Origin of the sequence: Myroides odoratimimus (genome assembly GCF_001485415.1) — a bacterium.
In the GTDB taxonomy this organism is placed as follows: domain Bacteria; phylum Bacteroidota; class Bacteroidia; order Flavobacteriales; family Flavobacteriaceae; genus Flavobacterium; species Flavobacterium odoratimimum.
On the sequence record NZ_BCMQ01000007.1, the window covers coordinates 57,672 to 115,342 of the forward strand.

At 33.8% G+C, this 57,671-nt stretch carries 59 protein-coding genes (1 of these 59 only partly in view); 41 read left to right on the forward strand and 18 right to left on the reverse strand.

The features are described 5' to 3' along the window. Positions 1-39 precede the first annotated feature (39 nt). On the forward strand, positions 40-615 hold the full coding sequence (locus tag MODO_RS08765) for a hypothetical protein (RefSeq protein WP_225581638.1): 576 nt from the start codon (positions 40-42) through the stop codon (positions 613-615). Between the two features lie 109 nt (positions 616-724). Beyond that, complete coding sequence (locus MODO_RS08770) at positions 725-1,387, forward strand: VOC family protein (protein ID WP_006260317.1); 663 nt, start codon at positions 725-727, stop codon at positions 1,385-1,387. A 16-nt stretch (positions 1,388-1,403) separates the two neighbouring features. On the opposite strand, the gene MODO_RS08775 is transcribed toward MODO_RS08770, so the two are convergent. Next, positions 1,404-1,748, reverse strand: a complete 345-nt coding sequence (locus MODO_RS08775; RefSeq protein WP_006260316.1) for a winged helix-turn-helix transcriptional regulator — start codon at positions 1,746-1,748, stop codon at positions 1,404-1,406. A 91-nt stretch (positions 1,749-1,839) separates the two neighbouring features. Between MODO_RS08775 and MODO_RS08780 the strand changes: the two genes are divergently transcribed. From MODO_RS08780 to MODO_RS08800, 5 genes are all read left to right on the forward strand, one after another. After that, positions 1,840-2,475, forward strand: a complete 636-nt coding sequence (locus MODO_RS08780; RefSeq protein WP_006260315.1) for a peroxiredoxin-like family protein — start codon at positions 1,840-1,842, stop codon at positions 2,473-2,475. A gap of 99 nt (positions 2,476-2,574) precedes the next feature. Beyond that, a complete protein-coding gene (locus tag MODO_RS08785; protein WP_006260314.1) occupies positions 2,575-3,366 on the forward strand; it encodes a DNA alkylation repair protein in 792 nt (263 codons plus the stop codon). A 478-nt stretch (positions 3,367-3,844) separates the two neighbouring features. Further along, the gene (locus tag MODO_RS08790) at positions 3,845-4,249 is read left to right on the forward strand and encodes a hypothetical protein (RefSeq protein WP_006260313.1); all 405 of its coding nucleotides are present in this window, start codon (positions 3,845-3,847) and stop codon (positions 4,247-4,249) included. 95 nt (positions 4,250-4,344) lie between these two features. Next, positions 4,345-5,364 carry a DUF4421 family protein gene (locus MODO_RS08795; RefSeq protein ID WP_006260312.1) on the forward strand — a complete coding sequence of 340 codons (1,020 nt, stop codon included), beginning with the start codon at positions 4,345-4,347 and terminating at the stop codon, positions 5,362-5,364. 118 nt (positions 5,365-5,482) lie between these two features. Beyond that, complete coding sequence (locus MODO_RS08800) at positions 5,483-5,920, forward strand: acyl-CoA thioesterase (RefSeq protein WP_115283947.1); 438 nt, start codon at positions 5,483-5,485, stop codon at positions 5,918-5,920. A gap of 189 nt (positions 5,921-6,109) precedes the next feature. Here MODO_RS08800 and MODO_RS08805 read toward each other — a convergent pair whose 3' ends face one another. Continuing rightward, a complete protein-coding gene (locus MODO_RS08805) occupies positions 6,110-6,559 on the reverse strand; it encodes a hypothetical protein (RefSeq protein WP_006262012.1) in 450 nt (149 codons plus the stop codon). A gap of 231 nt (positions 6,560-6,790) precedes the next feature. Between MODO_RS08805 and MODO_RS08810 the strand changes: the two genes are divergently transcribed. The 16 genes from MODO_RS08810 (at position 6,791) to MODO_RS08880 (ending at position 19,106) form a co-directional block, all read left to right on the forward strand. Then, a complete protein-coding gene (locus MODO_RS08810) occupies positions 6,791-7,822 on the forward strand; it encodes a cytochrome-c peroxidase (RefSeq protein ID WP_006260309.1) in 1,032 nt (343 codons plus the stop codon). Between the two features lie 211 nt (positions 7,823-8,033). Then, the gene (locus MODO_RS08815; protein WP_006260308.1) at positions 8,034-8,807 is read left to right on the forward strand and encodes a 3'-5' exonuclease; all 774 of its coding nucleotides are present in this window, start codon (positions 8,034-8,036) and stop codon (positions 8,805-8,807) included. 10 nt (positions 8,808-8,817) lie between these two features. After that, complete coding sequence (locus MODO_RS08820; RefSeq protein ID WP_006260307.1) at positions 8,818-9,429, forward strand: fumarylacetoacetate hydrolase family protein; 612 nt, start codon at positions 8,818-8,820, stop codon at positions 9,427-9,429. Positions 9,430-9,433: 4 nt separating this feature from the next. Continuing rightward, a complete protein-coding gene (locus MODO_RS08825) occupies positions 9,434-9,778 on the forward strand; it encodes a hypothetical protein (RefSeq protein ID WP_006260306.1) in 345 nt (114 codons plus the stop codon). Between the two features lie 8 nt (positions 9,779-9,786). After that, on the forward strand, positions 9,787-11,031 hold the full coding sequence (locus tag MODO_RS08830) for a CinA family nicotinamide mononucleotide deamidase-related protein (protein ID WP_006260305.1): 1,245 nt from the start codon (positions 9,787-9,789) through the stop codon (positions 11,029-11,031). Between the two features lie 81 nt (positions 11,032-11,112). Next, complete coding sequence (gene rpmB, locus MODO_RS08835) at positions 11,113-11,349, forward strand: 50S ribosomal protein L28 (RefSeq protein ID WP_006260304.1); 237 nt, start codon at positions 11,113-11,115, stop codon at positions 11,347-11,349. Positions 11,350-11,375: 26 nt separating this feature from the next. Continuing rightward, positions 11,376-11,558, forward strand: coding sequence for a 50S ribosomal protein L33 (gene rpmG, locus MODO_RS08840; protein WP_006260303.1), 183 nt, complete (start codon positions 11,376-11,378; stop codon positions 11,556-11,558). 9 nt (positions 11,559-11,567) lie between these two features. Continuing rightward, positions 11,568-11,720 (forward strand): DUF4295 domain-containing protein, encoded by a 153-nt coding sequence (locus MODO_RS18905; protein ID WP_006260302.1) that lies wholly within the window; start codon positions 11,568-11,570, stop codon positions 11,718-11,720. Positions 11,721-11,935: 215 nt separating this feature from the next. Then, complete coding sequence (ftsY, locus tag MODO_RS08845) at positions 11,936-12,889, forward strand: signal recognition particle-docking protein FtsY (RefSeq protein ID WP_025124486.1); 954 nt, start codon at positions 11,936-11,938, stop codon at positions 12,887-12,889. Between the two features lie 11 nt (positions 12,890-12,900). Further along, the gene (locus tag MODO_RS08850; protein WP_006260300.1) at positions 12,901-13,329 is read left to right on the forward strand and encodes a hypothetical protein; all 429 of its coding nucleotides are present in this window, start codon (positions 12,901-12,903) and stop codon (positions 13,327-13,329) included. Between the two features lie 8 nt (positions 13,330-13,337). Continuing rightward, a complete protein-coding gene (locus MODO_RS08855; protein WP_006260299.1) occupies positions 13,338-13,649 on the forward strand; it encodes a DciA family protein in 312 nt (103 codons plus the stop codon). A 129-nt stretch (positions 13,650-13,778) separates the two neighbouring features. Next, positions 13,779-14,213 carry an RrF2 family transcriptional regulator gene (locus MODO_RS08860; protein ID WP_006260297.1) on the forward strand — a complete coding sequence of 145 codons (435 nt, stop codon included), beginning with the start codon at positions 13,779-13,781 and terminating at the stop codon, positions 14,211-14,213. Between the two features lie 70 nt (positions 14,214-14,283). Next, on the forward strand, positions 14,284-16,530 hold the full coding sequence (locus MODO_RS08865; protein WP_006260296.1) for a nitric-oxide reductase large subunit: 2,247 nt from the start codon (positions 14,284-14,286) through the stop codon (positions 16,528-16,530). Then, positions 16,520-17,233 carry an iron-sulfur cluster repair di-iron protein gene (ric, locus tag MODO_RS08870; RefSeq protein ID WP_006260295.1) on the forward strand — a complete coding sequence of 238 codons (714 nt, stop codon included), beginning with the start codon at positions 16,520-16,522 and terminating at the stop codon, positions 17,231-17,233. The genes MODO_RS08865 and ric overlap by 11 nt, the downstream gene beginning before the upstream one ends. A gap of 221 nt (positions 17,234-17,454) precedes the next feature. Then, positions 17,455-18,657 carry a hypothetical protein gene (locus tag MODO_RS08875; protein WP_006260294.1) on the forward strand — a complete coding sequence of 401 codons (1,203 nt, stop codon included), beginning with the start codon at positions 17,455-17,457 and terminating at the stop codon, positions 18,655-18,657. Beyond that, positions 18,654-19,106 (forward strand): CopD family protein, encoded by a 453-nt coding sequence (locus MODO_RS08880; RefSeq protein ID WP_006260293.1) that lies wholly within the window; start codon positions 18,654-18,656, stop codon positions 19,104-19,106. Before MODO_RS08875 ends, MODO_RS08880 begins: the two co-directional genes overlap by 4 nt. Before the next feature lie 258 nt (positions 19,107-19,364). Here the strand turns inward: MODO_RS08880 and MODO_RS08885 are convergent, their stop codons facing one another. From MODO_RS08885 to recF, 7 genes are all read right to left on the reverse strand, one after another. After that, positions 19,365-19,988 carry an SCO family protein gene (locus tag MODO_RS08885; protein ID WP_006260292.1) on the reverse strand — a complete coding sequence of 208 codons (624 nt, stop codon included), beginning with the start codon at positions 19,986-19,988 and terminating at the stop codon, positions 19,365-19,367. Between the two features lie 17 nt (positions 19,989-20,005). Then, positions 20,006-20,785, reverse strand: coding sequence for a formylglycine-generating enzyme family protein (locus MODO_RS08890; protein ID WP_006260291.1), 780 nt, complete (start codon positions 20,783-20,785; stop codon positions 20,006-20,008). A gap of 1 nt (position 20,786) precedes the next feature. Continuing rightward, positions 20,787-22,286: a copper-containing nitrite reductase gene (gene nirK / locus MODO_RS08895; protein ID WP_006260290.1), complete on the reverse strand. Its 1,500-nt coding sequence runs from the start codon at positions 22,284-22,286 to the stop codon at positions 20,787-20,789. Between the two features lie 267 nt (positions 22,287-22,553). After that, positions 22,554-23,129: an RNA polymerase sigma factor gene (locus MODO_RS08900; RefSeq protein ID WP_006260289.1), complete on the reverse strand. Its 576-nt coding sequence runs from the start codon at positions 23,127-23,129 to the stop codon at positions 22,554-22,556. Then, on the reverse strand, positions 23,126-24,232 hold the full coding sequence (locus MODO_RS08905) for a glycosyltransferase family 2 protein (RefSeq protein WP_006260288.1): 1,107 nt from the start codon (positions 24,230-24,232) through the stop codon (positions 23,126-23,128). Before MODO_RS08905 ends, MODO_RS08900 begins: the two co-directional genes overlap by 4 nt. A 230-nt stretch (positions 24,233-24,462) precedes the next feature. Then, complete coding sequence (gene murB, locus MODO_RS08910; protein ID WP_006260287.1) at positions 24,463-25,476, reverse strand: UDP-N-acetylmuramate dehydrogenase; 1,014 nt, start codon at positions 25,474-25,476, stop codon at positions 24,463-24,465. A gap of 21 nt (positions 25,477-25,497) precedes the next feature. Beyond that, positions 25,498-26,592 carry a DNA replication/repair protein RecF gene (recF, locus tag MODO_RS08915; protein WP_006260286.1) on the reverse strand — a complete coding sequence of 365 codons (1,095 nt, stop codon included), beginning with the start codon at positions 26,590-26,592 and terminating at the stop codon, positions 25,498-25,500. A gap of 134 nt (positions 26,593-26,726) precedes the next feature. Between recF and MODO_RS08920 the strand changes: the two genes are divergently transcribed. From MODO_RS08920 to MODO_RS08945, 6 genes are all read left to right on the forward strand, one after another. After that, on the forward strand, positions 26,727-27,512 hold the full coding sequence (locus MODO_RS08920; RefSeq protein ID WP_006260285.1) for a YfgM family protein: 786 nt from the start codon (positions 26,727-26,729) through the stop codon (positions 27,510-27,512). Positions 27,513-27,514: 2 nt separating this feature from the next. Beyond that, a complete protein-coding gene (ribH, locus tag MODO_RS08925) occupies positions 27,515-28,006 on the forward strand; it encodes a 6,7-dimethyl-8-ribityllumazine synthase (protein ID WP_006260284.1) in 492 nt (163 codons plus the stop codon). A gap of 928 nt (positions 28,007-28,934) precedes the next feature. Then, the gene (gene mutL / locus MODO_RS08930) at positions 28,935-31,220 is read left to right on the forward strand and encodes a DNA mismatch repair endonuclease MutL (RefSeq protein ID WP_006260283.1); all 2,286 of its coding nucleotides are present in this window, start codon (positions 28,935-28,937) and stop codon (positions 31,218-31,220) included. Continuing rightward, positions 31,220-31,969: a rhomboid family intramembrane serine protease gene (locus MODO_RS08935; protein WP_006260279.1), complete on the forward strand. Its 750-nt coding sequence runs from the start codon at positions 31,220-31,222 to the stop codon at positions 31,967-31,969. Before mutL ends, MODO_RS08935 begins: the two co-directional genes overlap by 1 nt. Then, positions 31,969-32,823, forward strand: a complete 855-nt coding sequence (locus tag MODO_RS08940) for a rhomboid family intramembrane serine protease (RefSeq protein WP_006260278.1) — start codon at positions 31,969-31,971, stop codon at positions 32,821-32,823. The genes MODO_RS08935 and MODO_RS08940 overlap by 1 nt, the downstream gene beginning before the upstream one ends. 3 nt (positions 32,824-32,826) lie before the next feature. Next, a complete protein-coding gene (locus MODO_RS08945) occupies positions 32,827-33,867 on the forward strand; it encodes an endonuclease/exonuclease/phosphatase family protein (protein ID WP_006260277.1) in 1,041 nt (346 codons plus the stop codon). Positions 33,868-33,902: 35 nt separating this feature from the next. Here the strand turns inward: MODO_RS08945 and MODO_RS08950 are convergent, their stop codons facing one another. Further along, positions 33,903-35,204, reverse strand: a complete 1,302-nt coding sequence (locus tag MODO_RS08950; protein ID WP_006260276.1) for a UDP-N-acetylmuramoyl-tripeptide--D-alanyl-D-alanine ligase — start codon at positions 35,202-35,204, stop codon at positions 33,903-33,905. Between the two features lie 68 nt (positions 35,205-35,272). After that, positions 35,273-36,793 (reverse strand): gliding motility lipoprotein GldJ, encoded by a 1,521-nt coding sequence (gldJ, locus tag MODO_RS08955; RefSeq protein WP_006260275.1) that lies wholly within the window; start codon positions 36,791-36,793, stop codon positions 35,273-35,275. A 640-nt stretch (positions 36,794-37,433) separates the two neighbouring features. On the opposite strand from gldJ, the gene porV reads away from it, so the two are divergent. The 4 genes from porV to MODO_RS08975 all read left to right on the forward strand — a co-directional run bounded on the left by porV (position 37,434) and on the right by MODO_RS08975 (position 41,354). Continuing rightward, positions 37,434-38,573, forward strand: coding sequence for a type IX secretion system outer membrane channel protein PorV (gene porV / locus MODO_RS08960; protein WP_006260274.1), 1,140 nt, complete (start codon positions 37,434-37,436; stop codon positions 38,571-38,573). Between the two features lie 81 nt (positions 38,574-38,654). After that, a complete protein-coding gene (locus MODO_RS08965; protein ID WP_006260273.1) occupies positions 38,655-39,137 on the forward strand; it encodes a cytidine deaminase in 483 nt (160 codons plus the stop codon). Positions 39,138-39,375: 238 nt separating this feature from the next. Next, positions 39,376-40,773: a hemolysin family protein gene (locus MODO_RS08970; protein ID WP_006260272.1), complete on the forward strand. Its 1,398-nt coding sequence runs from the start codon at positions 39,376-39,378 to the stop codon at positions 40,771-40,773. A 161-nt stretch (positions 40,774-40,934) separates the two neighbouring features. Next, a complete protein-coding gene (locus MODO_RS08975; RefSeq protein ID WP_006260271.1) occupies positions 40,935-41,354 on the forward strand; it encodes a GNAT family N-acetyltransferase in 420 nt (139 codons plus the stop codon). A gap of 28 nt (positions 41,355-41,382) precedes the next feature. Here MODO_RS08975 and MODO_RS08980 read toward each other — a convergent pair whose 3' ends face one another. Beyond that, a complete protein-coding gene (locus tag MODO_RS08980; protein ID WP_006260270.1) occupies positions 41,383-42,528 on the reverse strand; it encodes a multidrug effflux MFS transporter in 1,146 nt (381 codons plus the stop codon). Between the two features lie 84 nt (positions 42,529-42,612). Between MODO_RS08980 and MODO_RS08985 the strand changes: the two genes are divergently transcribed. Together MODO_RS08985 and MODO_RS08990 are read left to right on the forward strand one after the other, a co-directional pair. Then, complete coding sequence (locus tag MODO_RS08985) at positions 42,613-43,389, forward strand: AraC family transcriptional regulator (protein ID WP_006260269.1); 777 nt, start codon at positions 42,613-42,615, stop codon at positions 43,387-43,389. 12 nt (positions 43,390-43,401) lie between these two features. Next, the gene (locus MODO_RS08990; RefSeq protein ID WP_006260268.1) at positions 43,402-43,980 is read left to right on the forward strand and encodes a uracil-DNA glycosylase family protein; all 579 of its coding nucleotides are present in this window, start codon (positions 43,402-43,404) and stop codon (positions 43,978-43,980) included. Between the two features lie 7 nt (positions 43,981-43,987). Here the strand turns inward: MODO_RS08990 and MODO_RS08995 are convergent, their stop codons facing one another. Both MODO_RS08995 and putP read right to left on the reverse strand, forming a co-directional pair. Further along, positions 43,988-45,169, reverse strand: coding sequence for an MFS transporter (locus MODO_RS08995; protein WP_006260267.1), 1,182 nt, complete (start codon positions 45,167-45,169; stop codon positions 43,988-43,990). Between the two features lie 315 nt (positions 45,170-45,484). Continuing rightward, positions 45,485-46,987, reverse strand: a complete 1,503-nt coding sequence (gene putP, locus MODO_RS09000) for a sodium/proline symporter PutP (RefSeq protein ID WP_006260266.1) — start codon at positions 46,985-46,987, stop codon at positions 45,485-45,487. 460 nt (positions 46,988-47,447) lie between these two features. Here putP and MODO_RS09005 point away from each other — a divergent pair, with 460 nt between their 5' ends. Further along, positions 47,448-47,837: a hypothetical protein gene (locus MODO_RS09005; protein ID WP_006260265.1), complete on the forward strand. Its 390-nt coding sequence runs from the start codon at positions 47,448-47,450 to the stop codon at positions 47,835-47,837. Positions 47,838-48,154: 317 nt separating this feature from the next. On the opposite strand, the gene MODO_RS09010 is transcribed toward MODO_RS09005, so the two are convergent. Further along, positions 48,155-48,895, reverse strand: coding sequence for a CDP-alcohol phosphatidyltransferase family protein (locus MODO_RS09010; protein WP_006260264.1), 741 nt, complete (start codon positions 48,893-48,895; stop codon positions 48,155-48,157). Between the two features lie 557 nt (positions 48,896-49,452). On the opposite strand from MODO_RS09010, the gene MODO_RS09015 reads away from it, so the two are divergent. Then, positions 49,453-50,574: an Lnb N-terminal periplasmic domain-containing protein gene (locus MODO_RS09015; RefSeq protein ID WP_006260262.1), complete on the forward strand. Its 1,122-nt coding sequence runs from the start codon at positions 49,453-49,455 to the stop codon at positions 50,572-50,574. A gap of 28 nt (positions 50,575-50,602) precedes the next feature. Then, positions 50,603-51,340: a tyrosine-protein phosphatase gene (locus MODO_RS09020; protein WP_006260261.1), complete on the forward strand. Its 738-nt coding sequence runs from the start codon at positions 50,603-50,605 to the stop codon at positions 51,338-51,340. Between the two features lie 73 nt (positions 51,341-51,413). Here MODO_RS09020 and MODO_RS09025 read toward each other — a convergent pair whose 3' ends face one another. Next, positions 51,414-51,803: a DUF1573 domain-containing protein gene (locus MODO_RS09025; RefSeq protein ID WP_006260260.1), complete on the reverse strand. Its 390-nt coding sequence runs from the start codon at positions 51,801-51,803 to the stop codon at positions 51,414-51,416. A 230-nt stretch (positions 51,804-52,033) separates the two neighbouring features. Between MODO_RS09025 and MODO_RS09030 the strand changes: the two genes are divergently transcribed. The 3 genes from MODO_RS09030 (at position 52,034) to MODO_RS09040 (ending at position 56,125) form a co-directional block, all read left to right on the forward strand. Continuing rightward, positions 52,034-54,667 (forward strand): valine--tRNA ligase, encoded by a 2,634-nt coding sequence (locus MODO_RS09030; protein ID WP_006260259.1) that lies wholly within the window; start codon positions 52,034-52,036, stop codon positions 54,665-54,667. A gap of 71 nt (positions 54,668-54,738) precedes the next feature. Then, a complete protein-coding gene (locus MODO_RS09035; RefSeq protein WP_006260258.1) occupies positions 54,739-55,374 on the forward strand; it encodes a TatD family hydrolase in 636 nt (211 codons plus the stop codon). Between the two features lie 34 nt (positions 55,375-55,408). Next, complete coding sequence (locus MODO_RS09040) at positions 55,409-56,125, forward strand: tRNA threonylcarbamoyladenosine dehydratase (protein WP_006260257.1); 717 nt, start codon at positions 55,409-55,411, stop codon at positions 56,123-56,125. A gap of 113 nt (positions 56,126-56,238) precedes the next feature. Here the strand turns inward: MODO_RS09040 and MODO_RS09045 are convergent, their stop codons facing one another. Both MODO_RS09045 and MODO_RS09050 read right to left on the reverse strand, forming a co-directional pair. Next, positions 56,239-56,895 carry an NAD(P)-dependent oxidoreductase gene (locus MODO_RS09045; RefSeq protein WP_006260256.1) on the reverse strand — a complete coding sequence of 219 codons (657 nt, stop codon included), beginning with the start codon at positions 56,893-56,895 and terminating at the stop codon, positions 56,239-56,241. Between the two features lie 125 nt (positions 56,896-57,020). Further along, positions 57,021-57,671: the 3' portion of an aromatic amino acid transport family protein gene (locus MODO_RS09050; protein ID WP_006260254.1), read on the reverse strand. The gene runs 549 nt beyond the window's last position; the window shows 651 of its 1,200 coding nt (coding positions 550-1,200); the start codon falls outside the window, past its right edge; its stop codon occupies positions 57,021-57,023.

Here is a 57,671-nt window from a genome sequence, read left to right on the forward strand (position 1 = left end):
AATAGGTTAAGTTAAAGGAACAAGTTTAAGTTTTTGGTAATGATGTATCTGTTGTTGATTGTTTTGATTATAGGAGGTCTAGTTTTTTATAAAAAAAACGCAGATAAGAAACGTATACCTATCAAAGAGTATACTTTAGTTTCGGAAGAATTAATTACAGTTTCTTTAAATAATGCAGAAGTAAGACAACACCGTTATCATTATGATTCTACTAAAGATAAAATTGCTTTTTTAAATAAAGACTTTAGATACAGTCTTGCTGAACAACGTGCTGGAATTGATAATATTTGGTTTCAAAAGAAACATACTACTGAATATGACCTAAAGCAAAATAGAATAAACTATATTGAAAGTTTAGAATTAAATGAAGTACGTATACCGCTGTTGTTTGATGGTAAAGAGATGCAAGCTGTTGCTGCAATGGATATAGATCGATCTACTCTAGAGATACATTTATTTAATGAGAAAGAAGTCAAGGTATTGGCTCAGAAATACGAAACAAAATCAGGAGAAGTGAAGTATGATTGTGTTTTTGGTTTTGATTTTCTCTTAAGTGATAGCAAGTATGGAGAGATGTACTATACTACCTATATGCTTTATAGTAATATAAGGTAAGTAAGAGATTAATAGTCTTTATCTATCTAGATATAAATAAATGATGAGGAATTAATATGTAAGTATGAGTCTGTTTAAGGATATTTGTTTTTATAAAAAAGAATAGAAGATGTATATAGTAAATTTAGATATAGAGACAAACCAATTAGAAGAAACAAAAGCGTTTTATACAGAGGTATTGGATTTTGATATTATTGAAGAGTCAAAAGGTAGTTTTGCTGTACAGGCAGGAGAGACGATTCTTACATTTAAAGAAGTAAATACGCCTATCAATGTATATCACTTTGCTTTTAACATTCCTTCTAATCAGATAGAAGAAGCATTAATCTGGTCAAGAGAGCATGTTGATTTAATAGAGAATGTAGAAGGTAATTTGGTTACTCATTTTGAAGCATGGAAGGCGAAGTCTATTTATTTTACAGATAACAACGGGAATATCTTAGAGTTTATAGCAAGAGAAGATATTTTACTTTCATTGAAAGGACCTTTTGATCCTGTACAAATTACTTGTATTAGTGAGATAGGTGTAGTGGTAGAGAAACCAATAGTCGAGGCAGAGAAGTTAATTCAAGAATATAATCTAAGCTATTTTAAAAAGGCAGAGCCTACAGAGCAATTCTTAGCTTTAGGTGATGATCAAGGTTTGATTATTATGGTGACACCTGATCGCAATTGGTATCCTACTAATATCCCTGCTAAGTTTACCAACTCAGAAATGATCGTAGAGAATAATGAAATGATGATTTCTTTAAAGAGTAAAGATTTGTATTAATAAAATATAAAAGAGACTATTCGGTAGTCTCTTTTTCTTTTAATAAGGTTTCGCCCCAAGTATTTAGTTTCCATAAAACTTCTACTAATTGTTCTCCTAGTGGGGTAAGGAAATATTCTACTCTAGGAGGAAGTTCATTATAACTTACTTTGTACAAGACTCCGTCTTGTTCTAATTCTTTTAGTTGTTGGTTAAGTACACGACGGTCTACTTTCATGATTCCTTTTAGCATTTCGCTTGGTCGTTTATGACCTTGATTGATTTGCCAAACGATGGGAATTTTCCACTTTCCACTGATGGCATTCACTGCAAATTCAAGTGGACAAATTTTTTCTTCTATTGCTCGTGCTTTTGTATTCATAAAAGTGACTTTTTTATCCCTATGGGGTAAATATATGCGGTATTGTATGATAATAAAGTGATTATCATCTTTGCAAAAATAAGATTTTAATATGAAAGAAATAAAACAAGCATTAGATACAATTACTCAAGGAATGCAATCACAAGTACCAGTGGAAATTCTAAACGCTTTTGGAAATTCTATTGCAGATTTGCAAACAAAAAGTTTTGGCACAAAGTCAGAAGTAGGAATGATGTTTTCTTCTATAGAAGTGATAAATGAAAATAATCAGAAGGTTTCTATTGACAAGTTGTTTCAAGGGAAAAAGACCTTAGTGAGTTTTGTACGAGGAAATTGGTGTCCTTTTTGTAATATAGAGACGGCTCATTTAATGAGTTATTATCCAATGTTACAAGAAAAAGGAGTTGAGGTAATTGTGGTATCTCCAATGAATATAGAGCAACTTAGAGAATGGAAGAGAGAACTTCAAATGCCCTTTTCGGTTGTTCAGGATGAGGACTTAACATTAGGTGAGGCATTAGATATCAAATTTGAACTGCAGGATTTCGTACAGCCTCATTATGAAATGCTTGGAATAGATCTAAAGCATCTGAATCAAACAGAAAAAGCGGAGTTAAATATACCTGCTGTCTATTTAGTAGATGAAGAGGGAAGAATTAGCTTTAGATATATGGATGTGAATTATGGTAATCGATTAGAATTGAAAGAGGTAATTAATGTTTTGTAACATTTAGACTGTATATTTATCTTTACAGTAGAGTCCTAATATTATATAGATAAAGAATAAAGCTCGTAAGAGCTTTATTTTGTTTTAAGAATGTTCATTATGGAGAATAGAAAAGGAGCAAGGTCAATTAAAGATATTCCTGAAGATGTTTTAGCGATGTTAAATAAAGGTGAGTTGTCAAGTGTGAATTTGACAGAATGGCTAGCTATTGATCAGAGGTTGTTGGTACAGCATGTATTATCAGATTTAAAAAAAGACATTTATATAGACATAGTATTAGATGCTATAGAGAGTATAAAAAAGCCAACAGTGAATTCTATTAATCAGTGTATAGGATATACTCTGTTTTGTTTAACAAAAGAAAATGAAGATGAAGAATTGTTTGAGCTACTGAAAAAGCATAAAAGTGATTTAGTACGCTGTTGGGCGACCTATTTCATAGGTTATGATGAAACATTAAGTATCAGTGAAAAGCTAGAAGAGATTAAATACTTTGCGGCGGATGCTCATTTTGGTGTTAGAGAAATTTGTTGGATGGCGGTACGTGCTGATATCACAGATAATCTAGAGGAAAGTATACAACTACTACTTGACTGGACTAGTGATAAAAATGAATACATAAGAAGGTTTGCGACAGAGTCAACTCGACCTAGAGGAGTGTGGTGTAAACATATTGACAAACTAAAAGAGGATCCTGAAATGGGACTTCCTTTATTAGAAGCTTTGAAAGGAGATACTTCTAAGTATGTGAAGGATAGTGTCGGTAATTGGTTAAATGATGCATCTAAAACAAGGCCTGATTTTGTTATAGGAATTTGTAATCAATGGGAAAACGAAAGCACTTCTAAGGATATTTTATACATCATAAAGAAAGCAACAAGAAGCTTGTAAATAAAAAAAAATATGTGTTTTTAATAAAAAATATCTTGTTTCGCGCTTTTATGAGATTTTCACAATGTCAATGATTGACGTAATGTGAATTGTTAGTGTTGTTTTTTACTTTTTTGTTGAACTGTTTTAATAGTTTTTGTTTGGATATATTTTTAATATTGAAATTTCGTTGTTTTATTAATTTCAATATTGTTTGAAATTAAGGTTATATTTATATTATATGTTTATTTTTTGTTTTTTTGATAAAAATGAGTGTTTGACTTTTTTAAAACGTATTTGTATATATTAAAAAAATACAAATAATTTGAATTGTTTAAGATATAATTGGTTTTTATATTATTTTTTATCAAAAAAAATAGGTTATAGTGTCTCAAAGTTTCTTAAAAATGGATAGTAATTTAAAAATAATATATAATGTTGTGATAACTAATGTTTTAGTATCTTTATCAATGAAAAGAAAATTAAATTTTGTTGTTTTATGAAAGCAGAAGTACAATTCAATGACTTCACAGGAAGTATTGCGGCTGATATATCAGATATCATCGCAGCAAAAAAAGGGAATTACATCAGTAGTATTGGGGAGTACTTTGATGTAGATCAAGAAAGATTTAAAGTTGTAGGAATATCTTTGACAGGTATTAGTGACTTTAAAGCAACTCTAATCTGTGTAGATAAACAAAAAAGCACAGAAAGTAAAGAGCACATTGTAAAAATGACCTTAGAGTTGGATGAAGAAGGACAGAAAGAAATGTTGAATTTATTATTTAAACGTTTAAATCTTGTTCTATTTGATGCTGGTGAGAAGCATTATTCAACTTTAGAATGTGATGAAGAAATTGCATTTAACGAATATCATGTATATGACTACTATGATGTAAACTAAATCTTTTAGTCTATTAAAAACTTAATAAACCTCTAGTTGTAAGACTAGAGGTTTTTTTATTAATATTGTTTTGAGATAATTAATTGTCAGTTATAGTGAGGTATTTAATAGTATTAGTATTCTTTTCGTTGTCAATGTCTGTTGTTGCACAGGTTGATTCTACTTATGTAAGAGATCATATAAAGTCTTATGGTGTTAAGTTTGCTTTTGGTAAGGATGTATTAGCGTTAGACTATACTTTAGAAGATAAAAAAAGCACACAGACTTTTGAGTCTAATAAACCTGTGAGTATAGGGGTAGGTTTTTTATGGGGTAGTTCTTCTTTTAGTTTTAGTCATGGTTTTTCTTTTATGAGAGAAAAAGAAAAAGGGAAAACAAAAGCAACAGATTTTCAATATCATCATTATGGAGATAAATTTCTGATTGATTTATATTACAAACGAAATAAAGGATTTTATCGTTATACAGGAGATCATAAAGATGATACCCCAACAGAGGATGATATATTTCCAGATTTTAAAATTCATATGTATGGAGCCTTGTTTCAATACGTATGGAATAATGAAAAGTATTCTTTAGGTGCTGCTTACGACTTTAATAAAGTACAAGTAAAATCTGCAGGTTCTTTATTATTAGGAGGAGGGGTGTTTTATTCATCACTACGGAATATTCCGGTTTTTTCTGAAGAGTTGCAAGATTATGATAAACGTACATATCATTTTGGTCCTAATATAGGGTATGGGTATAACTGGGTACCGTATAAAAAAGTATTGGTAGCAGGCGCATTTACATTTGGTGTGAATGGAGCAATAGAAGAAAACTTATTAACGAATAAAAGAATTTTTACAGTTAATCCTTCTGTAGTAGGGCGTTTTTCTCTTGGTTATATTGGGGAAGAATGGATAATTAGTGCATCTGCTATAGCGAATGGTTTATTTCTAAATATGAAAAAGGATTATCAAACAGGACTATTGACAAGTACATTTAATCTTACTGTTATCAAACGATTTGATTTAAAGAGAGAAATCAGCTTTCTAAAAAAGGATTACAATTGGAAAGAAGCCATATTTGGAAGTAAAAGTAATGATGTGAACAATACCATAAATGAAGAATAACATCAATACACTTCTGAAATAAAAACTTTTTGCTTAGAGTTTAGATATTATGAAGAAAGTAGAGTTGTGGTTTAATATGTTTTTTATATCTTGAATCTCTAACTTTAGATGAGTAAATATGGAATTTAATAGTAATGATTTTAGGTTTTACCACCCATTAGAAATAAGATGGAGTGATATGGACGCCTTAGGACATGTTAATAATGTAATCTATATAGACTACTTCCAAATCGGTAGAGGGTATTATATGAATCAGGCAAGTAAAACGTGGGACTGGTTTAAGCACATGTTTGTTATCGCTAATATTTCTTGTAATTATATTAAAGAGATTAAGTTAGATGTAAGACACCCGAGAATTGGTGTAAGAATATCAAAAATGGGAGTTAAGAGTTTTGAGATTGAATACGCTATTGTTAGTGAAGGGGAGAATAGAGATCTAATCTTGCATGCGATAGGTACGAGTACACAGGTGATGATCGATATTAAAGAGAAAAAAACAATAGAGATTCCGACTTGGCTAAGAGAGGAAGTTTCTGTTTATGAACCAAGTTTATAAATATTTAGAAAAGATAATATAGGAGCTATTTTTAATAGTATTTGATAACGGTAGTTTTTAAAATAGGTGGTAATAAACAGAGAGGAACTATCCATTGAATAGTTCCTCTCTGTTTATTAGATATTATAATAGTCTAGCTTATTTTACACTTAGTAGAAAACCTTTTGATTCCTTGAAGGCTATATAATATTAATAACGTTCATTTTTCCATAAAGCAATATCTGCTAATATACGTTGAGTATCGGCATTTACTTCTTTTAAATGATTAGAAGTATATAATGTATATCGGGCTTTGTCTAACTGTAACCTTACTTCATAATCACTAATAATTTTTACAGTAATTTGTTTAGTCTTATCTGTGAATTCCTGAAATCTAGTGTTTTCTTTATTTTCTCTTAGTGTTAAATATACAGGCTCTGTCTTTTCATTTAGTTTAGCATCTTGTTGATATACTAAAGTAGCTTCACCGTTCTCATAGGTGAAAAAGTAATTTTTAAACATAAAGGTTTTAGCGGAATAGACTACTGTTTTTTCATTCTTTAGTTTATAGGGTGAAGATACTATTGTTTCTGTGGTGTGACAACTTGTACAAATTATCGCTAAAGAGAAAGAGATAAGAAGAGAATAAATTGTTTTCATAGTATTTTATCGTTGTTGGTTATAGCCAAAATAGAGTAAATATTTAATAAAACAAAATAAATATTATGTGATGTTTGTTTTTCGATAGTTATTTTTAAGTTTATGGTTGATTTAAGGGTTTAAAGTTGAATAAATAGTAAAACCAGAAGTAGTGGTGTAAGGTGATATATGTCATTCTTCTTCTTCTTTATACTAAGTAACTTGATATCATAAATCAAAGTAGTATTAAATATGAAAAAGCATCTAGTTTTATTGACTGTATTATTGGCATTTGTCAGTTGTAAAAAGGAACAAACAAGTAGTTCAGATCATAAAGAAGAAAACAAATCAGAATTATTAACTAAAGCCTCAACTTATTTTCAACCTATTTCTTCTGTAGAGAATACAAATTTAGATCCAGAGAAAGTAGCCTTAGGAAAATATTTGTATTTTGATACGAATCTTTCTAAAGATGGAAATATCAGCTGTAATTCATGCCATAACTTAAATACCTATGGGGTAGATAATTTAGCCTTTTCTCCTGGAGATGATGGGTCTTTAGGGGGGCGTAATTCACCTACTGTTTTTCATGCAGCTTTGCATAATATGCAATTTTGGGATGGAAGAGCAAAAGATGTTGAAGAGCAGGCTGGAGGGCCTATTCTAAATCCAGTAGAGCACAATATTAAAAATGAAAAAGAATTAGAAGATAGGTTGCGTAAAATCGATATGTATAAGGAGAAGTTTGCAGCTGTGTATAAATCGGATAAAGAACCTATCACATTTAAAAATATTACTAATGCCATTGGTGCATTTGAACGTACATTAATGCCAGAGAGTAGATTTGATAAGTTCTTAGATGGAGATGTAGCTGCATTAACAGCACAAGAGCAAAAAGGATTAGAAACATTTATTTCTGTGGGATGTATTACTTGTCATAATGGAGTAGCGTTAGGAGGGCAGATGTTCCAAAAATTCGGAGTGTACGGTGATTATTGGCAAGAAACTAAATCAGCTAAGATAGATAATGGGCTAGCTGATTTAAGTAAAAAAGATACAGAGAAATATTTATTTAAAGTACCTGGATTGAGAAATATAGAGCATACAGGACCTTATTTTCACGATGGTTCTGTGAAGGATTTGAAAGAGGCTGTGCGTATTATGGCTAGTTTACAAACTAATGTAAAATTAAGTCAAGAGCAAATAGATGATATTACAGTGTTCTTAGGAAGTTTGTCTAGTGATATAGATGATGAGGTGAAGAAATCACCTTTTGAGTCATAGATTTGGTTAGATATGTTATTTTAAATGTTTTATTTAAAGGCTATTCTGTTTAAGAATAGCCTTTATTATTTGTGATAATTGTTATATATTCATGAAGATAATAAAAAGTAAATATGTCGATATTAGTTATTAATGTTAAAAAAGTTAGTATTGGTTTTTAATATGCTAAAGTTTACATTTATTATATTTGTAATTAAATAAAAATAGAATAATGGAGTTGAAATTACATAGACCAATTTGTTTCTTTGATTTAGAGACAACAGGTATAGACGTAGCAAGAGACAGAGTTGTAGAAATATCGATATTAAAAGTGTTTCCAAATGGAAATAAAGAAAGCAAGACTTGGTTAGTAAATCCAGAAAGAGCTATACCTGCGCAGTCTACAGCTATACATGGTATTACTGATGAGAAGGTAGCGAATGAGCCAACGTTTAAAGAATTAGCTCCGCTAGTGTACAATATGATTAAAGATTCTGACTTAGCTGGGTTTAATTCAGATCGTTTTGATATCCCACTATTAGCAGAAGAATTATTGAGAGCAGGAGTGGATTTTGAAATGGGAAATAGAGTGTCAGTAGATATCCAGACAATCTTCCATAAAAAGGAAGAGCGTACATTAAGTGCTGCTTATCGTTTTTATTGTAATGAGAATTTAGATAATGCACACTCAGCAACGGCAGATACAAATGCGACTTATGAGATATTAAAAGCACAATTAGATAGATATGAGGACTTAGAGAATGATATGAAGTCGTTGTCTGAGTTTACTACTCGTAAGAAAAGTGTTGACTTCGCTGGGTTTATTGCATTAAATGAAGAAGGTAAAGAAATATTTACTTTTGGAAAGCACAAAGGAGCATTAGTAGACGATGTTTTGGAGAATGAGCCTGGGTACTATGGTTGGATTCAGAATGCAGATTTTCCATTGTATACTAAGAAAGTATTGACTGGTCTGAAATTGAGAAAATTAAATAATAAGTTGTAATTACATCTTTATGAAGATAGTTTGTATAGGAAGAAATTATGTAGAGCATATTGAAGAGCTAAACAATGAAAGACCTTCAGAGCCTGTATTATTTATTAAACCTGATTCTGCTTTATTAGGTAGAGAGTGTCCATTTGCTATTCCTGAGTTTTCTGATGATATTCATTATGAAGTAGAAGTAGTGGTGAAAATTACTAAAGTAGGTAAGCATATTGAACCTAAGTTTGCTCATAAATATTATGATGAGGTTACTGTAGGAATTGATTTTACTGCTAGAGATATGCAGAGTAAATTAAAAGAAAAAGGATTGCCTTGGGAGAAGGCAAAAGCTTTTGATGGATCTGCTATGTTAGGAGAGTTTATTGATAAGCAAGAATTAGAAAACCTTTATGATACTACATTCTCATTAATACAAAACGGCAATACAGTTCAGGAGGCTAGTACTGCACAGATGATTTGGAACATAGATGAGACTATAGCAGAAGTGTCTAAATATTTTACTCTGAAGAAAGGAGATTTAATCTTCACAGGTACTCCAAAAGGAGTAGGGAAAGTAAATGAAGGAGATGTGCTAGAAGGAACTCTAGCAGGTAAAAAGTTATTCCGTTTAAATGTAAAATAAGCGTATGGCACTTCATTATGATTTAGGACCTATATTACAGACTTATAACGATGACCAAGCGTTAGTGAAAGCTGGCTTAATCGTTTTTGTTGAAGAATCTAAAGATTTGGTCAAAAAAATAAAGCTTGGAATCAATGATAAGAACTATGGCAATGTAGCAGAAAGTATGAATATATTGATGCCTTCATTAGAGTTTTTAGGAATGGAACAGGCTATCGAAGAGGCTTCTCTAATAGAAGAATGGACTAAAGAAAAAGGAAAGACTAAAGCTGTAAAGGAGACTTTTAAAATCTTTAAAGAGAGAGTAAAGAAAGCTCGTAAAGAGATACAGAAAGACTTTAGCTTATAGAAAATAGTATGAAAGCAAGTATAATCACTATAGGAGATGAGATTCTCATCGGTCAGATTGTAGATACTAATTCTGTGTATTTAGCAAAGGAACTTGATTTGTTAGGATTCGAAGTATCAGAAATTATAACTATTTCTGATAAAAAAGAATCAATAGAGAAGGCTATGTCTTCTCAAATGGGACAGGTGGATTTAGTTATAATGACAGGAGGATTAGGACCGACTAAGGATGATGTGACTAAAAAAGTGTTTTGTGACTTTTTTGAGGATCATCTAGTCATAGATGAGCAAGTTTTAGCTCATGTGACGACACTTATAGAGAATTACTTTAAAAGGCCTATTTCAGAGGTTAATAAACAGCAAGCTTTAGTGCCTTCTACTTCTACTGTTTTATTTAATACTGTAGGGACTGCTCCAGGTATGTTAATGCAAAAAAACAACACTACTTTTGTTTCTTTTCCAGGAGTTCCTCTTGAAATGAAAACAATATTTAGTGAGCAATTAGTTCCTTATATTAAAGATCACTTTAAGGGGGTATTTAATATCCATAAAACGATAATTACTTATGGTATTGGAGAAAGTTTGTTAGCAGAATATCTTGAAGATTGGGAGAATAATTTACCGTCAGATATAAAATTAGCTTATTTACCAAGCCCTGGTAAAGTAAGATTACGTCTGTCAAGTAGAGGTTCTAATCAAGATTTCTTGTCTCAAAGCATTGAGATGCAAATTGATAGAATGCCTGAGTCTGTGAAAGCATATATTCGAGCTTATGAGGATATTGACTTTCCTGAAATTATTATAAAAGAGTTGCAAATTAGAAATAAAACTATTTCTTTTGCAGAAAGTTGTACAGGTGGACGGTTAGCTGTTATGTTTAATGCTAAACCAGGCTCTTCTGCTTACTTTAAAGGAGGAATGGTATGTTATGCAACCGAGAGTAAAGTAAATATACTAGGAGTTAATCAAGATACAATAAATAAATATACAGTAGTTAGTGAAGAAGTAGCTATGGAAATGGCTGAGCAAGCACGATTAAAATTTAATAGTGACTATGCAATTGCTACTACTGGAAATGCTGGACCATCTAAGGGAGATTCTGATGTCGAGGTAGGAACTGTATGTATAGGAATCGCAACGCCTATAGGAGTGTTTACAAAAAAATATGAATTAGGCCAACCAAGAGAAAAGGTTATAAACAGTGCTATAGCAAAGGGTTTAGAATTGATATATAATGAAATATTAAAAAAATAACCTAAAAGAATTTGTAAGATAATTTTCTTTTTCGTTACTTTGCACCCTGATTTTGAATATTGAAATAAAAGATAAGAAATAATGTCAAGAGTTTGTGAAATTACTGGTAAAAGAGCAATGGTTGGAAACAACGTTTCTCACGCGATGAATAAAACTAAGAGAAAGTTTTCTGTGAACTTAGTTAAAAAACGTTTCTACATTGCTGAAGAAGACAGATGGGTAACATTGAAATTATCAACGTCTGCATTAAAAACAATTAACAAAAAAGGTATTACTGCTGTATTGAAAGATGCAAAAGCAAAAGGATTAGTAAAATAATTCATACCATTAAAAAATAGAATACGATGGCAAAGAAAGGGAACAGAATTCAAGTAATCTTAGAATGTACTGAACACAAAGCATCTGGTTTACCAGGAACTTCAAGATACATCACGACTAAGAATAAGAAAAACACACCTGATAGATTAGAGATTAAGAAATTTAATCCTATCATGAAGAAAGTAACAGTTCACAAAGAAATTAAATAATTATTAGTCATGGCAAAGAAAACCGTAGCGACTTTAAGAACATCTTCTAAAAAGTTGACGAAAGCAATTAAAATGGTTAAATCTCCTAAAACTGGAGCTTACACATTCGTTGAAGCTGTTATGGCTCCTGACTTTGTGGATGATTTCTTAAACAAGAAGTAATTTTACCATTATAAAGATCTTGAAAAGCTGTCTATTATAGGCAGCTTTTTTTGTGTATATATTTATGATACCAAGTTTTATTTGAAAGCACCTTTTATGGATGCTTTTTTCATTTATAATAAAAAGAACAAAAGTTGTTTATTTTTTTATCCTGTGATTTGGGTAAATTGATTCACTTTTTATTCTTTATATTTGCAGTAGTTAATAAAAGTAATATGAGTTTTTTTAAGAAGTTATTTTCTTCGGAAAAGAAGGAAACTTTAGATAAAGGTTTAGAAAAGTCTAAATCTTCTTTTTTCTCAAAACTGACTAAAGCAGTTGCTGGTAAGTCAAAAGTAGATGATGATGTACTTGATAATCTAGAAGAAATACTTGTGTCATCTGATGTAGGTGTTAATACTACATTGAAAATTATTGAGCGTATTGAAGAGCGTGTTTCGAGAGATAAATATGTTGGAACAGATGAGTTAAATCAGATTCTTAGAGATGAGATAGCAGGGTTGTTATCAGAGACTCAATCTGGTGAAGCAACAGAGTTTGAAATTCCAAAAGATAAAAAGCCTTATGTATTGATGGTAGTAGGAGTAAATGGTGCTGGAAAGACAACAACGATAGGAAAGTTAGCTTATCAATTTAAGAAAGCAGGATTGAATGTTGTATTAGGTGCTGCAGATACATTTAGAGCAGCTGCTATTGATCAATTACAAGTGTGGGCAGATAGAGTAGGTGTGCCAATTGTAAGACAACAAATGGGAAGTGATCCAGCTTCTGTTGCTTTTGATACTTTGCAGTCTGCAGTAACTCAGAACGCTGATGTTGTAATTATAGATACAGCCGGTCGTTTACATAATAAAGTAAACTTAATGAATGAGCTTACTAAAGTTAAACGTGTTATGCAGAAAGTTATTCCAGATGCTCCTCATGATGTGATGTTGGTATTAGATGGTTCTACAGGACAAAATGCCTTTGAACAAGCTAAGCAATTCACAGCAGCAACAGAAGTAAACTGTTTGGCTGTAACTAAATTAGATGGAACTGCTAAAGGTGGTGTAGTTATTGGTATATCTGATCAATTCCAAATACCTGTTAAGTATATAGGTGTAGGAGAAGGAATCGAAGATTTGCAAGTGTTTAATAAATTTGAATTTGTTGATTCATTTTTTAAATAGAAGTAATAGTTATGAGTAGATTATATAAAGTGTTTTTCATAGGTATACTTTTTTTAGTAGCAAGCTGTGGGAAAGAATTTACACCTGAGGACTTAAAGGTAATTAATGGTTATTGGGAAATAGAGAAAGCAAAATTGCCAGATGGTGAGGTGAAAGATTATACCATTAATTCTTCTATTGATTTCTTTGAGATAAATGATAAAGGAGTTGGTTTTCGTCAGAAAGTAATGCCACAGGTGAATGGTGAGTATTTAACGAATGAGGTGCAAGAAAACCTAACTATAGTTAATGAGGCAGGTAAGACTTGGTTAATGTATAAGACTGAGTTTGCTGAATGGAAGGAAGAGTTAGTAGAATTGGATGAGGATGAGTTTGTTGTAAAAAACGAAAATGATATTATCTACTATTATAAAAAGGCGGTACCTTTTACTTTAAAATAATTTAGGCATTGAAGAAGTATGATGTAAATAAACGATTACGAGAAGAGAGTAGTATTCAGGATCTTTTAAAAATATTTATAAAAGAGAATAACCTTGATAAGGGAATTGATAATCTTGATGTTCGTGCTGCTTGGAAGAATCTATTAGGACCAGGAATAGCTAATTATACATTAGATATACTCTTAAAACGTGATGTACTTTATGTAGCTTTATCTTCTCCTATCGTACGTGAGGAATTAACTTATGGAAAGAGTAAGATAATTAGAATGATAAATGAAGAATTAGGGAGAGAGGTAATAAAAGAAATAATTTTTAGATAAGTTATAATTATCTATATGAAGCAATATTAGTTCAATAGACTGATATTGCTTTTTTATTTTATATATAAAGGACTTTATTGTCTTTTATATGTAGAATTGTTTTATATTTGTACTATTAAAATAAATGATATGTTTTCTAAAGCTTGTGAATACGCTATTCGTTCAGTTGTTTTTATCTCAGTATCTTCACTGAAAGGGGAGCGTGTAGGCTTTAAAGAAATAGCAAAAGAGATAGATGCTCCAGAAGCTTTTACAGCTAAGATACTTCAAAAGCTATCTAAGAGTGGAGTGATTGAATCAGTTAAGGGAGTAGGAGGAGGATTTGAAATTCCGATAGCAAACTTAGACAATATTAAGCTATGTGAGGTGGTGAATGTGATCGATGGTGATTCTATCTACAAGGGATGTGGATTAGGGTTAGCTCAGTGTTCTGAGACGCACCCATGTCCTGTTCACTTTAAATTTAAAGCAATCCGAGAAGGGTTGAGAAATATGTTAGAAACTACTACTTTGCGAGAGTTAGCCAATGGTACCAAGTCTGGTGATACTTTCTTGAAGTTGTAATTATACGTGGGAAGTAACTTCCCTTTTTTTACAAAACAATAAAGGATAAAAAAGTCTTCTATTTAAAAGTATGAAAAATAGACAAAGAAAGTTATGGATAGCATTTACGATAGTAATGTTATTCTCATTTGGGGTACTCGGTTATTTCGGTATTGAAATTTATCAAGAAGCACCACCAGTACCCATCGAAGTTAGAACAACTAATGGTGAAATTGTATTAACTGCTAGTGATATAAAAGACGGTCAGAATGTCTGGCAGAGTATAGGAGGACAAGAAGTTGGCTCTGTATGGGGACATGGAGCTTATGTTGCTCCTGATTGGACTGCTGATTTTCTGCATAGAGAAGCATTGTATTTATTGGAGTATTATGCTCAAGAGAAGTATAATAAGTCTTATGAAAATAGTTCATTAGAAGAACAGGCTTATTTAAAAGCACATTTACAAGCTAATATTAGAGCTAATACTTATGACAAAGCAACTGGTGTTTTGACGATTACAGAGGAACGAAATAAAGCTCGTTTACATCTTCAGGAGTATTATACTAAATTGTTTACAGATGATCCCGAATTTACGCAACTGCGTAAAGATTATGCAATACCTAATAATGCGCTAACTGATCCAACAAGATTGAAACAAATGAATGCTTTCTTCTTTTGGGCAACATGGGCTACTGTAACTAATAGACCAGATAATGATGTTAGTTATACACATAACTGGCCTGCGGAAGAGTTAGTAGGTAACGTAGCTACCACACCTCTTATTGCTTGGTCTGGAGTGAGTGTTATCTTATTGATTTTTGCTGTAGGGGTATTAGTTTATTATCACGTAGCCTCTAAGCAAGAGGAAGAAGATATGGTGCCAATGGAAGATCCAGTATCAAATGGAACTGTAACTAAGAGTATGACTATCTTGAAGAAATATTTCTGGGTAGTATGTTTATTGATGCTATTACAAGTAGGATTAGGAATTATAACAGCTCACTATGGAGTAGAAGGACAAGGGTTATATGGTATTCCATTAGATCAAATTCTACCTTATTCAGTAACGCGTACATGGCATACCCAATTGGCTATTTTTTGGATAGCTACTGCTTGGTTAGGAACCGGATTATATATTGCACCTGCAGTAGGAGGTAAGGATCCTAAGTTTCAAGTATTCGGAGTGAACTTCCTATTTATAGCCTTATTGATTATTGTGTTGGGGTCTATGATTGGTCAGTGGTTTGGTATTATGCAAAAACTAAACTTAGTACAGAACTTCTGGTTCGGACATCAAGGATATGAATATGTAGACTTAGGTCGTTTCTGGCAGATCTTCTTATTTGTAGGCTTATTTGTATGGTTAGCTTTAATGATTAGACCGTTGTTACCTGTATTGAAAGAAAAAGGAAGCCATCGCAATTTGATTATACTTTTCTTAATCTCATGTGGTGCAATTGCTTTATTCTATGGAGCAGGGCTAATGTGGGGAAGACAAACTAACTTGGCAATAGCAGAATATTGGAGATGGTGGGTAGTGCATTTATGGGTAGAGGGCTTCTTTGAAGTGTTTGCAACTGTTGTTTTAGCGTTCTTATTCGTACGAATGGGGTTGATTAAAACCAAGACAGCTACTAATGGCGCATTGTTCTCTACTGTTGTATTTATGTCTGGAGGGATTATAGGTACATTCCATCATTTATATTTCTCTGGAACGCCAACAGCAGTAATGGCATTAGGAGCAACGTTCAGTGCTTTAGAAGTGGTGCCTTTAACTCTGATAGGTTATGAAGCTTATGAGAACTATAAAATATCTACACATAAAGGATGGTTACAGGATTATAAATGGCCTATATACTTTATGATAGCAGTGGCATTCTGGAACTTCTTAGGAGCAGGTGTATTTGGCTTTATTATTAATCCACCGATAGCACTGTATTATGTACAAGGACTTAATACAACACCTCTTCACGCACATACTGCTTTATTTGGAGTATATGGAATGTTGGGAATTGGACTTATGCTATTCGTATTAAGAAGTATATATAGAGATATTAAATGGAATGAGAAGTTATTGAAAATAGGCTTCTGGGGATTGAACTTAGGGTTATTATTAATGGCACTTTTAAGTTTATTACCTATCGGTATTTGGCAAGCGATTGAAAGTATTCAACACGGTATGTGGTATGCGCGTTCTAGCGAACTTATGCAGCTACCAGCTATGAATACGCTGAAATGGCTACGTACCATCGGTGACGTAATCTTTACAGTAGGTATTTTCGCTATCGTTTTATTCGTATTCAAATTAACATTAAAAAAAAGCAATCATGATAAATAGAACAGTAGGCTCATTTGTAGCAGAAGATTTTAGAACAGCAGCAATATTCAATAGATACGGAATTGATTTTTGTTGTAAAGGAGGACGTACTATTGAAGAGGTGTGTGAAAAGAAATCAGTCAATAGAGAAGAGTTAATTGGAGAGTTAGAACGATTATTGACACAACAAGCAGAGAACAATATCGATTTTAGACATTGGCCTTTAGATTTGTTAGCCGATTATATTGAGAAGACACACCATCGATATGTAGAGGAGAAGATCCCAGTATTATTACAATTTTTAAATAAACTGAGTAGAGTACATGGAGATAGACATCCAGAGTTAATTGAAATAAATGAATTGTTTATTGGATGTGCAGCGGAGCTAAGCCAACACTTAAAAAAAGAAGAGCTTGTTCTGTTTCCATTTATTCGTAAGATGGTGTCTTCAACTATCTCAGGACAACCTTTAGAAACACCTCATTTTGGTACAGTACAAAATCCAGTAGCCATGATGATGCATGAACATGATGGGGAAGGTGAGCGTTTCCGAAAAATAGCTGAGTTGTCTAATAATTATACACCACCAGCAGATGGATGTAATACATATAAGGTTACTTACGCTATGCTAAAAGAGTTCGAAGATGATCTGCATAAACACATTCACTTAGAAAATAATATTTTGTTCCCAAGTGCAATAGTATTAGAACGAAAATTCGAGTAATCTTTTTCAAATTTCATAGAAGTGCCTTACCTTTAAGTTTAACCCAGAATCAGTGATAGACAGACAAACAAAAAGTAATTATACAAAATAGCTCTGAATTAGTGATACAAGCATACTATAGTATGGTTTTAGAGCTAATGAAAGAGATATGAAGTAGAATTGCTTTGTAGTATTTGGCTAACGCTTATTCTGGGTTTAAGGCACTTCTTGTATAACAGCTTATGAAACCAGTCTATTATATCATTCCTTTGGTCAACTTTTTTACAGCAGCCCTATTAGGACTTTTGCTAAGAAGTATGTTCGTCTACCCGATAGAAGGAGTGACATTTTTGTATATTTTACATACGCACTCTCATATTGCTTTATTAGGATGGTTGTATTTATTGGTTTATGTATTGTTTGTCCAGCAGTTTGGAATAAAAACTCCTAAAGAAGAAAAGTTTTATGCCCGACTTTTTTGGATGACTCAATTAGCAGTGCTTGGAATGGCACTGACATTTCCTTTTATGGGATATGCCGCAGCATCTATTGCTTTTTCTACTTTACACATTATTTGTTCTTATGTATTTGTCATTCATTTATGGAAGAACAACACTGCCTCAGGAACACAGCAAGGAGTTTTACTAAAAACCTCTTTGTTTTTTATGGCATTTTCTACCTTTGGGGTTTGGTGCTTAGGGCCAGCAGTAGGCATGATGGGGAAGGCTAGTGCCTTCTATCAGATATGTATACAGTTTTTCTTACATTTTCAGTTTGATGGATGGTTCTTAACTGCCTTTTTAGCCTTATTGTTTGCCATTGTGTTTAAGGGGTATTCTTTATCTAAGTTTAAACCTTTCTATTACACTTGGATAGTATCTGTAATACTCACTTATGCTCTACCCGTGAGTTGGTATGTAGAATTACCTATACTTCATTACTTAAATGCAGTAGGTGTTTTATTGCAATTGTATTCAGTGGGATATTTAATAAAACCCTTTTTCAAGATATTTAAGCAACGAAATAATAATGAAAGCATCTTTGTGTGGCTTTTATTAGTATTAGCAGGAATATGCCTTATAATGCGAATAGGTACACAGTTATTAGCTATATCAGAATCAATAGCGATTCAGTTACAAGCTTTGCGCAGTTGGATCATAGGTTTTATCCATTTGAATATGTTAGGAGTCTTGAGTGGTTTTGGAGTTTGGTTAATGGTTCAAGAAAAAAGAATAGTTGTAAATACTTGGTTAAAGATAGGAATACTATTCTTAGTAGTAGGTTTTGTATTGACAGAAATAATTTTGTTTATACAAGGCTTACAAGGTTTTATAGGAGTTGTTTGGGTAGTTAATACACCTGTACTCTTATTTTGGGCATCTGTATTACTTCCTATCAGTATCTTATTTTTATTATTCTCATACATTAAAATTAGAAAGTCATGAATGAATTACACCTTTTATTAATATTACACCTATTAGGGGCTACTATATGGGTAGGAGGACATATCTTATTAAGTGTGGTGATATTACCTCAAGTATGGAAAGAGAAGTCAGTAGAGAAGCTATTTAACTTTGAGAGTAGATATGAGTGGTTCGGTATGCCAGCTTTATTCGTTATGCTACTGACAGGTGTGCGTATGGCCTATATCTACAATGTCAAGTTAGCGAGTTGGTTTGCTTTTGAAACTCCAATAGAACGTGTTGTTTCTTTAAAATTAGCATGTCTATTCACTATCGCATTATTTGCACTAAGTGCTCAGTTTTACGTATTGCCTCGTCTAAAGACTGATATTAAGAAACTACCTTTGATGACATTCCATATTATATCTGTCACGACTATTAGTATTGTGATGCTTATATTAGGTAGCTTTATTAGATATGGAGGGATATAAAGAGGAATGAATTTATAAATAAAAGGTATTATTGATTTTATTTGCTTAACTATTAAAATACCTGTTAGTATTATTATATATAAAGCTATTGTTTGATTATACTTTTGAAGTGATCAAGTAATAGCTTTTTATTATTGGAACTATTTTATTCTCTTAAATAAGTAACTAGAATTAAAGGCACTTTATGTACAAAAAAAATACTGCTCTACTTCTATTATGAAGCAGAGCAGTATATTATCAAACTAATAACTAACTTTCTTATTTAATTAAAGCGAGTTGTCGCTCTATTTCTTTTACAGTAGGGGCATAGTCTATACCAAGTCCCTCTTGTTGATAATCCAATTCTCCTTTGGTATTAAACACACTAATGATATTAGAGTGAGAGAAGTCTATTGGAGAGATCTTTTTGTAATTCACAGCAAGAGTAGCCGCAAATTCTCTTGTGTCTTCTTCAGTAGAGCGTAAGAATACCCATTGAGGGCCATCCATTTGATTCTCTTTAGCAAATGCTTTTAGACGTTCAGGAGTATCTACTTGTGGGTCAATGCTGACTAATACATATTTTACCTTATCTGCGTTTTTACCTTTTACTCTTTCCTCGATATTACGCATATCAGCTACTAATCGAGGACATGCAGCTTTACAAGAAGTATAAATCATGACCATGACTAATACATTGCCCTGTAAGTCTTTTAACTCAATATCCTTACCATCTTGTGTAGTCCAGGTAGAAGGTAGATTGTAAATAGACAAATCAGAAATCTCTTGTGACTCTGTTGTCTGTTCTGTAGCTTGAGGTTGTTCTTCTGTAGCTTTAGTCTCTTTACAACTAGTTAGTAGTAAAGTAGAGCAGCTTAGTAATGCTATCAATGTCTTTTTCATAATGATGTTCTTTTTTTTTAAGGGTTTTGTGCACATCTAAAACCTAAGTTTTTTGTTGTAAAGTTAGCTCTAAGACTACCTCTAAAACCGTATCGCATAAAGGCAGCATAGTCCATCAGGTCAGAAGCATTAATAGAAGCACTTCCACAGAATAAGTTCTCGTCATTGCCCTTGTCTTTGCGACTTTCTCCAGACAAGAAGATTGAATTATAGTCTGCTACCCACTCCCATATTAAGCCATGCATATCATATACACCCCAGTAATTTTTAAAGGTGCTCCCTACAGGATTGACATAAGTCTTAGGAGTCTCGTACCAAGCGAGGATATACTTATTGTATTCTTCTTTTTGGCGAGCATCCATATTCTTAGCATCAGCCATGGCTACATACTCCCATTCATCCATAGTAGGTAATCTTTTGCCTTCTAACTCACAGTATTTTTTAGCTGCGAACCAAGATACATTGGTCACAGGAGCATTAGGTTTTAAGTCGCCATAGTCTAAATCACTTTTCCAATGAGACAAATAACTTTTATTAGCGAATAACGCTTTGATCTGTGAGCGTTGGTAATTTGGGTTTTTCTTTAAGAACTCTACATACTGTTCATTGGTCACAGCGTATTGATCCATTTTGAAAGAAGCTACTTTTACATAGCCTTCTTCTGTACTACCGTAAAGTGGAACAAAAGTTCCACTTTTGATAGTGACCATCGGTGTCGTTTTCTGAGCATATATTCCTGTATAGGATACTATGCTCAGAAGACACACAATGAAGTTTGATTTATCAAGAAAAAACATTTTATCTATTTTTTTGAACCATTTGAGGGCTCACTACAGTTTTATTATTTCCCCAACTATTGTACACATAAGTCAATACGTCAGCTATCTCTTGGTCACTTAAGTTTTGACTTGTCATGATAGAGTTATATTTTACCTTGTTAACTGTAATCTCTCCTTGTAGTCCGTTTATAACTGTTTTTATCGCTCTATTCACATCTGCATTTAAGTAATCAGATTTCGCTAGAGGAGGGAATATTTTCTCTATACCCTGTCCTTCAGATTGGTGACAAGCAAAACATGTTCTAGTAAACACACTCTTACCATCAGCTATTTGTTGTGCAAGCGTTTTGTTTTCTATTACCTCTTTTTTAGCTGGTTCTTTAGGCATATTTTGTATAGTACCTCCTTCAGGTAAGTATATTCCTTCTTTTATTTTACCTGCAAATACTTTCTGGTTTTCGTCTCCTTCTACTTTCAGCATTCCCAGTGCTCCTTTATTAAAGGCTCTAAAGATAGAGTGGTCTACTAATACAAATGTACCAGGTGTATTTACTTTAAATTCTACTATCGCCGCACCTCCTGCTGGTATAAGTGTAGTCTGTACGTTTTCGTTGATTAGATCAGCACCTTCTACATGTACTCTATCGAAGATCTCTCCGATTACGTGGAAAGAACTCACTAAGTTAGGTCCACCATTACCTACGTATAACCTTACTGTTTCTCCTACTTTAGCAGTGATTGCATTTTCATTGACTAGTCCGTTTACATGTCCATTGAATACTACATAATCAGGCTGTTCTTTTAATGCTTTATTCATGTCGAATGGTTGTAGCCCTTTCTCTCCATAGTTCCCTTTTGTATAGAAGTCCCCTTGCATCACATAGTACTCTTTGTCTACAGGAGGTAGTCCACCTTCAGGCTCTACTAAGATTAGACCATACATCCCATTAGCGATATGCATCCCTACAGGAGCAGTAGCACAGTGGTATACATATAGACCAGGATGTAGTGTTTTAAAAGAGAACGTTACCTCGTGTCCAGGCGCTACTAGTGATGATGCAGCTCCACCTCCAGGACCTGTCACAGCGTGAAGGTCAATATTGTGAGGAAGCTTATTATCTGGGTGATTTTTAAGTGTGAACTCTACTTCATCACCTACACGGGTACGGATAAAGCTACCAGGTACGGTACCACCGAAGGTCCAATACATGTATTTTACCCCATCTACCATTTCACCTTCTTGTTCTAAAATCTCTAGATTAACAATTAGTTTCGTTGCATCCCTTTTTCCTACAGGTTTAGGTACTAGGGGAGGTGCAGTTAGTTCAGCTTCAGCTTCTCCTTTGACTACTATTTGTTCAGCCATTTCTGGAGTCATCTTTGTAGGAGTCTTGTCCTTCTGTTGACAGCCTCCGATTGTTAGTAAACCTAGAGATAATAGTAGTACTCCAAGTTTGGTTTTTAGTGTTTGTACCTTTGTATTCATAACTGTGTTCTTTTGTTCATTTTTGTATATCAAAGATAAAAGACCTTATTGTCTTTTATTGTGATAAATATCAGTTTTTAAAAATTGAATGAACTTTTTTTACTCGTTATAAAATAATTATAAGATTGGAAGTATTTTGGCTAAATAGCTGGATATTATAGAAGTATATTGCTAATCTTGCGTGTGAAATAAAGGGTGGTAAATAAAAATAATACTAATATTTTTAAAGTCACTTCGCGTACTGTGATTATTAGAAACGAAAATTTATACTTAATTATAAGGTATTATAGTTTGTGAAGATTAGATAGAGAAGTTTTGATCTATCTGTTTAAGGATAATCTCTGCTAATAGTTTTTTAGCACGCATAATTTTTACCTTGACATTGTTTAAAGGCTCATTTAAGGCTTCTGCGATTTCGTTATAAGACATTTCTTGGAAGAAGCGCATATCTATTACCTCTTGATAATGAGGTTTAAGTAAGTTGATATAACTTTTAAAGATCACTAGATTCTGTTCTTGTATCAGTTCATCTTCTTTGTTCATTGTATCATCTATGATATCGTGATACTGTTGATTCTCCTCGTCATTGATATCTAAGAAAGACATATTCTTGCGCTTTCTGATCATATCGATATGCACATTTTTAGCAATGCTGATCAGCCAAGTATTAAAGGCATAAGTAGAATCGTACTTACTGATATTGGTAAATGCCTTCGAAAAAGTTTCAATAGTAATATCTTCAGCATCCACTTCGTTTGCTGTTCTTTTAAGCATAAAGTTATATACTTCAGACCAATAATGGTTTAGCAAGAAGGTAAACGCTATCTGGTCTCCCTTTTGAGCTGCTAGGATATTTTCTTGAACTAAGTTTTTCAAATTTTTTTACGTGTAATAAAATGTAGTATTGAGTAATACGTAGTGATAAAAATATGAATAATTTCTAAGAATGGCAGTGTCCACACCAAATCTTTATCATCAAATACTTTAAATAACTTATAGTTATAGATGTATATAATCAAATAACGGAATACAAATAACCCTAGTACAATTTCCCAGTTAAAAAGAAAACTGATCAGTGTAGTGAAAAGCCCGAAGAACAGAAGGTGACATAGACTAAAGAATCTAATTTTAAATTGTGTAAAGATAGATGAGGTTCTAAGGAGTAAGTCATACTTCTTGATATTACCTGTCCATGTACTAGTCTTGCTCTCCACTTGTAAGCATACGAAGCTGTCGCGGTCATGTGCAGTTGTTGTATTACTACTAGTCCCTATTTGATTGATGAAGGCATACTCATCTCCATAAGGAGTTTTCATATGGTCTATAAACCCGTTTACTTTAAAGAACAACTCTTTATTATATCCTTGATTATAAGCATTGCCGTGGATAGGTCTACCATAAGATACCCATGAGAATAGGTTTATTGTCTTATACGTATTTTGGAAACGGATTAATTGATTGATAAAAGACCTTTTCTTTTTTTCGATTTTAGTATGTCCTAGTATTACTTTCTTAGTAGAAGAGAATCCTTTGCTTATCGCTAATAACCATTTATCTGATATAGGAGTGACAGCAGGTTCTGTAAAGATGAAGCGCTCATACTTAGCTACCTTCATCCCTAGAGTTAAAGCGTACTTCTTATTGCCCCAGAAGGCCTCGATATTTTCTACATTGACTAGTCTAGTGTTAGGGTAAGTCAAACAGAATTTTTCTAATATTTCTAAGCTTTCGTCATCAGACGCACTATAGACTAGTATTACTTCATACTCAGGATAGTCTTGTTGTATAAGTACAGAAAGGAAGTTTTCTAACTTCTCCTGTTGATCTTTTACATAAGCAATGACAGAGATAGGTTCTAGATCAGCGTATCGTTTAGTCGGAAGGCTACTAGACATAGCTAGTGGTCCATAGATGATAATATACTGTAATATTTCTATAACTATAACAGCAATGAAAATGTAAAATAAAAGTGTTAGCATAGTGAATATCTATTCCCGTAAGGTCTGCAAATGTACGATTAATCTGTTAAAAGAATATAGAAGCCTGTTTAAAAATAGTTTATATATTTTGATTACACACCTTTTAGGTTACTACTGTATTATATTTTTTTAGATAGATATAATTAACTAAAAGAAAATATGTAGTAATTCACCCCAAGTAGGTGTATATATTTACTTATAAAAGTATTTTAAACAAGCTAAATACATTTTTAAAAGATATTAACTTCTGCATGAATAGAAATGCCAAATAGCTTAAAAACTTCTCGCTGTACAGTCTCTGCTAATTTCTTGATTTGTCCTCCTTCTGCTTTTCCGTAATTAACTAGCACTAGAGCTTGCTTCTCATGTACACCAGCATCACCTAGTCGGTATCCCTTAAAGCCACTGGTCTCGATTAGCCATCCTGCAGGTATTTTTACCTCCTGTTCATTGATGACATAATGAGGCATGCTAGGGTATACTCTGTGCAGTCTCTCGAAGGTGTCTCTGTCTACGATAGGGTTTTTAAAGAAGCTACCACTATTACCGATTTCTTTAGGATCAGGCAGCTTACTCTGTCTGATAGAGATCACAGCATTACTAATATCTCTAATACTAGGAGCAGTAATGTTATCAGCGTCTAATTGACTTTTTATAGCGCCGTATTCTACCTTTAGATTGTGATTTTGTTTAGTTAGTTTATACGTTGCAGATAGAATGATGTATTGATTCTTTAGCGCATTTTTAAACACACTTTCTCTATAGTCAAACTCACATTCAGCATTCGTGAAGTCAACCACTTGTAATGTCTCCATATTAAGAGCCTTACAGCTGTGTAGCACATCTTTAATCTCTACTCCATAAGCACCAATATTTTGGATAGGCGTAGTCCCTACATTACCTGGTATAAGAGATAAGTTCTCCACACCTCCATAGTTGTGCTCGATACACCATAGGACGAACTCATGCCAATTCTCTCCAGCCTCAGCCTCTACATATACATAGTCGTTATCCTCATTGATGATATTGATTCCTTTTAGATCTAGCTTGATGACAATCTTATTGATGTCTTGTGTTAGTAGCATATTACTACCTCCTCCTAAGATGAATAGCTTGTCACTTTTATTAGCCTTGACTATTTCTTTTAGATCATTTATCTGTTTTATTTCAATAAAATATTTAGCCATTACATCTAATCCAAACGTATTATATGGTTTTAGCGATACATTCTCGTGAATATTCATTGTCTTAGGGGTATTATTAGTTTATTCTTCGTTTTGTTGAATTTTAAAAATCTCGTAACCTTGGTTTACACTATTTAACAAGCTTTCTGTTCGATCAGCGTGTGTATCCGAAATAAAGAGTTGACCAAAGGTATCTAAATTAACTAGCTCTAAAATCTTGCGGACTCTATTCTCGTCTAATTTGTCAAAGATATCGTCAAATAAGAGGATAGGAGCTACGCCTCGCTGTGTTTTTAAAAACTCAAATTGAGCCAATTTTAATGCGATTAAGAATGACTTTTGCTGTCCTTGTGAACCAAACTTTTTAATAGGATGTCCTGTCAGTTCGAATGCCAAGTCATCTTTATGTATCCCGACAGAGGTGTACTGTAGCATACGGTCTTTGGCAAGATTCTCTGCGAATAGGTCTAGCATAGATTTATCATCTAACTGCGTCTCATATTCTAGAGATACATCATCTTTATTCTCTGTGATCAGACTGTGATAATGAGAGAATATAGGAGTGAATTCTTTGATGAAATCTCTTCTTTTCTCGTGAATAGGGTGTGCCAATTCTGCAATCTGCTCATTATAGACTGCCAACGTCTCTCCGTCGAAATAGTGATTCTGAACGAAGCTCTTAAGAAGCGCATTACGCTGACTGATTAGCTTCTGGTATTGTATAAGCAGTTGTAGATAGTTGCCATCCATCTGAGAGATCACACTATCGATAAACTTACGTCTAGTCTCACTTCCTTCTGTAATTAAGTCGCTGTCAGAAGGAGAGATAATCACTAGGGGAATAAAGCCAAAGTGATCAGAGAATCGTTCGTAGTTTTTATTGTTTCTCTTTAGGATTTTTTTCTGTCCTTTTTTTAGGCTACATACGATGTGCTCTTCCTTTTCATCTCTAATGAATGTACCATCGATTACAAAAAAATCTTCGTTGTGTTTGATATTCTGTACAGCTATAGGGTTGAAGTAACTCTTCCCGTAAGCCATATAATATATAGCATCTAAGATATTGGTTTTACCAACTCCGTTTAACCCAATAAAACAGTTTATTTTCTGGTCAAAAGAGAAAGTATTATCGCTAATATTCTTGAAATTTAATATGTTTAATTTTTTTAAATACACGTGGTTACTGGTTATTTTAACGTTTTAGAGAGTGCTTTATCAAATTTTGGTGCAAATTATCAAAAATATAGATAGAAAGCACTTTTATATTACAATAAAAATCCTATTTTTGCGACTCATTAAACTTTGTATAAATGGCAACTTATAATAAAAGAGGTTATAAAGCCCCTAAACCTGAACAAGAAAAAGAAGATAATGAGTTTGAACAATATAACAATATTGATTCATCTAACAGTAAGACAGCTGAGGTATTTAACTCTTTAGATCAAGGAGCAAATAGAATGGAAAGCTGGGTAGTGCGCAATCAAAAAGTAATTTTTGGTATCGTAGGTGCTGTTGCTTTGGCTACTTTGGGGTATGTTGGTTATGACAAATTTGTTGTTGAGCCAAAAAATGATGACGCTGCGAACGAAATGTTTCAGGCACAGAGTTATTATAACGATGCTTTAATGAATGGTACTGCTAAAGACTCTTTATTTAACTTAGCACTTAATGGTGGAGAAGGTAAACTAGGATTCTTAGGAATTATAGAAAATTACGGTGGTACACAGTCTGCAGATTTAGCAAACTACTATGCGGGTACAGCATATTTACATAAAGGTGATTTCCCTAAAGCAATCGAGCATTTAGAGAAATTCAAAGGAAATGATGCAGTATTAGCACCATTAGCTTTAGGAGCTATTGGAGATGCTTTCTCTGAATTAGGGCAACAAGAGCAAGCTTTAGAGTATTATCAAAAAGCAGCTGCTAAGCAGAAGAACGATTTTACTACACCTAGATATTTAAATAAAGCAGGTTTAGTTGCTTTAGAATTAGGTAAAAAAGAAGAAGCGCTTAAGAGCTTCAACGAGATTAAAAATAACTACCAAGGTTCTGTAGAATACAGAGGAGTAGATGCCTTGATAGGTTTAGCACAATAAGTATGGCAACAGCAAATAAAAACTTATCTGAATACGATAAAACTACACTTCCTGACGGGAAAGATTTTAGAGTAGGTATCGTAGTTTCAGAATGGAATGACCAAATCACTAATGGATTGTATTCTGGTGCAGAAGCAGCCTTATTAGACTGTGGTCTATTAGCTGAAAACATAGTTCGCTGGAATGTACCAGGTAGCTTTGAATTAATTTTCGGAGCAAAAAAAATGATAGAAGTAGATGAGACCTTAGATGCAGTTATTGTAGTAGGGTGTGTGATTAAGGGAGAGACGATGCATTTCGACTTCGTATGCGAAGGAGTGACACATGGTATTAAAGACCTTAACTTAATCTCTGATATTCCTGTGATCTTCTGTCTACTGACAGATAACCATATCGAACAATCTATTGCTCGTAGTGGTGGAGAACACGGAAATAAAGGTACAGAAGCAGCTATCGCAGCTTTAAAAATGATAGATTTAAATAGAAAAGCGTAAGCACAATCTATTTATAGGATATAAGATAGAGGATTTCTAGCAATAGAAATCCTCTTTTTTTGTTTTATATTTTTCTGTAAGAGGGGATGTCAGACTATTAATACTGTTTAGTGAGTACCCCTTTTCTTTATATTTTTTCTTTTCTAAAATAATCTTTCTTCTTTTTTAAAAAATGGATCTATTTCAGCACCTTTTTTAGGGGTTTAAAGAGAACTAATCCTACTTTTTTACTCTTTACCCTCTATTTCCCTTCTTTTTGGGTTTTAAATTAAAAAAAGTATATGCTTTTTTTTAGTCTTGTGTTTTTATTAAGTGATTGATTTGTAGTTGTTTATTTGTTTTTGGGTCAGATTTGTGTTTTACTTGAATAGGCTTTCAACCCTTATAAATAGGGGGTTCTGCTAAGATCCTTCGACAATACATGGACAATACTCCGTATTTAGTGGAGGAGAGCGCGTGTTTATCCAAGGATGCTCCTTTTATTCTCAGAGCATTCTCCTCTAAGAATAAGGTAAGGGGGGAATTAAGAATTAGTAATTAATAATTAAGAATGTATGCCTAGGGCATAGGAGAATAGGGAGCAACTACATCAGCTTTAGGATGGGATTCTTCGCAGGCTCAGAATGACAAGGGGAGGGGATGTGTAGGATGAGATTCTTCGTACGCTCAGAATGATAACGGGAGTGGAAGTACTATCATCATAATTATTCTAGAGCTTATCAGCAATGTTATTTACTAGATAAGTATTTAAAAAAAGGTTGTCATAGGATGAGGTGAGTAGTGTTTAATTCTATAATTCAGAAAGTGTCCTCTATATTTTAGAAATAAATTACAATAGAGAAATAGTAAAGGAATTTTTAATTCTTTAAATTTGTCCTTTAAGTGGAATTTATCTAAACAATTAGATTAATAATAGAGGAGCAAATAGATGTCAGATATTATTCGTTTACTACCAGATCACGTAGCGAATCAGATAGCAGCAGGGGAAGTAGTACAACGCCCTTCGTCTGTGGTTAAGGAATTGATAGAGAACTCTGTCGATGCTGGAGCTACAGAGATTAAGTTGATTCTAAAAGAAGCTGGTAAAACTTTAATACAGGTTATTGATAATGGAAAGGGTATGAGTGATGTCGATGCACGTATGTCATTCGAGCGTCATGCTACTTCTAAGATTTCCAAAGCAGAGGATTTATTTGCGCTAAGTACTAAAGGATTTAGAGGAGAGGCTTTGGCTTCTATCGCAGCGATTGCTCACGTGGAGTTAAAGACTCGTACACATGAGGCTGAGCTAGGTACCCATATCGTTATAGAAGGGACTAAACTAGTGAGTCAGGAAGTAGCTGTTACTCCTGCAGGGACTTCATTTTCAGTAAAGAATTTATTTTTTAATATACCCGCACGACGCAATTTCTTAAAGTCCGATAATGTAGAGTTTAGAAATATTATTGATGAGTTTGAGAGAATCGTATTAGTGCATCACAATATACATTTCTCTTTAATACACAATGGTAGCGAAGTGTTTAATCTATTGCCTACGAATGCTCGTCAGCGTATAGTCAATGTATTCGGTACTAGAACAAACGAAAAGTTAGTACCTATAAAAGAGAATACAGAGATCGTAGAGGTAACAGGATTTGTGGGGAAACCTGAGTTTGCTAAAAAGAGTAGAGGAGAGCAATTCTTCTTTGTGAATGATCGCTTTGTTAAAAGTGGTTATTTACACCATGCTATTATGGCGGCTTATGAAGGACTTTTAAAAGAAGGAACACATCCTAGCTATTTCATTTACTTTAATGTACCACCAGATAGTATAGATATCAATATACATCCAACGAAGACTGAGGTAAAGTTCGACGATGAACAGGCCTTATACAGTATTCTTCGCTCTATCATTAAGCATAGTCTTGGACAGTTTAATGTAGCGCCGGTATTAGATTTTCAGAGAGATGCTAGTTTAGATACTCCGTATGACTTCGAGGGAAAAGAAGCATCAACTCCTACTATAGAAGTAGATAGAAACTTTAACCCTTTTCACAGAGAGCTACTTACAGAGTCAGATAAGTTTGAATATAATCCATTTGATAATAATGCGGCTATGTTTATCGGAGCTACGGATAGTAGTATAGAGAACACTCGCTTTATAGATGATCTGGAGAATAATGAGACGTATGTATCCATGAATCCGTTCGGGGATAAGGTGACGAATAAGGGGAATGATATAGAGAATAACCGCTTTATAGATGTCCTAGAAAGTAAAAGTAATACGGAAGAAAATATTTCTTTAGGTGAGACGTTAGAGAGTAAAAGTAATCATAGCCCTTTAAGTTATACTGATGATCTAGGTGAAGTACTAGAGAGCAAAGGAAATAATACTGTAGAGGATAGATATGAAGAGGAAATCACACTGGGATCTAAAGTAAATAAAGAACCAGATGTTATAGAATCTAAGTTTAATAAACCTTCTGTGAAGAAGAGTTCGTCATCCTCATTCTCTAAAGGAGCCTTGTCTTCTAAGAGTAATATAGAAGGATGGGAGAATCTCTATGAAGGACTTCGTTCTTCTGGGGAAGATCTAGATGTGTCTGGCATAAAATTAGAGAGTGATTTTGTGACAGGGAATCTGTTCGAAAATAAACAAGAGGAAATCACGGGAGTGAAACGCTTCCAGATTAATAGAAAGTACATTGTCAGTCCGATAAAGTCAGGAATGGTAATCATCGATCAGGGGAGAGCGCATCAGCGTATATTGTATGAGAAGTTTATGGAGAGTATACAGAATCATACAGCCTCTTCTCAACAGTTATTATTTCCATTGACATTGTATTACTCTCCTTATGAGGTAGAAATACTAAGAGAGTTATACCCGATGTTACAACAGACTGGTTTTGGGTTTGAACACATGACACAAGATTATGTGGTTATCTCAGGATTGCCTGTTAATATATCAGAGAGTGAGGCTTCTATCGTATTAGAAGATTTGATTAGTGACTTCCAAGATGGAGTACCTAAGACAGCAATGGGACAAAGTGACCGCATTGCCAAATCATTAGCACATAGTTTATCTGTGAAGACAGGAACTGTGCTAAATGATGAAGAACAAGAGAATATTGTGAACTCATTATTCGCTTGTCAAGAACCAAGTGTATCACCTTTTATGAAACCTACTTTTGTAACGATGAAAGTAGAGGATATAGAAAAAAAATTCGCATTATAATGAGAATATCAGAGACAGTAAAGCATTTAATTATAGTGAATGTAATCTTCTTCGGAGCTAGTATGTTTATACCAGCGATCAAAGAGTTATTCGCAATGTATTATTTTGAAAGTCCATCATTCTATGTTTGGCAACCTTTAACTCATATGTTTATGCATGGGAGTATCATGCATATTCTGTTTAATATGTTTGCTTTGTTTTCTTTTGGTAGTACGTTAGAGATGATGTGGGGAGGTAAGAAGTTTCTTACTTTTTACTTGCTATGTGGATTTGGAGCGGCTCTATTACATACAGGAGTGAATTATTTTAGTGTTCATTCTGCTGTGTCTACTCTTACAGATAATGGGTATAATGCTAGTGATGTAATGGCGCTATTAAAAGAAGGAAAGTATGATCTAAGATGGGGAGGTATACTAGGAGATGGTCAGTTACATAATTTTCTATCTGCATATAATACGCCTGTAGTAGGGGCATCAGGTGCTGTGTATGGGTTGTTAGTGGCCTTTGCGTTTATGTTCCCTAATGCAGAGTTAATGATGATGTTTATTCCTGTGCCTATTAAAGCTAAATATTTTGTACCAGGTATTTTATTGATAGATTTATACGGAGGTGTTGCAGGTAGCTTCAGTCTATTCGGTGGAGGTGGAGGTATCGCTCACTTCGCTCATATAGGGGGAGCATTGATGGGGTATTTATTAATGATGTATTATAAGAAGACACAGTTTAACAATAACCGTTGGGATAGATAATGAGTAAGCTATTAGATGATTTGAAGTTCCAGTATAGAGCTGGTGGTATTGTGCAAAAGTTGATTTACTGGAATGTAGGTATTTCAGTAATCATTATGTTGTTGCAAGTATTCTTTTCTTCCTTTAGCGCTAGTTTATTATCTTGGTTAGCTCTTGGGAGTAACCCTATGTCACTATTGTATAAGCCATGGACGTTATTGACGTATTCATTCGTACATGCAGGAGTGATTCACCTTCTTTTTAATATGATTGTCTTGTTTTTTGTAGGAAGATTATTTGCTACTTTTTTTACAGACAAGCAGTTTTTAACTTTGTATCTATTAGGTGCTTTATTAGGTGGTGTGATCTTCTTGCTAGGTGGAATGTTTATGTCGACAGGGTCTATACTAGTAGGAGCCTCAGCAGCTACTATAGCTCCATTAGTAGGAGTGGCAGTGCATGCTCCTATGATGCAAGTGCGATTAGCTTTAATCGGAAATGTAAAGATGTGGCATATTGCTACTTTTATCATTATTTTAGATGTTATCCAGTTGAATACAAGTAATGTAGGAGGGCATCTGGCTCACTTAGGTGGTGCGCTAATGGGACTGATCTATATTAAAATGTTAGAGGCAGGAACCGATTTAAGCATTATCTTTGATAAAATAAGTAACCTATTTAAACGAAATCAAGGAACTCGTTTTAAGAAGGTATATGTAAATAATAAAGAGAATCGCCGAGAAACAACAGTCAGTGAAAACAAGGATGAGAGACAACAGAAAATAGATAAAATATTAGATAAAATCAGTAAATCTGGATATGAAAGCCTTACTAAAGAAGAGAAAGACTTTCTGTTTAGAGCTGGAAAAGAGTAAAATATGAAGAACCTATCTTGGTTTAACAAGTTTGTATTTGGGACTAATATATTAATGGCGATTATGTCATTAGTAGGGTATTTTTTGCCTTTTTTAGCACCTAAGTTATTTCCTTTATTATCTGTATTTACGCTAATATTACCTTTCTTTTTGATTATTAATCTAGCGTTCTTTATCTATTGGTTAATTCAATTAAAAAGGCAAATATGGTTGTCTTCTTTAATTCTAATACTTGGGATTACTTTTGCTAATAAGTTTTATAAGTTCTCAGGTAGAAATGAGGAGGTCGGAGAAAAGGAGTTCACTTTAATGAGTTATAATGTTCGTCTTTTTAACTTGTTTAATTGGATCCCAGATGAGCATGTTCCTGATAAGATTAAAGAGTTTGTAGATCTACATGATCCTGATGTATTGTGCTTTCAAGAATATTCTAAGAATACAAATATAAAGTTCAGCCAATATCCTTATAAGTTTATTACCTCACATGGTAATAAGATAAAAACGGGACAGGCTATTTATTCTAAGTTTAGAATTATAGATAAGGGAGAGATTAACTTACCTAGTTCTAATAACAATGTGATTTTTGCAGATATTCTAAAAGATCAAGATACAATAAGAGTGTATAGTATTCACTTACAATCTATCAGTATTAGCCCTGATATCCACGAGAGTATTGATGAGGCTAAGTCTAAGCTAATCGTTAATCGTATAGCAAAGGCATTTAAAGAACAGCAGATGCAATCCGAGTTAATAGAATCTCATATGAATGATGTGTCTATCCCTAAGATTATCTGTGGAGATATGAATAATAGTGCATTCTCGTATGTGTATAGGAATATTAGAGGGAATCTAAATGATGCATTCGTAGAAGGGGGGACAGGATTTGGTAAGACGTATGACTTCGCTTATCCGATGCGTATTGACTATGTGTTCGTAGATCCTCGTATTCATGTCAAGTCATTTAAGACTTATCCAGAGTTTAAAAATTCGGATCACTTCCCGTTAATTACAAGATTGGAAATCGATAGCCAAGAAGATAAATAAAAAAGAGCTTAAATAATTATTTAAGCTCTTTTTTGTTATATTAAGTCTAAGGTTCTTTCTAGTGCTATCCCTCTTGATCCTTTAATCAAGATTAGCTTATTCTTAAATACTTCGTTAGAATGGTCAAGAATATGTTGTTTAAACAAGTCAAACGTTTCGAAGAAGTGTATGTCTTCTTGTGTGACATTAATAGATGCTTTAAAGAACTCTCTTCCTATAAAGTATGCTGTTTTATTTTTAACATCACTTAATCTAGTCACGATATCTTTGTGCTCTTTATAACCTTCTTTTCCTAGCTCAAGCATATCTCCTAAGACGAATACTTTATCGCGTTGATCATTTAGTTGATCAAAGTTAGTCAATACAGCGTCCATACTGCTAGGATTAGCATTATAAGCATCTAATAAGATCATAGAGTTATCTTTAGTAATCCACTGTGATCTATTATTAGTAGGGATATAGTGTTCTATGGCTTCTTTAATATCGTTTAAATCCACATTGAAGAATTGACCGATAGTTAATGCAGCAGCTATATTAGTCGCGTTATAGATTCCTGTAAGGTTAGAGTTAATTACCTCTCCTTTATAGTATACTGTAGCGTTAGGTTGAGCTTCTAATTGTTCAATAACGATATCAGCAGAGGAATCTGTACCAAAAGTATAACGGCTGAAGGTCATTGTTTTTGCATCTTGTCTAGGGTCATCTAAGTTGACAAAAGCTGTTTTATAGTTATCTTCTAAATAGTCGTATAATTCACTTTTAGCCTTAATAACACCTTCAAACCCACCAAAGCCATCTAAATGTGCTTTTCCAAAGTTAGTAATGTACCCGAAGTCAGGATCAGCTAATTCACATAAGAAAGCTATTTCTTGTTTGTGGTTAGCCCCCATTTCTATAATACCTAAGTCTGTCTCTTCTGTAAGTGAAAGTAATGTAAGCGGAACACCAATATGGTTGTTTAGGTTTCCTTTAGTAGCTGTTACTTTATATTTTTTGCTTAGTACTGTAGCGATAAGTTCTTTAGAAGTAGTCTTTCCATTACTACCTGTTAGCGCTATAATAGGTAAGCCTAGTTGTTGTCTATGGTGTTTAGCTAACTGTTGTAAAGCTCCTAAGGCATCTGGTACATAAAGCATTTTAGCTGGATCAGTAATCAGCTTTTTATTGTCCATAATCACAAAGGCAGCCCCTTTATTAAGTGCGTCTTGAGCAAACTCGTTAGCATCAAAGTTATCTCCTTTTAATGCGAAAAAAAGAGAGTTAGGATGTATGTTTCTAGTATCAGTAGATACACCATCACACTGTAAAAAACATTGGTAAATTTCAGTAATATCCATGAATCAAAAGTATAAAAAAAAGCCCTAATACAATTAGGGCTTTTGAAAAAAGAATATTTTAAAATATGTTAATTCTTCGTTTTTCGCTTATCTGATTTAGGACCTACTTTAGTCATTGCTAATCTGAATCCAATATAATCTGTAGCTTGGTCTTCTGGGAAGAATCTTCTCGTAGCAGGGTCTAACCAATATGCTCTATCTTTCCATGAACCTCCTTTTATAACACGAGATTTCTCATCGTAAAGAGTAACTTTTTTAATTGGTTTAGGACCTTCTCCTTTTATTTTACCACCTAAACCTGTCTGGATATTGTCATCAAATATAGAAGGGTCTAATTCTTCTTGAGCAATTTGTCCAGGTAGATTGCGAACTCTTAATTTACCAGTGCTTAATGTATCAAACTTCACAGTTTCATTTGTTGTAATTTCGATTTTACCATCAGCACCTATTTTGTTTTTATAGTAAACATTTCCTTTATAGAAGTTGAAGTCAGTGTCGTTTAGATCAATAGTTGGGTCATAAACGTCAGCTACCCATTCAGCAACGTTACCAGACATGTCGTATAAACCGAAATCATTAGGAGGGTATGATTTTACTGCATTAGTGATATCACCATTGTCAGTAGACCACCCCGCTATACCACCATAGTCACCACGACCTTGTTTATAGTTAGCATATTTAGTGTTCTGAACGATTGGTTTTCCTTTTTTGCGTTTGCTGCTTTTATCCCAAGGATATTTTTTACGTCCTTTATAGTTGTTGTACTCTCTGTTACCTACTAATCCTATAGCAGCGTATTCCCATTCAGCTTCTGTAGGAAGTCTAAACTGTGAGGTAAACAAACCAGAGTTTTGAGTAGCGTATAAGTTGCGATCACCTTCTTGTGCTTTGTTTCCTTTTCCTTTATAAGCGATATCGCTATTCCCTCCATAAACAGATTCTGGAGAGATAAGGTAAGTATCTGTGCTAAAGTGAGCATCAGATCCTGCTTCAAGAATTTTAGCATCTTTCTTTAAATAACCTGCTTTTTCTAGTGCTAATTCGTTAACACGATCAGTTCTCCATTTAGCATAATCATTTGCTTGTACCCAAGTAACACCCACTACAGGATAGTTAGCATAAGCAGGGTGTCTTAAGTAGCTAGTGATAAGTGATTCGTTGAACCCAGAAGGACCTCTCCATACTGTCGTATCAGGAATAGCACTTTTATAAATCTCTTGATATAATTCATTGTTTTGAGGATATACAGTACGCAACCAATATAAGTATTCATTATACATGATATTGGTAGTTTCTGTTTCATCCATATAAAACGATTGTACGTACATTTCTTTAGGATTGTTATTCCAATCAGCAAGGATATCCTCTTGTATACGTCCCATTGTAAATGTACCTCCTTCTACAGCAACCATTCCTTTAGGAGTACGTTGTTCGTATTTGGTGTTGTATTGAAAACCACCTTTACTATCATTGATTTTCCAACCAGTAGCCGTTGATACGTTGCTGTTTGAATTTCCACAACTCGTAATACTAGCAGCAACTAATATACCTGCCAGTAGTCGAAAGTTTAAAAGTTCTTTAATCTTCATCTCGTTATAAATGGATATAAAATTGTACGCAATTTAATAATTAACGTTTAATTAGCAATGTGAATACTTTCATTTAATCGAAAAAGTATCAATAATTTTTATTTTTTAATAAGCAATTACACTTATAACGTCTAAAAGTATTTTGTATTGCTTAACAAAAAAATAATTGTTTTGTATAAAGTCATACTTTATACGCAGTGCAAATGTAGTTCGAATTACTTAAATGCCATACAAAATAATTGACAATATAAGGAGAAGATTGCTTGTTCTCTCTTGTGAATTTGCTTTTGTTTCTATGTTTAATTAAGTAATTATAATGCAAAAATGTACTGTAATAAGATTAATACCAAAAATTAGAAGTAGATTCTTTTAATAGTATAAAAATGGGGGTGAATATCTTTGAATTATACAAGGAATAGCCCTTAGTTTGAGTAAAAATAGTATTAAGTTTACTTTGTATAAGATACGTGAAAAAGAATTAAAATGTTGATGGTCAAAGTTTCTTGTAGAGTAAGGTATATATTTCGTTTATAATGAAGATCAAAATAATAATTGTTGTTTTTATAAGTTATAATAATAGCTAGAGTCAGATTTTAGTAATGTTAAAAAGATTATATTTGTGAATCTTAAAAAAATAAAGATGAAAAAAGTTACAGCCTTATTTCTTACTGTTTTAGCGGGGCAGTTTATATACGCTCAGAAAGTAGTAAGACCTATAACTACTGGAGTACCTTTCTTATTAATATCTGGAGATGCGAGATCATCAGGGATGGGGGATATCGGGGTTGCGACTTCTAGTGATGTGTTTTCTCAACAACACAATGCCGCGAAGTATGCATTTGCTACACAAGCACAAGGTTTTTCTGTAAACTATAGTCCTTATATGTCTAAAATTAGTAGCGATATGGCTTTAGGTCAATTAACCTATTTTAATAAGTTCAATGAACGTAGTGCTATTGGAGCAAGTTTACGTTATTTTGGAATGGGTGAAATGGAGTTTAGAGATAGTTATCAATCAAGTTCAATCATAAAAAAGCCTAATGAGTTCGCTGTTGATATTTCTTATTCATTGAAATTAAGTGATCGTTTTGGTATGGCAGTAGTCGGACGTTTCATCAACTCTAATCTTAGAATGCCAGAATTAGATGGATCTAACTCTATGGCGAGTCAAGTAGCTGTAGATATAGCAGGTTTCTATGAATCAGATGTAATTAGATTTAGTACTTTCGATGGTAGATGGAGAGCTGGGTTTAATATTCAAAACTTAGGACCTAAGATAAAGTATGAAGATGAACAGTATGGATCTTTTCTTCCTGCTAACTTAAAGTTAGGAGGTAGTTTTGATTTTATTATTGATCAACAGAATACATTAACTATCTCAGGAGAACTTAATAAGTTATTAGTTCCGACACCACCAGAATATAGAAATGATCCAGAAGCGTTAATCGAGTATAATGATACTGGATGGCTTAAAGGAGTGTTTAAATCATTTGGAGATGCGCCTAATGGATTTAGTGAAGAACTGAAAGAAGTAGCGTGGTCTCTAGGAGCAGAATATTGGTATGACAATAAATTTGCTTTTAGAACAGGATACTTCCACGAAAGTCCAGAAAAAGGAGCTAGACAGTATGCAACTTTAGGAGCAGGTTTTAAATATAATATGATGGCTATAGACCTATCGTATTTATTTTCAACATCAAAAATAAATAACCCAATGGAGAATACATTGCGATTCTCATTAACATTCGATTTAGGTAGAAAAACTTATCGAAGAGGTTAAAAAAAATAGTATATTTGTATTGAATCCAAACCATCCCCAATAAGATGCGTTTGGATTTTTTATCTCTAATAGTCAAGGATTATGAAAAAAATTGAAATCGTAACAACGTTCTTAGAATATGATTCAATAGCAGAATTAGAACAAAAAGATCAAGAGTTAATGAATAGGGCTGTAGAAGTGAGAAAGAAGGCTTATGCTCCTTATTCTAAGTTTAGAGTAGGTGCAGCTATCTTATTAGAAGACGGAACTATCGTAGTGGGATCTAATCAAGAGAATGCAGCTTTCCCATCAGGATTATGCGCTGAACGTACTGCTATATTCTATGTAGGGGCTAATTATCCAGATCAGAGAATCTTGAAGATAGCTATTTCTGCATCATCAGATTTAAAAGTTACGAGTACTCCAATTCCTCCATGTGGAGCGTGTAGACAAAGTATTTTGGAATATGAGACAAAACAAGACTCTGCTATAGAAATGTTCTTTATGGGAGCAGAAGGTAAAGTGTGTTACTCTCCTTCGTTAGTAAATATCTTGCCTTTTCATTTTGATAAAGACTCGATGTAAAAGATGTAAAAAAAGAGCTAATCGCATTTATTTTGTTAAGTGAGTTTCGATTTGTACTATAACATTAGTGCAAAGTTGACTATATTTATAAGCATTGTGATATTTTTTAAAAATTAGTAAATATTGATAGATACTGTGTCAATTAAATTATTAATTTTGATACGAGATTTATATCACAATGATATAAACCTTAAGCCATTAAAAAATATTTAACCATTGGCTTTTTTTAATTCTTAAAATGGATACATACGCCCAGATCATTACAATGTTGGCTGGTTCTAACATTGTACACGAAGAGATTTCAGTAGGTAAATTATTACTTACTTTATTTTTAGTTTTCTTAAACGGTTTTTTCGTTGCAGCAGAGTTTGCAATTGTGAAAGTTCGTACTTCTCAAATAGAAGTTCATCAAGAACTAAATTCTAAAGTAGCAGGTATTGCTAAGAATATTGTTTCTAATCTTGATGCATATTTAGCAGCTACACAATTAGGTATTACCCTTGCTTCACTAGGGTTAGGATGGGTTGGAGAAAGCTCATTAACACCTGTTATTATGTATTTGTTTGAAATCTTTGGTTTCACTGGACCTGAATGGTATGGTGTAGCTAAGAGTGTTTCATTTCCTGTAGCCTTTGCTATTATCACAATATTACATATTGTTTTTGGTGAATTAGCACCTAAATCACTAGCTATTCACTTCCCAACGAAGACGACATTTACTATAGCACTTCCATTGCGTATATTCTATTTCGTATTTAGACCTATTATTTGGTTGATGAACGGTTTAGCTAATGGTATATTGCGTATTGTAGGTATTAGCCCAATTCACGGAGCTGATATTCATACAGAAGAAGAGCTTAAGATGATTATTACTGAGAGTCAAGAAGGAGGAGCTATTGAAGAAACAGAGCGTGTTCTGATTCAGAATGTATTCGACTTTGATGACAGACGTGTAAATAATATTCAAAGCCTACGTAAAAATGTCTCAGCTATCGAGATTAATACAAGTGTAATAGAGGCTATCGATTATGCAATCAATGAAGGATATTCTCGTTTTCCAGTGTATGAAGATAATTTAGATAATATTAAAGGTGTTATTTATACAAAAGACTTGATGAAAGCAATGATTCAAGATAAGAGTAACACAGATCTAGCTTCATTACTACGTGAACCTATTTATATCTCTGAGAATGCACTTATTAAAAATGTATTAAAACAATTCCAAGCAAAACACTTACAGATGGCTATTGCTACCAATGAAGTAGGAGAGTTTACAGGTATTGTGACTATGGAAGATATTCTAGAGGAATTGGTAGGAGAGATCCAAGATGAATATGACAATGAAGAACCTGTAGTACAGAGTATGGGAGAAGGTAGATATGTAGTTAGTGCACATTATAACTTATCTGATATTAATAGACTAGTACCTGTTAAGTTTGAAGAAAGTGAACACTATGATACACTTGCAGGTTTAATCAGTGAAGAGTGTCCTGATGACGAGTTTAAAGTAGGAGATATTATAAGACTTGATGACTACGAAGGAAAAATACTTAAGATGTATCGCAATTCAGTAGAGCAAGTGGAGTTAAGCCTTTTAACTAAAGAACAGAAGGAAGAACAATCAGAAGATAAATAATCATAGAGGACAGTATTCGTACTGTCCTTTTTTTTGTAGATTATCATTTGAGTAATTCATTTAGTCATTGTATTGCTACAATTTATCACATTCTAATCAAACGATTAGGAAGAGAATAACAGCAATTATATATTTGTTTATCTAAAAAGATTAAAGAAGATATGAGATATAAGATTTGTTATGATATAATAGAACCAGAGGATTATATTAATATGCGTACAACCTGTGGTTTATCTGAAAAGAGAATTATGGCAGCTGTGATTGGTCTTGCTAATTCTCTATGCTGTGTGTCGATACTAGATACAGAGAATAATGATAAGTTCGTAGGGATGGGAAGATTAGTAGGTGATGGAGGGTGTCATTGTCAGGTAGTGGATATTTGTGTATTACCAGAGTACCAAGGACAAGGGTTAGGTAAGTTAGTAATGACTACATTGACAGAATTTATTAATGATAATCTACCTGAGTCATGCTATGTAAACTTAATAGCAGATGGTGAAGCTTATAAGTTATATGAGCATTATGGTTTTAAAGAAGTATGGCCTGTCTCTAGAGGAATGGGGTATGTCAAGAAGAATTAAGAAAGTGAAAGACGACTTTATAGCAAGGCTATAAAGTCGCCTTTTTGCTTTTAATAAGTAATGAAACTAAGATCGCTATAGTAGCAAAACTAATCATTACGACAGTGATATTAGGCATAGTACTACTAATGTATAAACCTGTACCAATCAAGATATAATACAATAATCCGAACAAAGCACTAGCTGTACCTATGGACGATTTGTATTGTAGTAAGGCTTGACTAAGGATATTAGGAATCGCTATCCCGAATGCAGTTACAATAAATACCATCGGGATTAGAAAGTAAAGCGTATTCCCTATTAGAATTAATACTAAAGCATTCACAATAGCTATAGTTGCCGCAATCTTCATTAAGGCAATAGGTAAATATCCTCTCTCTAGTAATTTTTTGTTTAGAGAGCTTCCTATAAAAGAACCTACTGCTAGTACAATACCACTATATCCATATACTGTTGGGCTTAATCCTTCTTGTTCAAATATAAAAGGAGCAAATGAGTAATAACTAAATAGAAGGACATTGTAAGCCATGACTAACAAAGCATATTTCCACAATAGAGAGTCAGTGTACATTGTCTTAGCTAAGGCTATTATTTTATCTAAGGTGATCTTGTCAGTATGTTGTTTTGTCTCTTTTAAGGAGAAGAAGGATGTACTGACTAACAGTATAGATAAGGTAGCTAGTACTGTGAATACTCCCCAATAGCCAAATTGATTAGATAGAATTCCTCCCATTAGTAATCCTATAACAGGGCTTACTGATAAGGCGATCCCCATGATAGAAAATACTTTAGCTAGTTCTACTCCAGTATAACTGTCTCTCATCATCGTTTGTGTAATCACTGATCCTACAGCTATACCAAAGGCAGCAATAAACCTTGCGATAAGTATTGTTTCAAAATTAGTAGCAAGCAAGGCTAACACAGAAGCAAGAGTATACGTTATTAGCCCGCTTAGCATCGCTTTTCTTCTACCGATATAATCACTTAGTATTCCCCAAAAGATGACACCAAGTGCAAAGGCTATAAAGTATATACTTATCGTTAGCAATGTAGTCTCCTTCGTTACATCAAATGCTTTAGCTAAATGCGTTAAGGCAGGACTGTAGATGGTCTCAACGAATTGAGGAAACATCATCAGTACAATCATTAGCGCTAAACTGTTTTTTGTCTTCATTGTTTTTAATTTTTGACAAAGGTCTTTAGAATTTGTAGTACCTTTATAATACTATAAACTCATTAAATACCAGTTTAAGGACAAATGGCATATCTGTATTCAGAACAAGAGTTTCACCCAGAACAAATAGACTTACCAGTTATAGGTTTAGCATCTGATTTAGTTCAGCATGATTCTGGTTTTCATCGGCATAATGAGCACCAGCAACTTCTCTATGCACCTAGTGGATGTATGACCTTACTGACTAATGATATGCAGGTGATTCTACCACCTACACGTATGTTGATTATACCTGCAAGGTTATCTCATCGCGTGTTCTTTAGAAATGTAGTTGCTTATCGTTCTATTTATTTTACAGTAAAAGAGCAGTTGTGGACAGCAGATACAATCAAGGTGTTAGAGGTCAACCCTCTATTAGAGCAGTTAATAGAACGAATATGTTTTTGGGATTGGAAGGCTTATACTGATGAGCAGCTCGCTATAGTTAATGTGTTTAGCAATGAATTAAACGCAGCCCATATAGAAGATTATCACCTGAAGATACCCGAAGATACGAGACTAAAAGATATTATTCGACAGTTTATTATAGAGAAAAGAGTTCCTCCATTTCTCAAGGAGTTAACCCAAGAGGTAGGGGCTAGCGAGAAGACGATTTCTCGTATCTTTAAGAAAGAAACAGGCATGGTCTATCAAGATTGGCGATTGCAATGGAAGTATTACCGCTCTCTGGAGTTGTTGGCTGAGGATATGACTATCTCAGAGGTAGCAGATGTATTGGAGTTTTCGTCAGATAGTGCGTTTATAGAGTTTTTTAAAAAGCACGCAGGTATTACCCCACATCGATATTTAATAAAACAATAAATAGAAGAAGGTATGGATCGTTTTGATGAGTTATTAAGTGATATTAGGGCTTGTAAGATATGTGAAGAAGAACTACCTCTAGGAGCGAATCCTGTGGTATTATCTAGTGTACAGTCTAAAATCATTATTATAGGTCAAGCACCTGGATTAAAAGTACATCTATCAGGTATTCCTTTTAAAGATAAAAGTGGCGAACAACTGCGTCAATGGCTAGGAGTGACAGAAGAGGAGTTCTACGATACGGCTAACTTCTCTATTATTCCTATGGGGTTTTGTTATCCAGGCAAAGGAAAGAATGGTGACTTACCTCCTAAGAAAATATGTGCTCCCACATGGCATGCTCAGTTGTTAGACCAATTAACTTCTGTGAAGCTTATTTTGTTAATCGGAAAATACGCACAAGATTATTATTTAAAGACTAATGATTCATTGACAGAGAATGTAAATAACTTCCATAAATATCTACCTACTTATTTTCCATTACCTCATCCTTCTCCGAGAAATAATATCTGGAAAGCAAAGAATAGATGGTTTGAACAAGAGGTTATACCTATATTACAGCACCAAGTCAAATTAATCTTAAAGAAGTAGTATTTCCTTATTCCTTACTTGTGAAGGAAAGTTGTTTTCTAAACATCATATAGACTAAACTCAAGATAATAACTACTGCACTAGCATACATAATGGTAGGGATATTAGTGATATTATCTTTATAATACCACCCTGCTAAGAAAGCACCTCCACCGACACCAGCCTCTAGAGCGATGTACATAGTAGATACAGCACGCCCTCTTTGATCAGGTTGACTGAAGTCTATCGTCCAGGCATTTAATGCTGGAGATAAGATACCTAAAGAGATACCGTATATAAATGCACCTAGGTATAGCCCATTAGTAGATTTGTAGAATGCTATAATAGCTAGAGAGATAATCAGAAGTATTAATCCAATATTGATGATTAAGACACGTCCATATTTGTCAGATACTTTACCAGCGACAAATCTTACTAGTAGAGAAGAAATAGTAAAGATCATAAAGAAGATCCCTTTATTCTCTAAGCCTAAGTGTCCTGTCCAGTCAGGGATTAGCGTAAGAATAACTCCATAAGCGATGTAAGACATAAAAGTCACAAAGGCTGCAGGGAATACCCCTAAGTCAAAGATGTCCTTGCCTGATATTTTTAGTAATTTAAAAGAGAATTTTTCTTTGACTTGTAAGGTCTCTTTCATATTCATCAAGATCACAATAGAAAGTAGAGCAAAAGCAGATGAAGTATAGAATAGAAAGTCTATAGAGGTGTACATCTTTATGGTACTACCGATGGCTGGGCCTATAGCCATACCTGTACTAAAGCTAATGCCGTGTAGTCCTAATGCTTCACCCCATCGCTCTCTAGGTACGATATCAGCTACATAGGCTGCTGTAGCTGTTGGCTTGAACCCTGTAGAGAATCCGTGTAATAATCGCAAGAATAAAAAGCCGGATACTGTAGTAAGAATAGGGTATAATAAACTACACACAAAACATACTATCGACCCAATAGCCATGATAGGCACACGACCTATCTTATCTGTTAGTTTACCACTAAAGGGTCTAGAGATACCTGCAGTGATTGTAAATAGACCGATGATTAGCCCTTTGTATTCTGCTCCTCCTAGTCCTGATAGGTAATCAGGTAGCTCAGGTATAAGCATATTAAAACTGGCAGAGAATAGTAAAGAACTTAAACATACTAGTATAAACTGAGTATTGTATATAGGGTGTGAATTAAATTTAGACACGTATTATCGTTTTTATGAGGTGCAAAGTTATTGGTTTACATTTTCTTGTACAATGTTAATCTTATGTTGTTCATATAAACCCAGAATCAACATTAGCCAAATACTACAAAGCAATTCTACTTCATAGCTCTTTCATTAGCTCTATAACCATACTATAGTATGCTGAAATCGCTAATTCAGACCTATCTTGTATAATTACTTTTCGTTTATCTGCCTATTGCTGATTCTGGGATAAACAAAAAACTCTAGGTATATAACATTTTTCACCGTGTTATATACCTAGAGTTTAGGTTGTAATAAATATATTTTATCTAATTACTTTTCTTTGTGATATAAAGCATCAGCAGTGTCAAACTTCTCTATCATTTCAGTAGACGCTTGTTTTCCATAGTTAGATACTAAGTAGATCGCAATCGAACTAAATAAGAATCCTGGAATGATTTCGTATACCGTATCTCCGAATAGAATAGGCCATACGATTACAGTTACCGCTCCTACTAATACTCCTGCGAAAGTTCCCATACCTGTTGTTTTTCTCCAGAATAGAGTGAATAAGATAGCAGGACCAAATGCAGCTCCAAAACCAGCCCAAGCATGTGCTACCAAAGCAAGAATTTTACTATCTGGATCGTATGCGATTATGATTGCGATTAAAGAGATTAGTAGTACAGCAAACCTTCCTGTCCACACTAGCTCTTTTTGGCTAGCACTTCTTCTGAAGTAAGCTTTGTAGAAGTCTTGTGTAAGTGTACTAGAAGACATTAATAGCTGCGCACTTAATGTACTCATTACTGCAGCTAGAATAGCCGAAAGTAAGACACCTACTACCCAAGGGTTAAATAATTGTTTGATTAGCTCTATGAAGATCATTTCATTGTCTTTGTTTACTACACTAGCTATTTCTGGATGTTTATAGTAGTAGCTAATTCCTAGATAACCTATCGTTACAGCTCCTCCTAGACATAATGTCATCCATGACATTCCTATACGTCTAGCATTCTTCATTGTCTTCACGCTATCAGCAGCCATAAAGCGTGCTAAGATATGTGGCTGTCCGAAGTACCCAAGTCCCCATGCAGCAGCACTGATAATAGCGATAAAGCTTACATTGTGTGTTAGGCTTGAATACGAAATATTAGTAGCAATAGCTGCTTCGTTTGTATAAGTAGTGATAGCATCCCATCCTCCCATATATAGGATAATCATCACAGGAGTCAAGATTAACGCAAATAGCATTAAAGTAGCCTGAATCGTATCACTCCAGCTTACTGCTAAGAATCCACCGATGAAGGTATACGCTATCGTAGCTAAAGCCCCTAGATATAACGCATTGATATACTCCATGTGGAATAGCGTTTCGAATAATCTAGCACCAGCTACCATACCAGACGCACAGTATATCGTGAAGAAGATTAGGATAGTTACAGCAGATACTGTTTTTACTAATTGACCATCTTTTCCAAATCTGTTGTGGAAGAAGTCTGGTAATGTCAGTGCATTATTATTGATTTCTGTGTGTACACGCAGACGACCAGCTACTAACTTCCAGTTGTAGTATGCACCGATAATTAAACCGATCGCAATCCAGCTCTGAGATAAACCTTTACCAAAAATAGCACCTGGCAATCCCATTAGTAACCATCCAGACATATCTGATGCTCCTGCTGATAAAGCTGTTACTACTGGACCAAAACTACGTCCTCCTAAGATGTAGTCAGAAAAGTCCTTTGTGCGTAAATACGCAATTACACCTATTCCTAACACAACCACTAAATAAATGGAAAATGTTATAATAGTTGGATCTATATTTTCAAACATATTGTTGTTATTTTTTTGCTAAATTTATTTAATTATTTTAAATAATACAATGAATGACCAGATTATTTAGTTTAATTACGAATAGTGTATTTTAGTATTCTTCTTTTTTGATTTGATTTTTTATATAATAATTATTTAAAAATGAAATAATTACACATTATAGAGAACTTCATCTATTATAATATTCTTTTTTTAAAGAAGATAAATTACAAGAAGTGGTTATGTCTCGTTCATCAATATTGATAATGTAAGACATTATACTTTTTCTTTGCTATATTCTGAGAGAATAGACTTTTATATGGATAGTATTATAAAGAAGTTAGCTATAGGACAACACTCCATATGTGTTAGTTGTCACTTTAGGTATAGTGTCTTTATAAAAGTTTTATTTGATAACAATTGTTATCGCGCTTCTTTAGACAGTGTTTTACTTTCGTATTTGTAATTTAAGAAATGAAATATGACCAATAAAGAATTGATAAAAGACTGTTTTGTAAATCTATTAGAGAGTCCTCAGTATCGTCCAGAAGTGATAGCTACCTATTTTTCTACTGATTATATCCAATGTGTTGATGGAAAGAGGCTAGACTACACCATTTTTAGTAATCATATTAAAAAATTAAAAGAGGTAACCGAGAGACTGTCTATTACCTTTAATTATATGGCAGAAGAGGGAAATCTTGTTTTTACTAATCACAGTGTTTCAGTATATAGAAATGATGGCTCTGTGAGTAAGGTAAAAGTAATTGCAACTTTTGTAATAGAAAATGAGAAAATAGTATTCTGTGATGAGTTAACGCTTCATGAAGAAGGAAAACATGATGATGCTAACCTTGGTTCTATGGTGTAAAAAAAACAATAAAAAAAGCCCTATACAAAGGGGGTAAGGTGTATAGGGCAAAAAAGTAGTATGAAAAAAAAGTTTGTAATAAAGTTTTCAATAAGTGTGCCAATGACTAGTGTTTTAGAGGTAAAGTGATTGTTTTATAGTCAATTGCTCATATTGTGATTATTGCTGTTTTGGATAGTTGTATAAATGAGAATAATAATTATTCAATAAAGAATTGGCATAAAAAAGGGGCAACATAGTCATAAGGATGAAATAGTACACTTTTTAGATATAGACCAAATGAAAAACGCTATCTGGAGAGATAGCGTTTCTTATTTTTAGTTAGTAGTTTGCTTTTTTGTCATATTCATGATGATAGATAGTAAGATATATACTAGTATAATAATAGGTATAGCTAGATATAATAGAGTAGCTAGTAGTACTAATGATAGTAGCATAAATCCTATCTGAAGTTTATAAGCTCCTAGATTATTAGGCTTGATTTTTAATGAGAACAATGGAAGTTCTGCATTCATGATGATAGCACTTAAGATACTGATCACCACTAATAAGTAAGGATTGCTTAATAAGGAGATAATCTCTTCTGATTTAGTCGTAGAGATAATCATCGGGATACTTAAGATGAATAGAGCATTACCTGGTGTAGGTAATCCGATAAACGAATCAGTCTGTCTAGTATCGATATTAAATTTGGCTAATCTATACGCAGCTCCTAATGTGATGATAAACCCTAAGTATGGAACTACTCCCATATAGTAGGTCTCAGGGGTAAGGTTATAGATCTCTTGGTTTTCTTGAATATTAGCTAGCATTTTATAAACTACTAATCCTGGAACTACTCCACTAGTCACCATATCGGCTAGTGAGTCTAACTGTAATCCCATTTCACTTTTTACATTAAGGATACGTGCTACAAAGCCGTCCCAATAGTCAAAAAAGATTCCTATACATACCCATAAGAAAGCCATGTGTATATTATCATCAAATGCATACACTAACGCAATTAATCCTGAAAGTAAGTTTAATAAAGTGATAGCATTAGGAATGTGTTTTTTCATAACTGAAATTTGTTTGTTTATATAAACTCTATAACGGTTTACTTGTATTTATTGATACAAATGTATCATAAAGTTACTAATTTTTATAGTGTTTATAAGGATTACTTTAGATAATGCCATTTATCTTTATAGATGTTTTATTATTTGATGTACTCTATTTAGGTAACTAAACGTTTATTAGATAATTAATATATTTGATAAGTAGAGAACAGACTACATTGGATCAAGTTAATTAAAGGATAGAAGAGGTTATACCTAGTATTGTACTTATAGCCAGATTAACATGGTTTTAGTTGCATTGAGTCCGTAGTGAGTCCGTAGTGACTCCGTTTTATAGTTAGTTTTAACGGAGTTATCATGGAGGTGTTGTGTTGATATAATTTAGTTCTTGCGAAGAAGATAGGAGCAGTAGCAGATGAGAAGCTACGTTTTAACTGTGGTACAAGAAGGTTATTCATAAATAGTTTAGAGTGTATGTTTTTATTGTAAATCAAAGATTAGTAAAGTATTTTTGTAAAGAGCAAATAGAACGCTTAGTTATAAATCAAGAAGAATAGATGACAAAGAAAATTATATATCTGCTTTTCTGCCTTTTTGTAGTGCAGATGGCTTTCTCTAAAGAACGACCACTCTCTGATAGAGCAGAGATAAGTGTACTTACTTGTGGTACGGGAGATGAGTTGTATTCACTATTCGGGCATACAGCGATACGCGTAAGTGATCCTTTTGAGGGGATAGATAGGGTATATAATTATGGAATGTTTGATTTTAGAACACCTAATTTTTATGGAAAGTTCGTAAAGGGAGATCTTTTATACTACGCAGATTATTCTACGTATAGAAACTTCATTGGGAGTTATGTATATGATAATAGAGCAGTGTATGAACAAGTACTAGACTTGACGCCAACTCAGAAAGAAGAGATATGGCAAAAACTGAACGAATCCTTAGAAGAAGAGAATAAATTCTATGTATATAAGTTTATAGATCAGAACTGTACTACTAAGGCGGTAGATATTATTAATAATAGTATAGCGACACCTGTAAAAGTAGATGTACAAGGGAACACAGCTACTTATAGAACCATCTTAAACTCGTATCTGAATAAGAGATACTTCGAGATGCTAGGAATTAATTTAATATTCGGTTCTAAGGTAGATGCTCATTCTACTTTACTGTTCTTACCAGATAAGTTTATGCAAGGGTTAGCAGAGACTAAAGTCAACGGAAAACCTTTGGTTCCTGAGACAGTGACTGTTTTTGAGCCAGAAGTATCTACGGAGAAATCAGGTATAAGTGTGAACTCTATGTGGTTCTTTAGTCTTGTCGTTTTAGTGTTAGCAGGACTAATGACTCAGAGAGGCGTTAGAAGTGTGTATTTTGTCATCTTAGGGCTGTTAGGTATTTTCTTCTTTGTCGTAGGGTTTTACTCTCTTCATGGCGAACTGTTAAGTAATAATACAGTGCTACTGTGTAGTCCTATATTCTTAATCTTACCTTTTATAAGAAAGAATGTCAAGATAGCTAAGTTACTTCAGTTGTTAACTTTAGTTTGTGTAATTTTGTATATCGTATTGAATATTACTAGCGAAAAGTTATTAGTGACCTTGCCATTAGTATTGTTGACTCTTGTGAGTTTGGCTATAGAAATGCGTATAGCTAAGAAGTATAACAAGTAGACCTAATCAGAAAAAATAATATAAAGATATGTTCGGATTATTTAAATCTAAACCAGAGCTTAAAACATTAATTCCAAATAATTATGTAGATATTCACTCTCATTTAATGTTTGGTATTGATGATGGGGCGCAGACTAAAGAGGATACAAAGACTATTATAGAGTCGATGAAAGCGATGGGCTTTGACCAAGCGATTACCACTCCACATACTACACCACTAGTATGGGATAATACTAAAGAAGGAATCTTAGCTAAGTATGATGAGGTATTAGAGGTACTACCTACAGAGGCGGAGTCTCTTCAGCTGAGAGTGGCTTCTGAGTATATGATGGATGAGAGTTTCTTACAGCGCATTCATTCAGAGAAGCTATTGACATTAAAAGATAACTATGTATTAGTAGAGATGTCTTATATCAACCCACCTATACAATTAATGGATATTTTATTCCATTTAAAATCGAATGGGTATGAGATTATCTTAGCGCATCCAGAGCGTTATAACTTCTATCACAAGAATACAGAAATGTATAAGAAGCTTAAAAAATCAGGGTGTAAGTTTCAGATGAACTTATTGTCTACTACAGGATACTATGGAAGTCATGTATTAGAGGCTGCAAACTATCTGTTGAACAATGATATGATAGACTTCGTAGGATCTGATATCCACCATACCAAACATATCAAGGGCTTTGATGCTAAAATACAAATTAAAGAAGTGAAGAACTTCGAGAAAGCAATTGCTAATAATATCTTCTTTAAGAAATAAAGAATTACTTATCGTATAAAATAAGAAAGGGATCGCGTGAGCGATCCCTTTTGTTTTTCTGTCTATTTTCTGATTAGTTGTTTACAACTTCACCTTTGATGCGTAGTGCTACTACACCGTTAGTATAGTTCACAGCATTAGATTCTACAGTGATAGTTCTACTGATTTTACCAGGAGCCATATTATACTGTACGTCTATTTTACTTTTTTGACCTGGTAAAATAGGTTCTTCAGGTTTAGAAGGTACTGTACATCCACATGTAGATCTTACAGCTGTAATGATTAATGGCTCATCACCAACGTTAGTAAACTCAAAAGTTCTAACTCCATTATCTTTCCCTCTTACAACAGTACCGTAATCGATAGTATTGTTCTCTGCTTTAAACTCGATTTTTGGTCCTTTTTGTGCGAATGTTACTGCACTTGTCAAAACCAAAACTAATAATGCTAAAATGTTTTTCATTATTTTTCTATTTGTTGTTTTGTAAAATTAAAAACTTTAGGAATACTCGCAAATAAAAATAAACATTTAAAGTAATGTGTTATCTTTTGTAATTACATAGTAATCCATATTTTTGCATGATACAAAGGTACGTAAAAAGAAAGAGTGCTTAGATTAAAATTTGATTAAAGTATTGTTATCTTTGGATGTGTCTTTAAAAAATGTTAAAAACAAGTAAAATTAATAAGTAAATGACAATTCCTGCACAATTTGACGCGAAGCAAGTAGAGCAAAAATGGTATGAGTACTGGATGGAGAATAATTTCTTCCACTCAACTCCTGACCACAGAGAGCCTTACACGATTGTAATACCACCACCGAACGTGACGGGTGTATTACACATGGGACATATGTTGAACAATACGATTCAAGATGTATTAATACGTCGTGCTCGTTTAAAAGGGCTTAACGCTTGTTGGGTTCCTGGAACGGATCACGCCTCTATCGCTACTGAAGCTAAAGTCGTCGCAAAATTGAGAGAGCAGGGTATCAATAAAAACGATTTAACACGCGAAGAGTTCTTAGCACATGCTTGGGAGTGGAAAGAAGAGTACGGAGGAGTAATCTTAGATCAACTTAAAAAATTAGGTTGTTCTTGTGATTGGGATCGTACGAAGTTCACTATGGACCCAGAGATGTCTGAGCAAGTGATAAAAGTATTTGTTGACCTATATAACAAAGGATTAATCTATAGAGGGTACCGCATGGTAAACTGGGATCCTGAAGCGAAGACTACTTTATCTGATGAGGAAGTAATCTATGAAGAGCGCCAAGGGAAGTTATACCATCTAAAATATCAAATAGAAGGATCTAATGACTATCTAGTAATTGCGACTACACGTCCAGAGACTATCTTAGGAGATTCTGCTATCTGTATTAACCCTAATGATGAACGCTATACACACCTAAAAGGTAAAAAGGCTATCGTACCAATCTGTAATAGAGTGGTGCCTATCATCTTCGACGAATATGTAGATATGGAGTTCGGTACAGGATGTCTTAAAGTGACTCCTGCTCACGATGTGAATGATAAGGATCTAGGAGAGAGACATAACTTAGAGATTATAGATATCTTTAATGCTGATGCTACACTGAATGAATTAGGATTACACTACGCTGGTAAAGACCGTTTTGTAGTTCGTAAAGAGATAGAGGCAGAGTTAAAATCTATCGGAGCTTTAGACAAAGTAGAGAACTATATTAACAATGTAGGTACTTCTGAGCGTACAAAAGCTGTTATAGAACCAAGACTTTCTGATCAGTGGTTCCTTAAGATGGAAGAGTTAGCTAAGCCTGCTTTAGATGCGGTATTAGAAACAGAAGATGTAAAGTTATACCCAAGTAGATATAACAATACTTATAGAAGCTGGTTAGAGAATATCCGCGATTGGAATATCTCTCGTCAGTTATGGTGGGGACACCAGATACCTGCATTCTACTATGGAGCTGGTAAAGAAGACTTCGTAGTAGCTGAGAATATCGAAGCTGCTGTAGAATTAGCTAAAGTAAAATCAGGTAATGCTGCTTTGACTGCTGCTGATTTAAAACAAGATGAAGATGCACTAGATACATGGTTCTCTTCTTGGATTTGGCCAATGTCTGTATTTAACGGAATTACACAGCCAGAGAATGAAGAGTATAACTACTATTATCCAACGAATGACTTAGTGACTGGTCCAGATATTATCTTCTTCTGGGTAGCACGTATGATTATGTCTGGATATGAGTACACTGGTAAGAAACCATTTACGAATGTTTACTTCACAGGTATCGTAAGAGATAAACAACGTCGTAAGATGTCTAAGTCATTAGGAAACTCTCCTGATGCACTAGGATTAATCGATAAGTTCGGTGCTGATGGTGTACGTGTAGGATTATTATTATCTGCGTCTGCTGGTAACGATATTATGTTTGACGAGGAGTTATGTGCTCAAGGTAAAGCTTTCACAAATAAGGTATGGAATGCATTCCGTCTAATCAAAGGATGGGAAGTGTCTGAGACATTAGCACAACCAGAATCTGCTAAAGTATCATTAGCGTGGTACGAAGCGAAGTTACAGAGTGCATTAGTAGAGATAGAAGATCACTTCTCTAAATACAGAATTTCGGATGCGTTAATGACGATCTATAAATTAGTATGGGATGACTTTTGTTCTTGGTTCTTAGAAATGATTAAACCAGGATACCAACAGCCAATAGACAAAGCTACTTTTGACAAGACTATCGAGTTATTAGAAGCGAACTTGAAGTTGTTACATCCATTTATGCCATTCTTATCAGAAGAGATTTGGCAACATATTAATGAGCGTACTGCTGCTGCAGCATTAGTAGTATCTTCATGGCCAGAGATGAAATCATTTGATGAGAACTTGATTAAAGAGTTTGAATTCGCTACTGAAGTTATCGCTGGTATCCGTACAATCAGAAAAGACAAGAATATTTCGTTTAAAGAAACGATAGATTTAAAAGTAATCAACAACGAGAAAACATCTACATACTTCGACAGTATCATCTCTAAATTAGGTAACGTAGTTGCTATAGAGTATGTAACAGAGCAAGTAAGTGGTGCACTATCTTACCGTGTGAAATCTAATGAGTACTTCATTCCTGTAACAGGAAGTGTGAACTTAGAAGAAGAAATCGCTAAGTTAGAAGAAGAGTTGAAATATTTAAAAGGATTCTTGAAATCTGTACAAGGAAAACTATCTAACGAGAAGTTCGTTGGTGGTGCACCTGCTCAGGTTATCGAGAACGAAAGAAAGAAAGAAGCAGATGCTTTAGCTAAAATAGCAACTATCGAACACAGCTTAGCTGGATTAAAATAGTGTAGTATCTCTTAGATATAGAAGCCTCTAGTTAGTTTACTAATTAGAGGCTTTTTTTTATCTTCGTATGTATGAAAATCAATACACACACTCATCATATTACAGCACAGCAGGGGATAATAGAAATCATCAATCAGTATCCTCTGACAGTGGATAATACCCTTCCTACCTATACTGTTGGTATACATCCATGGTATATCCAGGAAGAGCGTTTAGAGGAAGAGTTAGCCTTGTTAGAAGAGCAGCTACAACAGCCAAATTGTTTAGCGATAGGAGAGTGTGGATTAGATAAGAAGATCAATATTTCGTTAAATCTACAGATAGAAGTATTTAAGAAGCAATTACTACTTGCAGAAAAGTATAAAAAAGCAGTAATTTTGCACGTCGTTTCAGCTTATCAAGAAGTTATACAGATTAAGAAAGAGTTACAGATTACGGTTCCTCTGATTATACATGGCTTCAATAAAAAAGAGCAAGTAGCAGAGAGTCTGTGGAAGAATGGGTTTTATTTGTCTTTTGGTAAACACCTTATTTATAACGAGGCATTGAGAAGTACCTTCTTGAAAGTACCAAGAGAGCAGTTGTTTTTAGAAACAGATGATGCTAAGGAGATAACCATAGAGGACGTATATACTGTGGCAAGCGCATTAGATATGAATATAGAAGCGATCATAGAACAGAATTATAAAACAGTTTTTAATAGATAACATCAGTCTTAGATTGATATAATAAGTAGAATAAATGGCAATTTGGCAAGAAAGAGCAGAATTACTTTTTAAGGAAGAAGGATTGCAAAAACTAAAAGATGCGAAAGTATTAGTAGTAGGATTAGGAGGAGTTGGATCATTTGCAGCTGAGTTTTTAGCTAGAGCAGGAGTAGGAAATATGACTATCGTAGATGGAGATACTGTAGATATTACGAATATCAATAGACAGTTACCCGCTTTACACTCTACGATCGGTATGCCAAAAGTGAAAGTTGTAGGAGATAGATTGATGGATATTAACCCAGAGCTTAACTTGATTCGTATAGAAGAGTTTATTTCTCCAGAGCGTGCTCATGAGATTGTGACAGAGGACTTTGATTATGTATTAGATTGTATTGATAGTATTACACCTAAGATTAACCTTATTTTGGCAGCTAAACGCAAGAAGGTAAAAGTAATCAGTGCGATGGGAGCAGGAGGAAAGATGATGGCAAATAAGATTGTGATTAAAGATATCAGTAAGACAGATGTATGTCCACTAGCGAAGCAGATCAGAAAGCGCCTAAAGAAAGAAGGAATATCTTCTGGGGTAAAAGCAATCTTCTCTACAGAAAAACCTGACGAGAGTAGCTTAAAGATGACAGATGGTAGTAACTTTAAAAAGTCATTTTTTGGGACGAATAGTTGGATGCCAGCCTTGTTTGGTTTAAACTCAGCAGAACATGTAGTAAGATATATCTTATCGAAATAGTAAAGTAAAAAGGCTGTAAATCAATTAGATTTACAGCCTTTTTTAGTAAGGGAAGAATTGCTATTATTTTGTTGTTGAACTGTTGTTTCCCTTATGGGGACTTATTATGAATTTTAGTAACCTATTGTAAATTGTGTGTTTTTAAACTGTTCGTTCTCTACTTCATCTACTATAGTGACAGCTACATCCTCTACAGATATTCTACTTCTACATTCGCTATCATAGACAGGAGTATTATTACTTAGTCTAAAGTGTCCTGTGCGCTTTCCAGGGTTTTGTGGGTTCATTTCTATCGCAGGGCTAAAGTATGTCCAGATAAAACCGTTTTCTTTACTTAATACCTGCTCAAAATAGTCTCTTACTGCTGTAGCACCTGGTTTAATAAAGTCAGGAAAATCTACTGTGTCTACTAACTGTAGCCCTGGTTTAATATACAGTGTACCTGCTCCACCGATTACAATTAAGCGCTCTACTTTAGCTTCTTTTACAGCATTGTGTATAGTCTGTATTCCTGTTGTGAAGTCTTCGTAAAGATTAGGATTTGACCATCCTGCATTGAATGCACTGATGACTACATCTGCGCCTGTTATCATCTTTACGAGTTCTTTTTGATCTGTTATATCTAGCGCTACTTTTTTTACTAAAGCGCTATTAGATATTGTTGAGGTATTTCTAGCGATTGCTGTAACGTTGTATTGACGATGTATCAATTCGTTTAATATAGCACTACCTACATATCCAGACGCTCCTATCAAAACTATATTTTTCATACGGTGTTATTTTATTAGGACAAAGGTACTGAGGAGTAGTGGTTTAAAAATAGAAAGCCGACTTAATCTAGAAATTTCTTAATCTAGGTTAAGTCGGCTAATATTGTATAAAGGTTGTTTCTTGTTTAGTAAGCTGGTATAACTTCAGCAACCATAAGGCCTTGAAGTATAAAAATCAAAAGAGAAAGTCCCCATAAAAATACGAAAGCGAGTTTCTGTAAAAAGGGTTGTTTAACTCCTGCTTGCTTTTGTGCTTTTTGTAACATTAACATCGGCATGATTAAAGCAAGAACTACTAATGGGATAGAAGCATATCCTAGTGCTATTACGAATCCATCAGGATAAAAGATAGCAAATACTAATGGAGGAATAAAGGTCAATAGCATTGCCGACATATTATTCTTGATTAGCGGTTTGTTCTTTCCTAAGTCTTGGATATAATCTTTTAAAGCCATGGCTACTCCCCAGAAAGAAGTAAGTAATGCTGCAGAAGCAAATAGTGTAAAAGAAATACCAATCATTTTTGAATTGTGTACTTGTTTTACTGCTTTTAATAAGCCTTCCATTTTAGAGTTCTCTTGTAGTATAGCAGTAAAGGTATTGCTATCTAAGTTTCCTAAGAATGTAAGTTCCCATACTAAGTATAATAGAAGAGGAGTGATACTTCCGATTAAAAATACGAGTTTTAATTGTTTAATATTTCCGTCTAAGTATTTTACCAATGTTGGAATAACTACATAGAACCCAAAGCTAGTAAAGATTACAGGAATAGTGGC

What these genes read in the sequence shown, in the direction of transcription:
- MODO_RS08765 (WP_225581638.1), top strand. Translation starts at nt 40, where the DNA reads ATGATGTATCTGTTGTTGATTGTTTTGATTATAGGAGGTCTAGTTTTT.
- MODO_RS08770 (WP_006260317.1), top strand. Translation starts at nt 725, where the DNA reads ATGTATATAGTAAATTTAGATATAGAGACAAACCAATTAGAAGAAACA.
- MODO_RS08775 (WP_006260316.1), bottom strand. Translation starts at nt 1,748, where the DNA reads ATGAATACAAAAGCACGAGCAATAGAAGAAAAAATTTGTCCACTTGAA.
- MODO_RS08780 (WP_006260315.1), top strand. Translation starts at nt 1,840, where the DNA reads ATGAAAGAAATAAAACAAGCATTAGATACAATTACTCAAGGAATGCAA.
- MODO_RS08785 (WP_006260314.1), top strand. Translation starts at nt 2,575, where the DNA reads ATGGAGAATAGAAAAGGAGCAAGGTCAATTAAAGATATTCCTGAAGAT.
- MODO_RS08790 (WP_006260313.1), top strand. Translation starts at nt 3,845, where the DNA reads ATGAAAGCAGAAGTACAATTCAATGACTTCACAGGAAGTATTGCGGCT.
- MODO_RS08800 (WP_115283947.1), top strand. Translation starts at nt 5,483, where the DNA reads ATGGAATTTAATAGTAATGATTTTAGGTTTTACCACCCATTAGAAATA.
- MODO_RS08805 (WP_006262012.1), bottom strand. Translation starts at nt 6,559, where the DNA reads ATGAAAACAATTTATTCTCTTCTTATCTCTTTCTCTTTAGCGATAATT.
- MODO_RS08810 (WP_006260309.1), top strand. Translation starts at nt 6,791, where the DNA reads ATGAAAAAGCATCTAGTTTTATTGACTGTATTATTGGCATTTGTCAGT.
- MODO_RS08815 (WP_006260308.1), top strand. Translation starts at nt 8,034, where the DNA reads ATGGAGTTGAAATTACATAGACCAATTTGTTTCTTTGATTTAGAGACA.
- MODO_RS08820 (WP_006260307.1), top strand. Translation starts at nt 8,818, where the DNA reads ATGAAGATAGTTTGTATAGGAAGAAATTATGTAGAGCATATTGAAGAG.
- MODO_RS08825 (WP_006260306.1), top strand. Translation starts at nt 9,434, where the DNA reads ATGGCACTTCATTATGATTTAGGACCTATATTACAGACTTATAACGAT.
- MODO_RS08830 (WP_006260305.1), top strand. Translation starts at nt 9,787, where the DNA reads ATGAAAGCAAGTATAATCACTATAGGAGATGAGATTCTCATCGGTCAG.
- rpmB (WP_006260304.1), top strand. Translation starts at nt 11,113, where the DNA reads ATGTCAAGAGTTTGTGAAATTACTGGTAAAAGAGCAATGGTTGGAAAC.
- rpmG (WP_006260303.1), top strand. Translation starts at nt 11,376, where the DNA reads ATGGCAAAGAAAGGGAACAGAATTCAAGTAATCTTAGAATGTACTGAA.
- MODO_RS18905 (WP_006260302.1), top strand. Translation starts at nt 11,568, where the DNA reads ATGGCAAAGAAAACCGTAGCGACTTTAAGAACATCTTCTAAAAAGTTG.
- ftsY (WP_025124486.1), top strand. Translation starts at nt 11,936, where the DNA reads ATGAGTTTTTTTAAGAAGTTATTTTCTTCGGAAAAGAAGGAAACTTTA.
- MODO_RS08850 (WP_006260300.1), top strand. Translation starts at nt 12,901, where the DNA reads ATGAGTAGATTATATAAAGTGTTTTTCATAGGTATACTTTTTTTAGTA.
- MODO_RS08860 (WP_006260297.1), top strand. Translation starts at nt 13,779, where the DNA reads ATGTTTTCTAAAGCTTGTGAATACGCTATTCGTTCAGTTGTTTTTATC.
- MODO_RS08865 (WP_006260296.1), top strand. Translation starts at nt 14,284, where the DNA reads ATGAAAAATAGACAAAGAAAGTTATGGATAGCATTTACGATAGTAATG.
- ric (WP_006260295.1), top strand. Translation starts at nt 16,520, where the DNA reads ATGATAAATAGAACAGTAGGCTCATTTGTAGCAGAAGATTTTAGAACA.
- MODO_RS08875 (WP_006260294.1), top strand. Translation starts at nt 17,455, where the DNA reads ATGAAACCAGTCTATTATATCATTCCTTTGGTCAACTTTTTTACAGCA.
- MODO_RS08880 (WP_006260293.1), top strand. Translation starts at nt 18,654, where the DNA reads ATGAATGAATTACACCTTTTATTAATATTACACCTATTAGGGGCTACT.
- MODO_RS08885 (WP_006260292.1), bottom strand. Translation starts at nt 19,988, where the DNA reads ATGAAAAAGACATTGATAGCATTACTAAGCTGCTCTACTTTACTACTA.
- MODO_RS08890 (WP_006260291.1), bottom strand. Translation starts at nt 20,785, where the DNA reads ATGTTTTTTCTTGATAAATCAAACTTCATTGTGTGTCTTCTGAGCATA.
- MODO_RS08905 (WP_006260288.1), bottom strand. Translation starts at nt 24,232, where the DNA reads ATGCTAACACTTTTATTTTACATTTTCATTGCTGTTATAGTTATAGAA.
- murB (WP_006260287.1), bottom strand. Translation starts at nt 25,476, where the DNA reads ATGAATATTCACGAGAATGTATCGCTAAAACCATATAATACGTTTGGA.
- MODO_RS08920 (WP_006260285.1), top strand. Translation starts at nt 26,727, where the DNA reads ATGGCAACTTATAATAAAAGAGGTTATAAAGCCCCTAAACCTGAACAA.
- ribH (WP_006260284.1), top strand. Translation starts at nt 27,515, where the DNA reads ATGGCAACAGCAAATAAAAACTTATCTGAATACGATAAAACTACACTT.
- mutL (WP_006260283.1), top strand. Translation starts at nt 28,935, where the DNA reads ATGTCAGATATTATTCGTTTACTACCAGATCACGTAGCGAATCAGATA.
- MODO_RS08935 (WP_006260279.1), top strand. Translation starts at nt 31,220, where the DNA reads ATGAGAATATCAGAGACAGTAAAGCATTTAATTATAGTGAATGTAATC.
- MODO_RS08940 (WP_006260278.1), top strand. Translation starts at nt 31,969, where the DNA reads ATGAGTAAGCTATTAGATGATTTGAAGTTCCAGTATAGAGCTGGTGGT.
- MODO_RS08945 (WP_006260277.1), top strand. Translation starts at nt 32,827, where the DNA reads ATGAAGAACCTATCTTGGTTTAACAAGTTTGTATTTGGGACTAATATA.
- MODO_RS08950 (WP_006260276.1), bottom strand. Translation starts at nt 35,204, where the DNA reads ATGGATATTACTGAAATTTACCAATGTTTTTTACAGTGTGATGGTGTA.
- gldJ (WP_006260275.1), bottom strand. Translation starts at nt 36,793, where the DNA reads ATGAAGATTAAAGAACTTTTAAACTTTCGACTACTGGCAGGTATATTA.
- porV (WP_006260274.1), top strand. Translation starts at nt 37,434, where the DNA reads ATGAAAAAAGTTACAGCCTTATTTCTTACTGTTTTAGCGGGGCAGTTT.
- MODO_RS08965 (WP_006260273.1), top strand. Translation starts at nt 38,655, where the DNA reads ATGAAAAAAATTGAAATCGTAACAACGTTCTTAGAATATGATTCAATA.
- MODO_RS08970 (WP_006260272.1), top strand. Translation starts at nt 39,376, where the DNA reads ATGGATACATACGCCCAGATCATTACAATGTTGGCTGGTTCTAACATT.
- MODO_RS08975 (WP_006260271.1), top strand. Translation starts at nt 40,935, where the DNA reads ATGAGATATAAGATTTGTTATGATATAATAGAACCAGAGGATTATATT.
- MODO_RS08980 (WP_006260270.1), bottom strand. Translation starts at nt 42,528, where the DNA reads ATGAAGACAAAAAACAGTTTAGCGCTAATGATTGTACTGATGATGTTT.
- MODO_RS08985 (WP_006260269.1), top strand. Translation starts at nt 42,613, where the DNA reads ATGGCATATCTGTATTCAGAACAAGAGTTTCACCCAGAACAAATAGAC.
- MODO_RS08990 (WP_006260268.1), top strand. Translation starts at nt 43,402, where the DNA reads ATGGATCGTTTTGATGAGTTATTAAGTGATATTAGGGCTTGTAAGATA.
- putP (WP_006260266.1), bottom strand. Translation starts at nt 46,987, where the DNA reads ATGTTTGAAAATATAGATCCAACTATTATAACATTTTCCATTTATTTA.
- MODO_RS09005 (WP_006260265.1), top strand. Translation starts at nt 47,448, where the DNA reads ATGACCAATAAAGAATTGATAAAAGACTGTTTTGTAAATCTATTAGAG.
- MODO_RS09010 (WP_006260264.1), bottom strand. Translation starts at nt 48,895, where the DNA reads ATGAAAAAACACATTCCTAATGCTATCACTTTATTAAACTTACTTTCA.
- MODO_RS09015 (WP_006260262.1), top strand. Translation starts at nt 49,453, where the DNA reads ATGACAAAGAAAATTATATATCTGCTTTTCTGCCTTTTTGTAGTGCAG.
- MODO_RS09020 (WP_006260261.1), top strand. Translation starts at nt 50,603, where the DNA reads ATGTTCGGATTATTTAAATCTAAACCAGAGCTTAAAACATTAATTCCA.
- MODO_RS09025 (WP_006260260.1), bottom strand. Translation starts at nt 51,803, where the DNA reads ATGAAAAACATTTTAGCATTATTAGTTTTGGTTTTGACAAGTGCAGTA.
- MODO_RS09030 (WP_006260259.1), top strand. Translation starts at nt 52,034, where the DNA reads ATGACAATTCCTGCACAATTTGACGCGAAGCAAGTAGAGCAAAAATGG.
- MODO_RS09035 (WP_006260258.1), top strand. Translation starts at nt 54,739, where the DNA reads ATGAAAATCAATACACACACTCATCATATTACAGCACAGCAGGGGATA.
- MODO_RS09040 (WP_006260257.1), top strand. Translation starts at nt 55,409, where the DNA reads ATGGCAATTTGGCAAGAAAGAGCAGAATTACTTTTTAAGGAAGAAGGA.
- MODO_RS09045 (WP_006260256.1), bottom strand. Translation starts at nt 56,895, where the DNA reads ATGAAAAATATAGTTTTGATAGGAGCGTCTGGATATGTAGGTAGTGCT.